59 protein-coding genes and 1 pseudogene (1 of these 60 cut by a window edge) are annotated in these 54,928 nt (G+C 72.0%); 21 read left to right on the top strand and 39 right to left on the bottom strand.

Features of this window, described 5'->3' with window-relative positions; all coding sequences use genetic code 11:
* From ACIBO8_RS02975 to ACIBO8_RS02965, 3 genes are all read left to right on the top strand, one after another.
* On the top strand, window positions 1-17 hold the final stretch of the coding sequence (locus ACIBO8_RS02975) for an RDD family protein (protein WP_396113385.1). 1,132 nt of this gene lie to the left of the window's left edge; only the last 17 of its 1,149 coding nucleotides appear in the window; its start codon lies off the left edge, out of view; its stop codon occupies window positions 15-17.
* A complete protein-coding gene (gene hisC, locus ACIBO8_RS02970; RefSeq protein ID WP_396113384.1) occupies window positions 14-1,090 on the top strand; it encodes a histidinol-phosphate transaminase in 1,077 nt (358 codons plus the stop codon). Before ACIBO8_RS02975 ends, hisC begins: the two co-directional genes overlap by 4 nt.
* A gap of 77 nt (window positions 1,091-1,167) precedes the next feature.
* Complete coding sequence (locus ACIBO8_RS02965) at window positions 1,168-2,280, top strand: ROK family protein (RefSeq protein ID WP_396113383.1); 1,113 nt, start codon at window positions 1,168-1,170, stop codon at window positions 2,278-2,280.
* On the opposite strand, the gene ACIBO8_RS02960 is transcribed toward ACIBO8_RS02965, so the two are convergent.
* The 4 genes from ACIBO8_RS02960 to ACIBO8_RS02945 all read right to left on the bottom strand — a co-directional run bounded on the left by ACIBO8_RS02960 (window position 2,277) and on the right by ACIBO8_RS02945 (window position 6,108).
* Complete coding sequence (locus ACIBO8_RS02960) at window positions 2,277-3,422, bottom strand: PQQ-binding-like beta-propeller repeat protein (protein WP_396113382.1); 1,146 nt, start codon at window positions 3,420-3,422, stop codon at window positions 2,277-2,279. The genes ACIBO8_RS02965 and ACIBO8_RS02960 overlap by 4 nt on opposite strands.
* Window positions 3,423-3,437: 15 nt before the next feature.
* Window positions 3,438-3,896 carry an SRPBCC family protein gene (locus ACIBO8_RS02955; RefSeq protein WP_396113381.1) on the bottom strand — a complete coding sequence of 153 codons (459 nt, stop codon included), beginning with the start codon at window positions 3,894-3,896 and terminating at the stop codon, window positions 3,438-3,440.
* A gap of 62 nt (window positions 3,897-3,958) precedes the next feature.
* Window positions 3,959-4,804, bottom strand: a complete 846-nt coding sequence (locus ACIBO8_RS02950; protein ID WP_396113380.1) for a hypothetical protein — start codon at window positions 4,802-4,804, stop codon at window positions 3,959-3,961.
* Window positions 4,805-4,887: 83 nt separating this feature from the next.
* Window positions 4,888-6,108 carry a chitosanase gene (locus tag ACIBO8_RS02945; RefSeq protein WP_396113379.1) on the bottom strand — a complete coding sequence of 407 codons (1,221 nt, stop codon included), beginning with the start codon at window positions 6,106-6,108 and terminating at the stop codon, window positions 4,888-4,890.
* Window positions 6,109-6,366: 258 nt separating this feature from the next.
* On the opposite strand from ACIBO8_RS02945, the gene ACIBO8_RS02940 reads away from it, so the two are divergent.
* From ACIBO8_RS02940 to ACIBO8_RS02915, 6 genes are read left to right on the top strand one after another with little or no spacing between them, the layout of a single operon-like run.
* Window positions 6,367-7,554 (top strand): ROK family protein, encoded by a 1,188-nt coding sequence (locus tag ACIBO8_RS02940; protein ID WP_396113378.1) that lies wholly within the window; start codon window positions 6,367-6,369, stop codon window positions 7,552-7,554.
* Between the two features lie 33 nt (window positions 7,555-7,587).
* Entirely contained in the window at window positions 7,588-8,913 is a 1,326-nt protein-coding gene (locus ACIBO8_RS02935) for an ABC transporter substrate-binding protein (protein ID WP_396113377.1), read from the top strand.
* A gap of 2 nt (window positions 8,914-8,915) precedes the next feature.
* Window positions 8,916-9,833, top strand: coding sequence for a carbohydrate ABC transporter permease (locus tag ACIBO8_RS02930; protein ID WP_396113376.1), 918 nt, complete (start codon window positions 8,916-8,918; stop codon window positions 9,831-9,833).
* Window positions 9,830-10,711 carry a carbohydrate ABC transporter permease gene (locus ACIBO8_RS02925; RefSeq protein WP_396113375.1) on the top strand — a complete coding sequence of 294 codons (882 nt, stop codon included), beginning with the start codon at window positions 9,830-9,832 and terminating at the stop codon, window positions 10,709-10,711. The genes ACIBO8_RS02930 and ACIBO8_RS02925 overlap by 4 nt, the downstream gene beginning before the upstream one ends.
* Entirely contained in the window at window positions 10,708-11,964 is a 1,257-nt protein-coding gene (locus tag ACIBO8_RS02920; protein WP_396113374.1) for a 6-phospho-beta-glucosidase, read from the top strand. The genes ACIBO8_RS02925 and ACIBO8_RS02920 overlap by 4 nt, the downstream gene beginning before the upstream one ends.
* On the top strand, window positions 11,961-12,983 hold the full coding sequence (locus tag ACIBO8_RS02915; protein WP_396113373.1) for an N-acetylglucosamine kinase: 1,023 nt from the start codon (window positions 11,961-11,963) through the stop codon (window positions 12,981-12,983). The genes ACIBO8_RS02920 and ACIBO8_RS02915 overlap by 4 nt, the downstream gene beginning before the upstream one ends.
* 6 nt (window positions 12,984-12,989) lie before the next feature.
* On the opposite strand, the gene ACIBO8_RS02910 is transcribed toward ACIBO8_RS02915, so the two are convergent.
* From ACIBO8_RS02910 to ACIBO8_RS02890, 5 genes are read right to left on the bottom strand one after another with little or no spacing between them, the layout of a single operon-like run.
* Complete coding sequence (locus ACIBO8_RS02910; protein WP_396113372.1) at window positions 12,990-14,078, bottom strand: hypothetical protein; 1,089 nt, start codon at window positions 14,076-14,078, stop codon at window positions 12,990-12,992.
* Between the two features lie 18 nt (window positions 14,079-14,096).
* A complete protein-coding gene (locus tag ACIBO8_RS02905; protein ID WP_396113371.1) occupies window positions 14,097-14,486 on the bottom strand; it encodes a PPOX class F420-dependent oxidoreductase in 390 nt (129 codons plus the stop codon).
* 7 nt (window positions 14,487-14,493) lie between these two features.
* A complete protein-coding gene (ispF, locus tag ACIBO8_RS02900; protein WP_396113370.1) occupies window positions 14,494-14,967 on the bottom strand; it encodes a 2-C-methyl-D-erythritol 2,4-cyclodiphosphate synthase in 474 nt (157 codons plus the stop codon).
* Between the two features lie 4 nt (window positions 14,968-14,971).
* A complete protein-coding gene (gene ispD, locus ACIBO8_RS02895; RefSeq protein WP_396113369.1) occupies window positions 14,972-15,664 on the bottom strand; it encodes a 2-C-methyl-D-erythritol 4-phosphate cytidylyltransferase in 693 nt (230 codons plus the stop codon).
* Window positions 15,665-15,711: 47 nt separating this feature from the next.
* A complete protein-coding gene (locus tag ACIBO8_RS02890; RefSeq protein WP_041832964.1) occupies window positions 15,712-16,197 on the bottom strand; it encodes a CarD family transcriptional regulator in 486 nt (161 codons plus the stop codon).
* 334 nt (window positions 16,198-16,531) lie between these two features.
* Here ACIBO8_RS02890 and ACIBO8_RS02885 point away from each other — a divergent pair, with 334 nt between their 5' ends.
* A complete protein-coding gene (locus tag ACIBO8_RS02885) occupies window positions 16,532-17,305 on the top strand; it encodes a hypothetical protein (RefSeq protein WP_396113368.1) in 774 nt (257 codons plus the stop codon).
* A gap of 46 nt (window positions 17,306-17,351) precedes the next feature.
* Here the strand turns inward: ACIBO8_RS02885 and ACIBO8_RS02880 are convergent, their stop codons facing one another.
* From ACIBO8_RS02880 to ACIBO8_RS02865, 4 genes are read right to left on the bottom strand one after another with little or no spacing between them, the layout of a single operon-like run.
* Window positions 17,352-17,810 (bottom strand): DUF6023 family protein, encoded by a 459-nt coding sequence (locus ACIBO8_RS02880; RefSeq protein WP_396113367.1) that lies wholly within the window; start codon window positions 17,808-17,810, stop codon window positions 17,352-17,354.
* Window positions 17,807-18,871: a type III polyketide synthase gene (locus ACIBO8_RS02875; protein WP_396113875.1), complete on the bottom strand. Its 1,065-nt coding sequence runs from the start codon at window positions 18,869-18,871 to the stop codon at window positions 17,807-17,809. Before ACIBO8_RS02875 ends, ACIBO8_RS02880 begins: the two co-directional genes overlap by 4 nt.
* 49 nt (window positions 18,872-18,920) lie before the next feature.
* The gene (locus ACIBO8_RS02870) at window positions 18,921-20,078 is read right to left on the bottom strand and encodes an acyl-CoA dehydrogenase family protein (protein WP_396113366.1); all 1,158 of its coding nucleotides are present in this window, start codon (window positions 20,076-20,078) and stop codon (window positions 18,921-18,923) included.
* A complete protein-coding gene (locus ACIBO8_RS02865; RefSeq protein ID WP_396113365.1) occupies window positions 20,075-20,851 on the bottom strand; it encodes a methyltransferase domain-containing protein in 777 nt (258 codons plus the stop codon). Before ACIBO8_RS02865 ends, ACIBO8_RS02870 begins: the two co-directional genes overlap by 4 nt.
* Between ACIBO8_RS02865 and ACIBO8_RS02860 the strand changes: the two genes are divergently transcribed.
* The 4 genes from ACIBO8_RS02860 to disA all read left to right on the top strand — a co-directional run bounded on the left by ACIBO8_RS02860 (window position 20,850) and on the right by disA (window position 25,282).
* On the top strand, window positions 20,850-21,686 hold the full coding sequence (locus tag ACIBO8_RS02860) for a UbiA family prenyltransferase (RefSeq protein WP_396113364.1): 837 nt from the start codon (window positions 20,850-20,852) through the stop codon (window positions 21,684-21,686). The genes ACIBO8_RS02865 and ACIBO8_RS02860 overlap by 2 nt on opposite strands.
* 81 nt (window positions 21,687-21,767) lie before the next feature.
* A complete protein-coding gene (locus ACIBO8_RS02855; RefSeq protein WP_396113363.1) occupies window positions 21,768-22,550 on the top strand; it encodes a hypothetical protein in 783 nt (260 codons plus the stop codon).
* A 37-nt stretch (window positions 22,551-22,587) separates the two neighbouring features.
* Complete coding sequence (radA, locus tag ACIBO8_RS02850) at window positions 22,588-23,988, top strand: DNA repair protein RadA (RefSeq protein ID WP_396113362.1); 1,401 nt, start codon at window positions 22,588-22,590, stop codon at window positions 23,986-23,988.
* Between the two features lie 190 nt (window positions 23,989-24,178).
* Entirely contained in the window at window positions 24,179-25,282 is a 1,104-nt protein-coding gene (disA, locus tag ACIBO8_RS02845; protein WP_396113874.1) for a DNA integrity scanning diadenylate cyclase DisA, read from the top strand.
* Here disA and ACIBO8_RS02840 read toward each other — a convergent pair.
* The 3 genes from ACIBO8_RS02840 to ACIBO8_RS02830 form a co-directional block, all read right to left on the bottom strand.
* Window positions 25,279-26,034, bottom strand: coding sequence for an adhesin (locus tag ACIBO8_RS02840; protein ID WP_396113361.1), 756 nt, complete (start codon window positions 26,032-26,034; stop codon window positions 25,279-25,281). The genes disA and ACIBO8_RS02840 overlap by 4 nt on opposite strands.
* A gap of 81 nt (window positions 26,035-26,115) precedes the next feature.
* On the bottom strand, window positions 26,116-26,667 hold the full coding sequence (locus ACIBO8_RS02835; RefSeq protein ID WP_396113360.1) for a peptide deformylase: 552 nt from the start codon (window positions 26,665-26,667) through the stop codon (window positions 26,116-26,118).
* Window positions 26,664-27,167 carry a glycine cleavage system protein R gene (locus ACIBO8_RS02830; RefSeq protein ID WP_396113359.1) on the bottom strand — a complete coding sequence of 168 codons (504 nt, stop codon included), beginning with the start codon at window positions 27,165-27,167 and terminating at the stop codon, window positions 26,664-26,666. The genes ACIBO8_RS02835 and ACIBO8_RS02830 overlap by 4 nt, the downstream gene beginning before the upstream one ends.
* A 25-nt stretch (window positions 27,168-27,192) precedes the next feature.
* Here ACIBO8_RS02830 and ACIBO8_RS02825 point away from each other — a divergent pair, with 25 nt between their 5' ends.
* A complete protein-coding gene (locus tag ACIBO8_RS02825; RefSeq protein ID WP_396113358.1) occupies window positions 27,193-28,095 on the top strand; it encodes an A/G-specific adenine glycosylase in 903 nt (300 codons plus the stop codon).
* Here ACIBO8_RS02825 and ACIBO8_RS02820 read toward each other — a convergent pair.
* From ACIBO8_RS02820 to ACIBO8_RS02770, 11 genes are all read right to left on the bottom strand, one after another.
* Window positions 28,077-28,619: a DUF4291 domain-containing protein gene (locus tag ACIBO8_RS02820; RefSeq protein WP_396113357.1), complete on the bottom strand. Its 543-nt coding sequence runs from the start codon at window positions 28,617-28,619 to the stop codon at window positions 28,077-28,079. The two genes, ACIBO8_RS02825 and ACIBO8_RS02820, sit on opposite strands and share 19 nt — an antisense overlap.
* Window positions 28,620-28,647: 28 nt before the next feature.
* The gene (locus tag ACIBO8_RS02815; protein ID WP_396113356.1) at window positions 28,648-29,043 is read right to left on the bottom strand and encodes an HIT family protein; all 396 of its coding nucleotides are present in this window, start codon (window positions 29,041-29,043) and stop codon (window positions 28,648-28,650) included.
* 117 nt (window positions 29,044-29,160) lie between these two features.
* Complete coding sequence (locus ACIBO8_RS02810) at window positions 29,161-31,683, bottom strand: ATP-dependent Clp protease ATP-binding subunit (RefSeq protein WP_396113355.1); 2,523 nt, start codon at window positions 31,681-31,683, stop codon at window positions 29,161-29,163.
* 439 nt (window positions 31,684-32,122) lie between these two features.
* Window positions 32,123-32,476, bottom strand: a complete 354-nt coding sequence (locus ACIBO8_RS02805) for an Lsr2 family protein (protein ID WP_396113354.1) — start codon at window positions 32,474-32,476, stop codon at window positions 32,123-32,125.
* Window positions 32,477-33,118: 642 nt separating this feature from the next.
* A complete protein-coding gene (locus tag ACIBO8_RS02800) occupies window positions 33,119-33,880 on the bottom strand; it encodes a type III pantothenate kinase (protein ID WP_396113873.1) in 762 nt (253 codons plus the stop codon).
* Window positions 33,881-34,170: 290 nt separating this feature from the next.
* Window positions 34,171-35,025 carry a carboxylating nicotinate-nucleotide diphosphorylase gene (nadC, locus tag ACIBO8_RS02795; protein WP_396113353.1) on the bottom strand — a complete coding sequence of 285 codons (855 nt, stop codon included), beginning with the start codon at window positions 35,023-35,025 and terminating at the stop codon, window positions 34,171-34,173.
* Window positions 35,026-35,227: 202 nt separating this feature from the next.
* Entirely contained in the window at window positions 35,228-36,874 is a 1,647-nt protein-coding gene (locus ACIBO8_RS02790) for an L-aspartate oxidase (RefSeq protein ID WP_396113352.1), read from the bottom strand.
* Between the two features lie 62 nt (window positions 36,875-36,936).
* Entirely contained in the window at window positions 36,937-37,863 is a 927-nt protein-coding gene (locus tag ACIBO8_RS02785; protein ID WP_396113351.1) for a septum formation family protein, read from the bottom strand.
* 277 nt (window positions 37,864-38,140) lie between these two features.
* The gene (gene panD, locus ACIBO8_RS02780) at window positions 38,141-38,569 is read right to left on the bottom strand and encodes an aspartate 1-decarboxylase (protein WP_396113350.1); all 429 of its coding nucleotides are present in this window, start codon (window positions 38,567-38,569) and stop codon (window positions 38,141-38,143) included.
* Complete coding sequence (gene panC, locus ACIBO8_RS02775) at window positions 38,569-39,402, bottom strand: pantoate--beta-alanine ligase (RefSeq protein WP_396113349.1); 834 nt, start codon at window positions 39,400-39,402, stop codon at window positions 38,569-38,571. Before panC ends, panD begins: the two co-directional genes overlap by 1 nt.
* Entirely contained in the window at window positions 39,399-40,280 is an 882-nt protein-coding gene (locus ACIBO8_RS02770; RefSeq protein ID WP_396113348.1) for a Rossmann-like and DUF2520 domain-containing protein, read from the bottom strand. Before ACIBO8_RS02770 ends, panC begins: the two co-directional genes overlap by 4 nt.
* Before the next feature lie 145 nt (window positions 40,281-40,425).
* Between ACIBO8_RS02770 and ACIBO8_RS02765 the strand changes: the two genes are divergently transcribed.
* Complete coding sequence (locus tag ACIBO8_RS02765; protein WP_396113872.1) at window positions 40,426-41,388, top strand: SAM-dependent methyltransferase; 963 nt, start codon at window positions 40,426-40,428, stop codon at window positions 41,386-41,388.
* Between the two features lie 3 nt (window positions 41,389-41,391).
* The gene (locus tag ACIBO8_RS02760) at window positions 41,392-42,534 is read left to right on the top strand and encodes an NADH-quinone oxidoreductase subunit D (RefSeq protein ID WP_396113347.1); all 1,143 of its coding nucleotides are present in this window, start codon (window positions 41,392-41,394) and stop codon (window positions 42,532-42,534) included.
* A gap of 18 nt (window positions 42,535-42,552) precedes the next feature.
* Here ACIBO8_RS02760 and ACIBO8_RS02755 read toward each other — a convergent pair whose 3' ends face one another.
* The 4 genes from ACIBO8_RS02755 to ACIBO8_RS02740 all read right to left on the bottom strand — a co-directional run bounded on the left by ACIBO8_RS02755 (window position 42,553) and on the right by ACIBO8_RS02740 (window position 46,697).
* Window positions 42,553-43,845, bottom strand: coding sequence for a hypothetical protein (locus ACIBO8_RS02755; protein ID WP_396113346.1), 1,293 nt, complete (start codon window positions 43,843-43,845; stop codon window positions 42,553-42,555).
* Between the two features lie 221 nt (window positions 43,846-44,066).
* Complete coding sequence (locus tag ACIBO8_RS02750; protein ID WP_396113345.1) at window positions 44,067-45,065, bottom strand: glycine betaine ABC transporter substrate-binding protein; 999 nt, start codon at window positions 45,063-45,065, stop codon at window positions 44,067-44,069.
* 199 nt (window positions 45,066-45,264) lie between these two features.
* The gene (locus ACIBO8_RS02745) at window positions 45,265-45,981 is read right to left on the bottom strand and encodes an ABC transporter permease (protein ID WP_396113871.1); all 717 of its coding nucleotides are present in this window, start codon (window positions 45,979-45,981) and stop codon (window positions 45,265-45,267) included.
* On the bottom strand, window positions 45,978-46,697 hold the full coding sequence (locus tag ACIBO8_RS02740) for an ABC transporter permease (protein ID WP_396113344.1): 720 nt from the start codon (window positions 46,695-46,697) through the stop codon (window positions 45,978-45,980). Before ACIBO8_RS02740 ends, ACIBO8_RS02745 begins: the two co-directional genes overlap by 4 nt.
* A gap of 2 nt (window positions 46,698-46,699) precedes the next feature.
* On the opposite strand from ACIBO8_RS02740, the gene ACIBO8_RS02735 reads away from it, so the two are divergent.
* The gene (locus tag ACIBO8_RS02735; protein ID WP_396113343.1) at window positions 46,700-47,713 is read left to right on the top strand and encodes an ABC transporter ATP-binding protein; all 1,014 of its coding nucleotides are present in this window, start codon (window positions 46,700-46,702) and stop codon (window positions 47,711-47,713) included.
* Between the two features lie 10 nt (window positions 47,714-47,723).
* Here ACIBO8_RS02735 and ACIBO8_RS02730 read toward each other — a convergent pair whose 3' ends face one another.
* From ACIBO8_RS02730 to folP, 7 genes are all read right to left on the bottom strand, one after another.
* Complete coding sequence (locus ACIBO8_RS02730; protein WP_396113342.1) at window positions 47,724-48,215, bottom strand: hypothetical protein; 492 nt, start codon at window positions 48,213-48,215, stop codon at window positions 47,724-47,726.
* Window positions 48,216-48,267: 52 nt separating this feature from the next.
* Entirely contained in the window at window positions 48,268-48,552 is a 285-nt protein-coding gene (locus tag ACIBO8_RS02725) for a hypothetical protein (RefSeq protein WP_396113341.1), read from the bottom strand.
* A gap of 62 nt (window positions 48,553-48,614) precedes the next feature.
* The gene (locus ACIBO8_RS02720; protein WP_396113340.1) at window positions 48,615-49,841 is read right to left on the bottom strand and encodes an ABC transporter permease; all 1,227 of its coding nucleotides are present in this window, start codon (window positions 49,839-49,841) and stop codon (window positions 48,615-48,617) included.
* 76 nt (window positions 49,842-49,917) lie between these two features.
* Complete coding sequence (locus ACIBO8_RS02715; RefSeq protein WP_396113870.1) at window positions 49,918-50,397, bottom strand: DUF3180 domain-containing protein; 480 nt, start codon at window positions 50,395-50,397, stop codon at window positions 49,918-49,920.
* Between the two features lie 35 nt (window positions 50,398-50,432).
* Window positions 50,433-50,960, bottom strand: coding sequence for a 2-amino-4-hydroxy-6-hydroxymethyldihydropteridine diphosphokinase (gene folK, locus ACIBO8_RS02710; protein WP_396113339.1), 528 nt, complete (start codon window positions 50,958-50,960; stop codon window positions 50,433-50,435).
* Window positions 50,957-51,316 carry a dihydroneopterin aldolase gene (gene folB, locus ACIBO8_RS02705; RefSeq protein WP_396113338.1) on the bottom strand — a complete coding sequence of 120 codons (360 nt, stop codon included), beginning with the start codon at window positions 51,314-51,316 and terminating at the stop codon, window positions 50,957-50,959. The genes folK and folB overlap by 4 nt, the downstream gene beginning before the upstream one ends.
* The gene (folP, locus tag ACIBO8_RS02700; protein ID WP_396113869.1) at window positions 51,309-52,127 is read right to left on the bottom strand and encodes a dihydropteroate synthase; all 819 of its coding nucleotides are present in this window, start codon (window positions 52,125-52,127) and stop codon (window positions 51,309-51,311) included. Before folP ends, folB begins: the two co-directional genes overlap by 8 nt.
* 393 nt (window positions 52,128-52,520) lie before the next feature.
* Between folP and ACIBO8_RS02695 the strand changes: the two genes are divergently transcribed.
* Window positions 52,521-52,817 (top strand): hypothetical protein, encoded by a 297-nt coding sequence (locus ACIBO8_RS02695; protein ID WP_396113337.1) that lies wholly within the window; start codon window positions 52,521-52,523, stop codon window positions 52,815-52,817.
* Window positions 52,818-52,828: 11 nt separating this feature from the next.
* On the top strand, window positions 52,829-53,191 hold the full coding sequence (locus ACIBO8_RS02690) for a hypothetical protein (protein ID WP_396113336.1): 363 nt from the start codon (window positions 52,829-52,831) through the stop codon (window positions 53,189-53,191).
* A 129-nt stretch (window positions 53,192-53,320) separates the two neighbouring features.
* Here ACIBO8_RS02690 and ACIBO8_RS02685 read toward each other — a convergent pair whose 3' ends face one another.
* Complete coding sequence (locus ACIBO8_RS02685; RefSeq protein ID WP_396113335.1) at window positions 53,321-54,043, bottom strand: hypothetical protein; 723 nt, start codon at window positions 54,041-54,043, stop codon at window positions 53,321-53,323.
* Window positions 54,044-54,443: 400 nt separating this feature from the next.
* Here ACIBO8_RS02685 and ACIBO8_RS02680 point away from each other — a divergent pair.
* Window positions 54,444-54,928 (top strand): annotated as a pseudogene (locus ACIBO8_RS02680) (hypothetical protein); the annotation flags it as partial.

Here is a 54,928-nt window from a genome sequence, read left to right as displayed (position 1 = left end):
CCGGAGGGAAACGATGACCAGGCTGACCCGTGCCGACCTCGAGGCGCTGCCCGCGTACGTGCCCGGCCGCAACGTCGCCGACCTGGCCCGCGAGCTCGGCATCGCCGAGGCGATCAAGCTGGCCAGCAACGAGGTGCCGTTCGGTCCCCTGCCGGGCGTGCCCGAGGCCGTGGCGGCGGCGGTCACCCAGTCGCACCGCTACCCGGACATGGGCGTGGTGCAGCTGCGGGACAAGCTGGCCGAACGGTACGGCGTCAGCCCCGACCGCATCGTCACGGGCTGCGGCTCGGTGGCGCTGGCCGAGCACCTGGCGAAGGCCACCTGCCTGCCCGGCGACGAGATCCTGTACTCGTGGCGCTCGTTCGAGGCGTACCCGATCATCTCGGCCGGGGTGGGCGCGACCAGCGTGCGTGTCCCGAACACCCCGGGCCACGGGCACGATCTACCGGCCATGGCCGACGCGATCACCGACCGGACCCGGCTGGCGATCGTGTGCAATCCCAACAACCCGACCGGCACCAGCGTGCGGAAGGCCGAGCTGGACCGCTTCCTGGACGCCGTACCGGACGACGTGCTGGTGGTGCTCGACGAGGCCTACCGGGAGTTCGTCACCGACGACGCGGTTCCGGACGGGCTGGCCACGTACGGTGACCGCCCGAACGTCGTGGTGCTGCGGACCTTGAGCAAGGCGTGGGGCCTGGCGGGCCTGCGGGTGGGCTTCCTCGTGGCGCAGCCGGAGGTGGCCGGTGCGATCCGCAAGGTCTTGACGCCGTTCTCGACGAGCCTCGTCGCGCAGGCCGCGGCGCTGGCCGCGCTCGACGCCGAGGACGAGGTGATGCGCCGCTGCGCCATCGTCATCGCCGAGCGGGAGCGGGTGACCGAGGCGCTGCGCAAGCTGCTGCCCGACGTGCCGTCGAGCCAGGCCAACTTCGTCTGGCTGCCCCTGGGCGACCAGGCGGCGGCGTTCGGGGCGGCCTGCGAGAAGCGCGGTGTGATCGTCCGCCCGTTCCAGGGCGACGGGGTCCGGGTCACCATCGGTACGCCGGAGGAGAACGACGCCTTCCTGGCGGCGGCGGAGGCGGCGCTCTAGCCGACCGGCACGATCGTGGGCGGGAACACGCCGTGCGCCACCGCACGGATCAGCCGGTACGGCGCGAGGATGGGGATGTGACGACGCGCGCGACCGAACTGCTCCGGGTGGTGCACGCCCGCCCCGGCGTGACCAGGGCTGATGCGGCCCGGCTGATCGGGGTCGGCACGGGCGCGACCACCGAGCTCGTCGGCCGGCTCGGGCAGGCGGAGCTGCTCGCCGAGGGCCCCGCCGCGCCCAGCGGCAGCCGTGGCCGCCCCACGACGGCGCTGATTCCGCACCCTCGCGGCCCGCTCATCGCCGCCGCTTCCATCACCCACGAGGCGTGGCGGGTCGACGTGGTGGAGCTGGGCGGTGGCACCCTGGCCACGGTCACCGAGGAGCTGCACGGGCGAGGCGGTGACGAGGTGGTCGCGGCGATCGGGTCGGCCGTGGCCGAGCTGCGGCGGCGCTACGGCGGTCGCGTCCGGGGCATCGGGATCTCCGTACCCGGCACCGTGTCCCGGGATCTCATGCTCGACGCCAGCAACCTCGGCTGGCACGACGTCGACCTGGCCGCGGCCTGGCCGGGCGGGGAGATCTTCGTCGCGGGCAACGACGCGACGCTGGCCGCCTCGGCGGAATCGCACCGCGGCGTCGCGGTGGGCGCGTCGGTCGCCCTGCACCTGCGCATCGAGGCGGGGCTCGGCGGCGCGGTCGTCAACGGCGGTCAGGTCCTGGTCGGCGCTCTCGGCGCGGCCGGCGAGTTCGGGCACATGCCGTTCGGCGACCCGTCGGTGGCCTGCCCGTGCGGCGCGTACGGCTGCTGGGGCACCGCGGTCGACGGCTCGGCCCTGGCCCGCCTCCTCGGCCACGAGCCGCCTCCGGATCCCGTCTCGTACGCCCGCCGCATCATCACGTCCACCGAACCCGGGCCGGCCGCGGCGACGGCCACCGTGGCGGCCGCCCTGGGCCGGGGCATCGCGGGCCTGGTCAACGGCCTCGACCCGGATCTCGTGACGCTGGGCGGCCTGGGGGTGGACCTGCTCGCCGCCGCGCCGGACCGGATCGACGAGGCGTACCGGGCGGGCCTGATGGGCTTCCGCCGCGCGGCGCCCCCGCCCGTGCTCGCGGCACGCCTCGGCGACGACGGCCCGCTCGCCGGGGCCGCCGAGGAGGCCTGGACCGCCCTGCTGGCGACCCTCGTCTAGATCGCGGCGAGGATGGCCGGGTCGATCGTGTAGTAGTGGTGGGGCTCACCGGGGTCGGTGCCGGCATCCGCGAACAGCCGCTCGACGACCACGACCGTGTCCGTCACCTGCCACAGGTGCGGCTTCCAGGGTTCGACCCGCTCGTTCTTCGTGTACGCCGTGAAGCGCGCGAGCTGCGTCCCGTTCCGCGCGTCCAGGATCACGAACTCGTACGCGGCCGTCAGCAGCACCACCTTGCCGGCGCGTACGCCCAGGACCTGCGCGTCCCCCGCCCACCGCCACGTCGCCGCGCCTGAGGCGGTCACCGCACCCCCGGCCGTGGCGAGGATCAGCCCGCCCAGTGCGGTGGTGCCGGACGCGTCGAGAGCCGGGGCCCGTTCGGGGCGCCGGGCGTGCACCAGCCAGCCCTGCCCGGAGGCGTCCCGCAGCCCGCCGCACCCGGACCGCGCCACGTCACAGCCCAGCGGGGTCGACGGCCCGACCGGCCAGCCCAGCACCGGCGCGCCGGAGATGACGTCCCAGGCGCCTTCCCCGCACACGAACCGCCCGCCCGCCGTGACGAAGGCGGCGGTGACGCAACCGGGCGGCAGGGCCGCGGTCCAGCGCAAGGAGCCGTCCTGGCTCGAGTGGGCCTCCACCTTGCGCCCGGCGACGACCAGGACGCTCGTGCCCGCCGTGTACAGGCCCGGGGGCGCCCAGACCGCGTCGCCGCCGGTACGCCCTTCGAAGGCCGGACCGCCCGGGCCGTCGGCACGCCAGGCGACCTTGCCGGTGCGTGCGTCGAGCGCCACCAGCTTGCCGTCGGTCCACCGGCTCACCACCGTCGGGCCGATCGCGACCAGTCCGCTCACCCGCGCCGGCCACCGCCGGTACGACCAGCGCGGCGTGGCCATCATCTCCGCGTCCACCGGGCCGTCGGCCTTCACGAGGCGCGTGCCGGCGTACACCCGGATCCGGTCGTCGACGACCAGCGGCGCCATCGTCAGCTTGCCCAGGATTCCCGCGGGCCGCACGGCCGCGACCGGGTACGGCCCGGTGGCCGGCTCGATCACCTCGGCGGGCCTGAGCACCCGCCAGCCGATCAGGCCGGCGGCGGTCAGCGCGACGATCGCGGCGAGGGCGGAGAGCAGCTTCCGGGTCACCCCCGGGACAGTAATTCAGGCCGCGGCGGCGAGATCGTCCAGGTCGCGGCGGAGAGCGCCTTCGACCGTACGCGCGGCCAGCCCGCCGAAGACGAGCGCCAGGAACCGCCCGGCCGGAGCCGTCGGGGTGCCGTCCTGGACGACGGTCACCATCGTGCCGCCGCGGTGCCGGCCCTCGATCACGGGAACAAACGTGTACGTCATCCGGTAGTCGGCGCCGATGCCCGGCGAGGCGACCACGAACCGTTCCGGGACGACGCACTCCTGCACCCGGAACTCCTCGGTGATCTCGCCGCCGTCGGCCATCGTCCGGGTCTCGCGCCACGCGGTGCCGGTGTCGAACGGACCGGAGCTGAGCATCTCGACCCGGGTGACGGTGGACAGCCACTGGCAGCGGCGCCGCAGGTCGGTGAAGACCCGCCACACCTCGACGACCGGCGCCTCGACCAGCCGTGTCACCGCAACCGTGGACATAGCGTGACCTCCCGCGTACACGGTACGGCGACCGGCCGGTCAAGGACAGACGGTTGCGAGTCTCACTCGAATCCGGCGTTGATCAGGCCGAGGCGGACCAGCTCGGTCAGCGGCTCGAGCACGTTGACCGCCCCGAAACCGACCCACAGCGGCCGGTCGTCCTCGCGCCGGGCGCGCGCGGGCTCGATGAGCGGCATCGGATGGGTCGCCGCCAGCACCTCCGCGACCTCGGCCACCTCGCCGCCGTCGACCGCGAGCGCGCACGCGACCAGCACGTTGAGGAAGCCGTGGTGGGTGAAGCCGGTCTCGGGGTCGGTGTGCCGCAGCGCGTGCCGCAGCCCGGCGGCGAGCTTGAACGGCAGCTCACGGTCCCGGCAGGCGCAGATGACCGCGGCGAACTCCACCGGGGTCGGGAAGAGCTCGGCGGCCAGGCCGCCGACCCGGAACTTGGGGCGGACGGCCAGCCCCTCGGCCCGCGCACCCGCGATCGTGTCCAGCGCGGCGAGCAGGCCCCAGCTGAGCGGGATCTCGGCGTACACCTGGAGGTCCTGCTCTTCGGCGGCGAAGCGCCGCAGGGCGCCGAGTCCCGGCTGGGGGTCCTCGCCGCGCCGCGACACCAGCGCCTCCACCTGGCTCACGCTCGCGCCGGCGGCGCGCAGCTTCGCCACGACGGCGGGCAGGGCGGTGATGGCGGCGTCGTTGACGACACCGACGGTCAGTTCGCGGGGCGGCGCGTCGAGATCGACGAGCGACGACGGTACGAGCAGAGCGCCGAGCAGCGGGGCGTACCAGGCGGTGCGGTGCTTGCGGTGGACGGCGACCGCCTCGCCGACGCCGATCGCGCCGGGCGGGAGCACGGACGCATCGTCCACGAGCCCGGCGAAGAGCGGCGGCACCAGCGTTGACACGGTTCTGAACCTAATGGACTGGGTGATGGCAGGAAAGAAGGCGGGGAGCTCTGCAGCTCCCCGCCTTCCCCCGTTCGCGGAGCTCAGCTGATATGGAACGGCTCGCCGTAGACGGCGAAGTCGAGCGGGGTGTTCAGGTCGAAGTTGCCGTTGCGCAGGAAGACGCGCTGGGCGGTGTCCACCCGGGACGTGTCCGAGTGGGCCTCCTCCTTCTTCATCTCGATCACACGCTCGTCGAGGAACGCGTTGAGCCAGGTCGTCTCGTTGCCGCCCTGCGACGGCGGCTTGGCCTTGCGCAGCGCGCGGCTGCGGATGTCGCGCATGCCGTCGTAGCCGTGCATGACCGCCGCGTCGTAGTAGGCGAACTGGCCCAGGGCGCGCACGCCGTCGTTCTTGCCGTCCCGGACGGACGGGTTGAAGTAGACGCGGTCCCGTTCCGCCTCCTGGGCGGCCTGGAACACCGGGTCGTTCGCGGCCGTACGCCAGTCGCGCGGGAAGTTCGGGTCGAGACCGGCGTGCGAGTCGGTGCCGTTGACGTTGCGCAGCGCCGGCAGGTACTTCGCCAGCACGTTGTTGGGCTTGGTGGCCGTGTACGCCTCGACCAGCTCGAGCATGTCGCCCGTACCGGAGCAGAAGCCGATGATGCCGGCGGTGTAGCCGCGACCGTCGTCGATGTCCTCGATGTACGAGAACTGCGCCCGCCAGTCCAGCGACGAGTTCTCCGCGGCCGAGACGATCTGCATCGCCACGTCCTTCTTCGCCGGGTTGTCGAGGTTCACGCCGCTGGCGGGCGGCGTGGTGGTCGGCGAGGTCGGCGGGGTGCCGCCGCCGGGCAGGGTCCACTTCTGGTTGGCGCCCGTGTTGCAGCCCCAGATCTGCAGGCGGGTGCCGTTGGCCGTGCTCTGCCCGGGTACGTCCAGGCACTTGCCGGAGCCGGTGTTGATCAGGGTTCCGCCGGCGCCGGCGCTCCATTTCTGGGCGCCGGTGCCGTTGCACGAGTAGAGCTGGATCTTCGCGCCGTTGGCGGTGGATCCGTCCGTGACGTCGAGGCATTTGCCCAGCGCCCGGATCGACGCGTCGCTGTTGCCGACGCTCCAGTTCTGGGCGTTGGTGCCGTTGCAGTCGTAGAGCTGGATCGCGGTGCCGTTGGCGGAGCTCGCCGCGTTGACGTCGACGCATTTGCCGCCGAGTCCCTTGATCGGCCCGGCGGTGGCGGCCTCCGCCGGCAGCAGGCCGTAGATCACGGCGGCCGCGGGGACGAGCACGCCGCCCAGGGCGTAGGCCAGCGTTCGTTTGCGGATCATGGCGCTCCTCATGGGGGATGGAGGGGTGGGCGCACAGAGGGAAGCCACCGATGGCGGGCGCTGGGATACCCGCCATCGACGGCGATGACTGGTCACGGTAGGTCAGTTAAAGTGTTTTATCAATAGCCGTCCGCCAGCGCCTTGACGGCGATCGGGCGGCGAGCCGATGGCGGAGCGTGACGACCCTTGACTTCGGACCGGGGCGGTTCTACGGTCCAGCTAATTGTTAGCCAGATTGCCAATCACTTCGGAGGCCCGGTGACACGACTGGCGGGTTCGTCCAAGCTGCTGCGCGCGATGAACGCGAGCGCGGCGCTCGCCCACCTGCTCGAGCGGGGTGGGCTCACCCGGGCCGACCTGCGCAAGCTCACCGAGCTCTCCACGCCGACCATCTCCGAGGTGCTGCGCCGGCTCACCGACGCCGGCCTCGTGACCATCGTCGGCTACGACAGCGGCCGTCCGGGGCCCAACGCGGAGATCTACGCGGCCAACCCGGACGCAGCGTACGCCGCCGCGGTGTCCGTCCGCGACATCGGCGCGAGTCGAAGTCCGTCGGTCGTCGCCGCCCTCTGCGATCTCACCGGCGCGGAGCGTGCCCGCATCGAGCGGGAGATCGACTTCCTCCGCACCGATCCCAAGACCGCCCTGGTCGACGTGGTGGCCGACCTGCGCGAAGAGGCAGGCGTCGCGGCCGAGGCCGTGCACCACGTCCAGCTCGGCGTCGCGGGCTCGTACGACTCCCGCGCGGAGACCATCCGGCACGTCGACGTGCCCGGCTTCGCCCGCCCCGGCCTGGTGCCGGAGATCGCGGCGGCGCTCGGCACCCACGTCGGCGTGGACAACGACGTCAACCTGGCCGCGGTCGCCGAGCGCCGCCGCGGCGTGGGCCACGACGTCGACGGCTTCGCCCTGCTCTGGCTCGGCCAGGAGGGCCTCGGTCTCGCCATCGACATCGGCGGCACCCTGATGCGCGGCGCCCGCGGTGGCGCCGGCGAGATCGGCTACATGCCGCTGTACGCCCCCGACTCCACCCACCGCAAAGTGGACCTGCAGGACCTCGTCGGCGGCGCCGCGCTGCTGGCGCTCGGCCAGGACCACGGCGTGCCCGGGCGTACGCCGCTCGAGGTGGTCACCACCGCCGCGGCCGATCCGCACCGGGCCGGCGAGTTCTTCACCCAGCTCGCCGACCGGATCGCGGTCGGCCTTGCCGCCGTGATCGCCGTGCTCGACCCGTCGCTCGTCGTCCTCGCGGGCCCGGTGGCGCAGGCCGGGGGCGAGACCCTGCTCGCCGCGGTCACCGCCGCCGTCCGCCGGGCGGCCCCGCTGGAGAGCACCATCGCCGTCACCACGATCGACGACGACGCCGTGCTGCTCGGCGCCCTCGATGCCGGTCTCACCGCCGTCCGCGAGGCGCTGATCGCGGAGATCCGCGACAACCAGGCCTGATTTCCCCACCTTTCCCCCGAGAGGACCCCTCGAGTGAACAAGCGGATACCCCCTGCCCAAAAATCGATCATCGCGGCCGCGGCCGCGCTGCTGCTGACCGCCGCCTGCACCCCCGCCCCCAAGGAACAGAAGATCGCCGACCCGGGTACGGAGGTGTCCGGCACCGTCGAGCTGTGGCACTTCTTCACCGAGCGGGAGGCCGCCGCCATCGACACGGTGATCAAGGAGTTCCAGGACTCCCACCCGAAGATCAAGGTGACCGTGAAGTCCGGTCAGGACGACGGGAAGATGACGCAGGCCATCGGCGCCGGCAACGGGCCGGACATCGGGCTGTCGTACTCCACCGACATCGTCGGCAAGTTCTGCTCGTCCGGCGCGTGGGTGGACCTGGCGCCGTACATCAAGCGCGACAAGGTCGACCTGGGCCAGCTGAACGCCACCACCCGGCAGTACACCGAGTTCGACGGCAAGCGTTGCGCGATGCCGTTCCTCGCGGACGCGTACGGGATGTTCTACAACAAGGACATGTTCGCCAAGGCCGGCATCGCCGGGCCGCCGAAGACCCTGGACGAGCTGACCGCGGACGCCAAGAAGCTCACGGTCAAGAACCCCGACGGGTCGCTGAAGACGGTCGGATTCCTGCCGCTCTTCGACTTCTACGAGAACGCGGCCGCCCACCTGGCCCCGGCCGTCGGCGCCAAGTGGCTGACCGACGACGGCAAGTCCGCCGTCGGCACCGACCCCGCCTGGAAGACCCTGATGACCTGGCAGAAGAACCTGGTCGACTGGTACGGCTACGACAACCTGCAGAAGTTCCGGGCCGGCCTGGGCGACGAGTTCAGCGCGGACAACGCGTTCCAGAAGGGCCGGGTGGCGATCAACATCGACGCCGAGTACCGGCTCGCCTTCGTCAAGGACCAGGCGCCGAAGCTGAAGTACGGCGTCGCACCGCTGCCCACCAGCGACCCGGCCCGGTACGGCGCCGGCTACGTCACCGGCAACATCGTCGGCATCTCCAAGAACGCCAAGAACCCCGAGGCCGCCTGGGAGCTGATCAAGTACCTGACCACGAACGACGCGACGATCGTCAAGCTGGCCAACTCGCTGAAGAACCTGCCGACGACCACCAAGGCCATCAGCGACCCGGCCCTGCAGGTCGAGCCCGAGTTCAAGACCTTCATGGACATCTTCGCCAGCCCCAACTCCTCCACCACGCCGCCGTCCGCGTCCGGGCCGGCGTACCAGGAGACGTTCGGCACCTTCGCGACGAACTGGCAGTCCGGCAAGGTCAAGGACCTCGACGCCGGCCTCGCCGACGCCGACAAGCAGATCAACAGCGTGATGACACTGGGCGGCTGACCATGCGGCTGCGCCGGAACCTGACCACGCTCTCCTTCCTGGCCCCCGCGCTGGCCGGCATCGTGGTGTTCTTCGTCTACCCGCTGCTGTCGGCCGTCTACTTCTCGTTCACCAAGTTCGACCTGCTCACCGTGCCGCAGTGGGTCGGGCTGGCGAACTACCGGCGGATGGCCGAGGACCCCTTCCTGCTCCAGTCGATCCGCAACACCCTGTGGATGGTCGTGGTCTTCGTCCCGGTACGCATCATCAGCGCCATCGGCCTGTCGATGCTGCTCACGCAGATCAAGCGGGGCGCCGGCTTCTTCCGGACGATCTTCTACCTGCCGGCGCTGGCGCCCCCGGTGGCCGCGACCATCGCCTTCGTCTACCTGCTCAAGCCCGGTACGGGCCCGGTCAACACGTTCCTGGGCCACCTGGGCATCGAGGGCCCGCTCTGGTTCAACTCGCCGGACTGGTCCAAGCCGTCCCTGGTGCTGCTCGGGCTCTGGGGCATCGGCGACATCATGATCATTTTCCTGGCGGCGGTGCTGGGCGTCTCCCCCAGCCTCTACGAGGCGGCGTCGCTCGACGGCGCCAACGCCTGGCACCGCTTCCGCTACGTGACCCTGCCGACCATCCGCCCGGTCATCCTGTTCGCCGCGGTCACCGGCGTGATCTACACGCTGCAGTACTTCGACCAGGCCGCGGTCGCCGGCTCGATCGCCAGCGGGCAGGCGGTCACCGGCGGCGGCATCTCCTCGTCCTTCGGCTTCCCCGAGGGCTCCACCTTCACCTACCCGCTCTGGCTCTACACGGTCGGCTTCCGCTACAACGCGCTCGGTTACGCCAACGCCATGGCCGTCGCGCTGTTCGTGGTCGCCCTCGCGGTGACGGTGATCCTGCTCCGCCGCTCCAAGGCCTTCTCCGGGGAGGACCAATGACAACCACGCTGGAACGGCCGCTGGTGGCGGCCGCGCCCACCACCCGACAGGTACGCCGCCAGAACCGGCTCGCGTGGATCGCCCGCCACAGCCTGGCGATCGTGCTGGCCATCATGTTCCTGACCCCGGTGGTCTACCTGTTCCTGATCTCCGTGATGACCAGCGACCAGGCGCTCACCAGCGACTACTGGCCCAACACCTGGCATTTCGAGAACTACGTACGCGTCTTCGAGGTGACCCCGCTCCCGCGCTACCTGCTCAACACGGTGATCTACGCGGTGCTGGCTACCCTGTTCATGCTGCTGTCCAGCGTGCCGGCCGCGTACGCCCTGGCCAAGCTGAAGTTCCGCGGCCGCAACGCGATGTTCCTCGCGGTCATCTGCGTCATGATGCTGCCCCCGCAGGTGGTGACCGTGCCGCTCTACCTCATGTGGGCACGGTACGGCCTCACCGGCTCGCTCGCGCCGCTGGTCATCCCGATGCTCTTCGGCGACGCCTTCTGCATCTTCCTGCTGCGCCAGTTCCTGCTCACCATCCCGTCCGACTATCTGGACGCGGCCCGGGTCGACGGGTGCGGCGAGTGGCGCACCCTGATCCGGGTCGTGCTGCCGATGGCCCGGCCGGGCATCGCGGCGGCCGGCCTGTTCCAGTTCTTCTACGCCTGGAACGACTACTACGGGCCGCTGCTCTACACGAGCGAGAACGAGAACTCCTGGACGCTGTCCCTGGGTCTCGCCTCGTTCCACGGTGTCCATCACGTCGACTGGAACCTGGTCACCGCCGCCACGGTGCTGGCCATGGCCCCGATCGTCGTCGTGTTCTTCTTCGCCCAGAAGGCATTCGTCCAGGGCGTCACACTCACGGGAGTCAAAGGGTGAAGATCGCTGTCGTCGGCGGCGGGTCCACGTACACGCCGGAGCTGGTGGACGGGTTCGCCCGGCTCGGTTCCATGGTGTCCGAGCTGCTCCTCATCGATCCCGCGGCGGAACGGCTGGAGGTGGTCGGCGCCTTCTCCGCGCGGATCTTCCAGCACTACGGCCACCCCGGCAAGGTCACCTGGACCACCGACCTCGACGCCGGCGTGACCGACGCCGACGCCGCGGTGATCCAGCTCCGGGTCGGCGGGCAGGGGGCGCGGATCAGCGACGAGACCTTCCCGCTGGACTGCGGCTGCGTGGGTCAGGAGACCACGGGGGCGGGCGGGCTGGCCAAGGCTTTGCGTACGGTGCCCGTCGTGCTCGACGTCGCCGAGCGCATCCGGGCGCGCGCCAAGCCCGGCGCCTGGATCGTCGACTTCACCAACCCGGTCGGCATCGTGACCCGGGCGCTGCTCGACGCCGGGCACCGGGCGGTGGGGCTGTGCAACGTGGCGATCGGCTTCCAGCGTCGCTTCGCCCGGATGCTCGAAGTCGACCCGGCGGCGGTCGTGCTGGACCACGTCGGCCTCAACCACCTGACCTGGGAGCGAGCAGCCTATGTGGACGGCGTCGACCGGTTGCCGTACCTGATCGAGAATCATCTGGCGGAGCTCGCCGAGGAGGTGGACCTCGATCCCGGCATCCTGACGGCGCTCGGCAACGTGCCGTCCTACTACCTCAGCTACTTCTACGCGCACGACCGGCACGTCCGGGCCGCCGCGGGGGCACCCACGCGGGGACAGCGGGTCGCCGAGATCGAGGCGACCCTGCTGGACATGTACCGCGATCCGGCGCTGACGGAGAAGCCGGCGCTGCTGGGCGAGCGCGGCGGGGCGTACTACTCCGAGGCCGCGGTCGGCCTGATCGCGGCGCTGCACGGCCACGACCCGGACGGGGTGCATTCCGTCAACATCCGCAACGACGGCACGCTGCCCTTCCTGCACGACCGGGCCGTCATCGAGGTGTCCGCCCGCGCCGGCAAGGACGGCCCGGCACCACTGCCGGTCACCCCCCTCGCGCCCGACCTGGCCGGACTGGTCGCTCATGTCTCCGGGTACGAGGAACTGGCGCTCGACGCCGCGCTGCACGGCGGCCGCCACCGGGTCTACCGGGCGTTGCTGGCCCACCCGCTCGTCGGCCAGCACGAGTACGCCGAGGCGCTCACCGACAAGCTGCTCGCCGCGGGTGCCCAGCACCTGGCGTGGGCCCGATGAGAGCGCTCTTCCTGGCCGTGGACGGCGGCAACTCGAAGACCGACGTCGTCCTCGGCACGGCGGACGGCGAGGTGCTCGGCTTCGTCCGCGGACCGACCACCTCGCCGCACACCATCGGGCTGCCCGGCACTCTCAAGGTCCTGGGTTCCCTCATCACCGCCGTACGCGAAGAAGCGGGCCTGGCCGCCGCCACCCCGATCGACCTGGCAACGGTCTACCTCGCCGGTGCGGACCTCCCCATCGAGGTGGAGCGCTTGCAGGCAGCGATCTCGGCACGCGGGTGGAGCCGGGCCACGGTGGTCGACAACGACTGTTTCGCGCTGATGCGCGCGGGCACGTCGCTGCCGGACGCCGTCGCCGTGGTCTGCGGCGCGGGCAACAACTGCGTCGGCCGGGCGGCGGACGGCCGGACGGCCCGGTTCGTCGCCCTCGGCCCGATCTCCGGCGACTGGGGCGGCGGCCACGACCTCGCCGAGCACACCCTGCGCCTCGCGGCCCGCGGCGAGGACGGCCGTGGCGAGCCGACCGCCCTGTCCGCCGCGGTCGCGCGCCACTACGGCCGGATGACGGTGGAGGAGGTCAGCATCGGCCTGCACCTCGGCGAGATCGACCTGCTGCGGATCCGGGAACTGACACCCCTGCTCTTCGCCGCCGCGACCGAGGGCGATGCCGTCGCGGCCGCTCTGGTCCGCCGTCAGGCCGCGGAGATCCTCGCCCAGCACCGGGTCGCGGCGGGGCGGCTCGGGCTGCTCGACGCCCGGCACGCGCTGGTCCTGGGCGGCGGCGTCCTGCACGCGCGGCACCCCGTCCTGCACGATCAGGTGGTGGCCGGGGCCCGGGCGCAGGCGCCGCTGGTCGAGATCAGCGTGCTCGACGCCCCGCCCGCGGTGGGAGCGGCGCTGCTGGCGCTGGACGCGCTCGGGTCGACTCCCCACGCGGAGGCGCGGCTGCGCGCGGCCATGCGGAGCGCCTCACCCACGACGGCGGTTCCGGCCGTGGCCATCGAGAACGCCGGGTGAGCCGGTTCAGGCGCGCTGGGTGAGGACGATCAATTCCGCCGCGGCGGCCAGCACCATGGCCGTCACCAGAGGGACCAATCCGCCGACCACCGCGTAGAGGATCAGGAGCACGGGGGCCAGCGCGGTCGCGTACACCGCCGACGCCGACCTCGGCGGGAGGCGACGGATGACCTTGCCCAGCGACTCGGGGCGGACCTGGCGGGCGAGCCACCCGGCGACCCCGGCCAGGATCGCCAGGCCGATCACGGCCGCCCACGTGCGGGCCACTCCCGGGCTGGCGAGGGTCATCACGGCGCTGAGCACCGCCGTGATGATCACGCCGTTGGTGCCCAGGAGGACGGCATGCCGGACGGCGTCCGACGTGGCCGCGGATCGGTCCAGCACGGGTCCCGCCGGCCGGCTCACCACCACGGCGGTAGCCGGCGGCGCCTCGACGGGGTCGGTCGCCGGCGGCAGCGTCGCCTCGTCCGCGAGGGCCTCCAGCGCCACGGCCCACCGGCGCCGCTCCAGCCGGACGACGCCGACGTCATGCTGGGCGTCGCCGACCGCCGAGTTCAGCTCCAGGGCTTCGCCGTACCCACGCTGCGCCAGGTCGAACAACCGCAGGCGGGCGGCGACCACGGCCAGCACCAGGTGCGCTTCGGCCTCGCGTGGGGCCAGCCGTACGCCGTTCCAGGCGGCGTTCAACGCCTCCTGGCCGTTGCGCGCCTCGCTGAGCAGGCCCGCGCCCGTACGTTGCGCGAACGCGTCCTCCGGCCAGCGGGTCAGGATGTCGGTCGCGACCTGAGCCGCCTCGGCGAACCGGCGATCGTCGGTGAGCGCCATGGCCCGCACCACGAGCGGCTCGATCGTGCCGGGTGCGGACGCCATCGCCCGGTCGGCCGCCTCCAGCGCCGCCGTCGCCTGCCCGGCCGCCACGTGCAGCCGGGCCAGCGTCACCAGCAGCCCGCAGTCGGTCGGCGCGGCGGCCAGCCCCGCCGCGATCTCCCCGGCGGCCTCGTCGTAGCGGCCCAGATCGGCGAGCAGCATGGCCCGCTGGCGGTATTCCTCGGGGGTGGTCTCGGGCTCGGACTGGGAGGTGGGCTCGCTCGACACCCATCGAGCGTAGGTCGTCTACTGCGAGATCACCTTGTTCGGGGTGAGCCGGCAGACCACCCGCACGGCCTCCGGCGGATCGAAGGTGTACGGCCGGTCGTCGTACTTGAGGCTCAGCTCGTTGATGAGCTCCGGGCCGCCCTCCTCGACGAGCGTGACCGTGCCGTCCACGGTGAAGTACGAGTACGGCTGCGCCGGGTCGTACGCGCAGACGGACACCCGAGGGTCGCGTTCCATGTTCCGGGTCTTGCGGCGTCCCCGGACGGTGGAGAACAGCACGTCGTCGCCGTCCCGCTTGACCCAGATGACCGTCGACTGCGGGCTGCCGTCCGGGTTGATCGTCGAGACGACGGCGAAGGTGGTGCCGTCGAGGAGCCGGCGGACGTCGTCGGGGAGCGAAGTAGTCATGACGCGATCATCCCCCGGCGTGGATGAGGGCGGTGGCGATCGCGGCCAGACCTTCGCCCCGCCCGGTGAGGCCGAGGCCGTCCGTCGTGGTCCCGGACACTGTAACCGGGGCGCCCACCGCGTCGGAGAGCACCTTCTGCGCCTCCTCGCGCCGCTTGCCGATCTTCGGCTTGTTGCCGATGACCTGGATGGCGACGTTGCCGACCTCGAAGCCGTGGGCGCGTAGCCGGCGCACGGTCTCGCTCAGCAGCTCCACACCGGGGGCGCCCGCCCACTGCGGCTCGGCGGTGCCGAAGTTGCTGCCGAGGTCGCCGAGGCCGGCCGCGCTCAGCAGGGCGTCGCAGGCGGCGTGCGCGGCGACGTCGGCGTCGGAGTGACCGGCGAGGCCGGGTTCGCCGGGCCACATCAGGCCGGCCACCCAGCACACCCGCGACGGGTCGAAGGCGTGTACGTCGGTGCCGATGCCGATGCGCTGGTCCACCGCGTCAGGCTACGCGGAGCAGCGCCTCGGCGATCACGAGGTCCAGCGGACGGGTGATCTTCAAAGCCAATTCCGACCCTGGTACGCACACCACCGGCGTGCCGGACTTCTCGACCATCCCCGCGTCGTCGGTGTGCGCGTCGAGCCCGGCCCGATGGGCGGCGGCGAGGACGTCGTGCCGGAAGCCCTGCGGCGTCTGCACGCTGCGCAGGACCGAGCGGTCGACGGTGCCCAGGACGGTCTCGCCCGGCCCGACCTCCTTGACGGTGTCGACGACCGGGAGCGCCGGGATCACCGCCGGGTGGCCGTCGCGGACGGCGGCTGCCACCGACTCGACCAGCTCGGACGGGGTCAGGGCGCGGGCCGCGTCGTGCACGAGCACGATCCGGACGTCGGAAGGCACGGCGGCGAGCATGGCGGCGACCGAGTCCTGCCGCTCCGCTCCGCCGGCGACGACCACTACGGGCGCGACCGGCCCGAGCAGCGTGCGAACGGAGTCCACCTCGGCGGCGGGCGCAGCCACCACGATCATGCGGACCGAGGGGGCGGCGGCGACGCGGCGCACCGCGTGAACGAGCAGGGGTTCTCCGGCGAGCAGGCGGAGGGCCTTGGGCGCACCCGGACCGAGGCGTACGCCCGAACCCGCCGCCGGAACGAGGACCGCGACGTCACCGCGAGCATTGAGCTGCGCGGTCACGTCGCGGTCCTCTGTTCGACAGGTGGTGCTGAGAGGTGGTGGAAACGTCAGGCCTCGGTGAGCACCTTGTCGAGGAGAACTTCCGCCTCGTCCTTGGTGCTCTTCTCGGCGAGGGCCACCTCGCCGACGAGGATGTCGCGGGCCTTGGCGAGCATGCGCTTCTCCCCGGCCGAGAGACCACGCTCGCGCTCGCGACGCCAGAGGTCACGAACAACCTCGGCAACCTTGAGCGGGTTACCGGAGGCGAGCTTCTCGAGATTGGCCTTGTAACGCCGCGACCAGTTGGTCGGCTCCTCGGTGTGCGGAGCGCGGAGGACGTCGAAGACCTTCCCGAGGCCTTCCTCGCCGACCACTTCGCGCACGCCGACGATCTCGGCGTTCTCAGCGGGCACGCGGACCGTCAGGTCGCCCTGGGCGACCCGCAGGACGAGGTACTGCTTCTCCACGCCCTTGATAGTTCTAGTCTCGATTGCCTCGATGAGTGCGGCCCCGTGGTGGGGGTAAACAACGGTCTCGCCGACACTGAAAACCATAGGTTCGAAACCCCTTTCGCTGTGTCTAGGGTAACACGCTCAGGCAGCGATGTCCCACCCTGGCCGTGACTGTTAGTGCAGCTCAGGAGGCCTGTGAGCCGTCTTTCTACCGCTTGACATGCGGCCGAAGAACTGCCTCAGTGACTCAGAGTGAGGGCATCGTGACCACAGGATCCAGCGAGTCGGAAATTCCGGACCTGGTGTGTTTGTGAGGTCAAGCTTATCGCTAGCGACCTGGCGGCCCGACCACTGGCGGTCCGGGCCCCGGGTGGGGGAGGCTGGGTACAGGGCCCCTGCGGCACATGAGACCCTGCGGCAGAGGGGAGGGTGGACCATGGGCAGTTTGAGCGACAACGGAGGTGGCCGGCCCGGCGACGGCGGCTCCCCGGACGGCCTGCCCGGGCTCCCCGCGGAGTGGGGCGTGATCGTCGTTCCCGACGACCTCTCCGAGCTGTCCGACGAGGTCACGGCCATCCAGGCCGAGCTGCGCCGATCCCACGGGAACACCCGCTGGCAACGATTCGCCGACCGCCCGGGCATGCGCGTCCTGCGCCGTCTCGGCTCGGCCAGCCTGCGCGCGCCGGTGCTCATCATCTCGATGGCGATCCTCGTGACGATCGCCAGCCTCTTCGCCTCCGCGTGGCCGCAACCCGCCCGCTCGCCGGCGACCCAGCGCACCGCGAACACCACCGACGAGGGTCCGGGCACCCTGCCCGCGCTGGAGCTGATAGGTACGGACGGGCAGACCGTACCGCTTCGCGGGCAGTTACCGGCCGTCATCCTGCTCACCGACGGTTGCGAGTGCACACAGCTCATCGCGGACACGACCGCGGCGGTGCGGCCCGACATCACGGTCGTGACGGTGGTCGCCAAGGCACCCTCGACCACGGCGGTCCAGGTGCCGCCCACGAACACGACCCCTCAGGCCCAGGGCAAGACCGTCCGCGCCCTCCGCGACCCGACCGGTGAGCTGCGGTCCGGCCTCGGCCTCGGCGCCGAGGACGGCACGGCAGCGGCGCTCCTCGTCAACCATGAGGGGGACATCGTCCGGAAAGTGCCACGGACAGCCAGTGTCAAGGACTTCCAACCGGACCTGGCCCGCCTGTAACGCCCTGTGACGTCCGAAATCTGACTTTGCGTCGATCGACCGGCGGTCAGTAGGACCGCACGCGGGTCAGCCGCCACCGGAAGACCGACGTTCCCTCGGTCTCGGCCGACACCGCCATGAAGAAGGCGCTCGCCAAGGCGACCGACACCTCCACCTTCTCCGGCGACTCCGCCGCACAGGGCACCGCCCGGCCCGAATCATCGGTCGCCGAGCTCAGGCGCACCCGGACCCGGCCGCTACCCAGACAGGCCACCGCCAGCTCGTACGAACCGCCCCGCACGGCACTGCTGCGCTCCGCCTGGTCGCCGGCGGCGAGCACCATCGTCTCCGCCTGTGCCTGCATCGGGACCTCGGGGAGCAGCAGCTCGACCGTACGCCGGCCGGCAGTGATCCGCGGATCCTCGCCCCGGTCCGGTGCGGCGCGCAGGAACCACACCCCACCGGCCGCTACGAGCAGGGCAGCGAGCGCGTACAGCGTCACGCCCTGCGCCCGGTCCCGCGTCACGCGCCCAGACTAGAACCTTCGAGAAGGACTCCGTACAGAGTGAGGCCGGGACCGAAGGCCAGCATGACCACGCGTTCCGGGGGCGAGGACCGGCGGCGCAGCTCCTCCAGCACCAGCAGGACGGTCGGCGACGAGCAATTCCCGTACGCCGACAGCACCGCCCGCGACGCCGCCAGATGATCGTCGGTGAGCCCGAGCCGCTCCTGCACCACGTCGAGGATCCGCGGCCCGCCGGGATGCACCGCCCAGCCGTCCACGTCCCCGACCGCCAGGCCGTTACGGCCCAGCAGCTCCTCCACCAGCGCCCTCACGTGCACCGACAGCACGTCGGGGACCTGCGGCGAGAGCCCCATCCGGAAGCCGAGATCGGTGACGTCCCAGGTCATGTGCCCGGCCGTCGTGGTGTCCGTGAGGGCGGCCACGTCGCTCACCGCGTACCCGTGGGAGGCACCCGGGGTGAGCACCACGGCGGCCGCAGCGTCCGAGAAGAGCGCGTGCGAGACGATCTGCTGGATGTCGGCGCGGGCGTCGGGCGGCTGCAGGTGCAGGCTGGTCAGCTCGGCGCAGAGCAGCAGCGCCGGTCGGCCCCGGGCGGCCACGAAATCCGCCGCCGTGCCGAGACCGGGCAGCGCCGCGTAACAGCCCATGTGCCCCACGAACAGGCGCTGCAGCCGCGGGGACATACCCATGTCGCGGGCGAGCAGGATGTCGAGGCCCGGCGTCGCGTAGCCGGTGCAGGAACACACCGCGAAGAGGCCGAGCTCGTCGGCCGCCACGCCGGCATCGGTGAGCGCGCGTCCCACCGCCTCCTTGCCCAGCGGCACCGCCTCGACCTGGTAGCGGCGCATCCGGCGCTCGGTGGACCAGTCGGACACGTCCTCCAGCAGCGGATTCACGGCCGCCTGCCGGCTGCGCACCCCCGAGTTGGCGAAGATCCGCTTGGCCAGGCCCCGCCGTCCGCCCGCCGCGTAGTGCCGGTCGAAATAGCCCTCCCACAACTCGTCCTGCACCGCCGAGGGCGGTAACGCCACCCCGAGCCCCGCGATCGCCGCACGACCGATTCCCACAGTGCCTCCCCAGGCCGACCCCCTTGATACCCGCGCAGGCCGATCACCAACGTGGGGCGGTGCCCTCCGAATCCGGGTCGCCGCCGAGCGCCTCGACGCCGAGCCAGTCGGCGCACACGTCCGAGGTCGCCGGCTGCAAGGAGCCCGCGCGCGCGTCCCGGTAGAGCCGCTCCAGCGGGTGCCCGCGGCGCATCGCCGAGGTGCCGGCGGCCTCCAGCATCGACGCGGCCACCTCGGCGGCGGTCGTGCCGGCCAGCAGCTTGGCCCGCCACACCCAGCGGTTGGTCTCGGTGTCGCCCGGCGCCTCGTCGACCCGGCGGGCCGCCTCCATGACGGCCAGGTGGGCGGCGGCCACCGCGGCGTCGGCGCGGCCGATGCGCGCGCGTACGGCGGGCAGGTGCCCCAGCTTGCGCGCGTTGACGTGCTCCACGGCGGCGTCCACGGCTGCGCGGGCCACGCCCACGTAGACGGCCGCGTAACTGGCGACCATCCAGTGCGGAGCGAGCTGGGCGACGACGAGCGCGAGCCCCTCCACCCCGCCGAGCAGCGCACCCTCCGGCACGGTCACGTCGACGTGGACGTCGTGGGAGCCGGTCGCCCGCATCCCCAGCGCGTCCCAGGTCGGCTCGACCGTCAGGCCGTCGCCGGCCGGCACGAGGAACTGCGAGACCTGCGACGGGTCGGCGGCGCTGCGGGCGGCCACCAGGTACGCGTCCGCGTGTCCGGCGCCCGAGCAGAACGTCTTGGCGCCCTTGATGCGGAAACCTTCGGGCGTCCGTTCGTACGTGGTGGTCATCTCCGACAGGCGCGAGCCGGCGCCCCGCTCGCTCATGGCCACGGCGTACCAGCTGCCGTCCGCGGCGGCGCGCAGGTAGCGGTCCCGGGCCTCGAGCGCCTCCGGCGGCAGGCCCAGCGCGTCGGCCAGCTCGTTCGTGACACCGCTCAGCGCGCCCGTGACCGAGGCGTGCATGTTGAACACGAGTGCGGTGGCGCCGTTGCCGCGGGCCAGCTCGTACGCGACCGCCGCATAGTCGGCGAAGCCCGCACCCTTGCCGCCGAGCCGGGCCGGGACCATCAGCCCGAACAGGCCCGAGCGGCGCAGATCCGCGAAGTCCTCCACCGGGAAGGAGCCCGTACGGTCGTAGCCGGCGGCCCGCGCCGCGAACCGCGGAGCCAGCCGCCGTGCCTCGTCGGCCGTCATGGCCGCTCCCCCTCTCCCTGTTTGACACCCAAACCCTGGTAGAGCACCTGCGTGGAGCTCGTCGGCACCATCCGGCCGAGGCTGCGCGTCCGCGGACCGGTCGGCAGGAACAGCCAGCGGACCAGCCCAGGGAGACTCGGCCGGACCCCGCGGACCCGCAGCCGTACGCCATGCTTGGCGCACTGCACCGTCAGCTCGCCCGGATCCACGAACAGCTCCGGATCATGGATGCCCACGGGCGCGGCGCCGAACCGTTCGCCGAGCGTCACGGACACGAACCGGCCGAGCCGGGTGTCGTTGATGGTGTCCAGCACCAGCAGGCCGCCCGGCCGCAGCACGCGGCACAGCTCGGCCACCGTGGCCGGCAGATCGGGGACGTGCTCGAGGATCTCCCCCGCCACGACGACGTCCGCGCACTCGTCAGCGAGGGGCAGCGCGCTGACGTCACCGGTGATCGCCGCCACACCGCGCGCGGCCGACTGCTCCAGGCCCGAACGGCGCAGGTCCACACCGACGTGCCGGTAGCCCAGGCGCTCGACGTGCGGAGCGAGCAGCCCGCCGCCGCATCCGGCGTCCACCAGCACCGCCCCGGGCCGCGCCGCGGCCGGCACGAGCGCGCCGCGCGCCTCCGCCAGCCAGTGCAGCAACTCGAACTCACCGCCGGGACGCCACCACTCGCCGGCAAGGTCGTCGTACTGACGGGGATCATTGCGCGGCAGCGGCATGTGATCGAGCGTGGCACGACCCGGGCCGAACCACCACACTGCACTCATGCGCAGCCCCGTCGCCCTGCTCAAGGCCTCGCACGCCGAACCCGGTGCGGCCGTCACCCTCGCCATGACGCTGCTCGCCGTCGGGGTCGGACATCGCGGGTGGGCGGTGGCCGGCGTCGCCGCGGCGATCGGCGCGACGCAGCTCTCCGTGGGCTGGGTCAACGACTGGCTGGACGCCGACCGGGACAGCGCCACGGGACGGACCGACAAACCCGTGGCTTCGGGGGCCGTCTCCCGGCGTACCGTCGGCATCTCGGGTCTCATCGCCTCGCTGGCCATCCCGTTGCTAGGGCTGCCGTTCGGTCCCGCCGCGACCGTCTGCATCACGCTCGTGGGGATCTTCGCCCTGCTCTACGACTGGCCGCTCAAGTCGACGCCGCTGTCGATCGTGCCGTACCTGGTGGCGTTCGGGCTGATGCCGGCCTTCGTGGTGCTCGCGCTGCCCGGGCATCCGTGGCCGCCGGCCTGGCTCGTCGCGGCCGGCGCGCTGCTCGGCGGGGGCGCCCACTTCGCCAACGTGCTCCCGGACCTCGCCGACGACGCCGCGACCGGTGTGGTCGGCCTGCCGCACCGCCTCGGCGCCGCCTGGTCGCAGGTCGCGGCCGCCGGGCTGCTGCTCGCCGCGACACTCACGCTGGTCTTCGGGCCACCCGGACATCCGTCGTGGCAGGGCGTCGCGGCCGCCGCGGCCGCCGTCGTGGTTCTACCTTCCGGCTGGTACGTGGGAAAGAAGGCGCTGAAACGGGGTACGCGTCAGGTAGCCATGTTCCGTTCGGTGATCGTGGTGGCGCTGATCGACGTCGCTCTGCTGGTGTTCAGCGGCCGTGTCGTGTGAACTGCCGGGTCGCCGTACGCCGCGGATCTCGGCCCTCTAGGCTGATCGGCGGAGGATTCTCGAGTTTCTTGGAGGACTGTGATGCGCTCGCTGGGAACCCGCCGCGCCTTCCTGGCCACGGGTGTCGCCACGGTGGCCGCGGTCGCGCTCGCCGCATGCAGCGCCGGCCAGGTCGCCGAGACCGCGCTCAAGCGGCCCTCCAACCCGGGCGTCAACGCGGAGAATTCCGACCGCAGCGTGGTGATCCGCAACCTCTCGGTGCAGTATCCGGGCGTCGAGGGGTACGCCGCGGGCGCGAACGCGCCGCTGGAGCTCGGCATCTACAACCAGACCAAGCAGCCGATCACCGTGCTGGTGAGCACCCAGCCCCTCGCCGGAGCCGGCGAGAAGCAGGGCGTCGTCTCCGGCAAGCAGGTCGGCCTGGTCGGCGGCGCGGCCAGCACCCCGTCGGCGCCCTCCACGGCGATTCCCGAGCCGTCCGGCAGCCGTCCCTCGAACACCGAGGACGACCAGAACAGCGAGCAGATCCCGACGCCGGATGCGAGCGCCAACCCGAGCCCCCAGGGGACGCCGTCGGCCGCCCCCTCGGCGCCCGCCGCGTCGATCCGTCCGGCCCGGATCGAGATCGGCCCGCTGAGCTCGGTGACGTTCCTCCCCGGCGACCGGGAGCAGCTGCAGGTGATCGGGCTCACCGGCAAGCTCGTGCCGGGCAACTCGGTGAACCTGGTCTTCGAGTTCAGCAACGGCGCCGACCCGCTGGTGCTGCAGGCCACGGTCAGCGTGCCGCTGTCGCCGGCCTCGCGCGGGCCGGGCAACCCGGCGGAGGGCAGCGAGAGCGACCAGCAGGAGAACACGCACGAGTAAGCCTCGCTTTGTCACACCCTCCGGCTAGCGTGGCCGTGTGACGACTTCCCGGACCCGTGCGGAACCGCGCCCGGCCTACCAGTGCGACGCGTGCGGACATCAGCCGCCGAAGTGGCTCGGCCGCTGCCCGGAGTGCAACGAATGGGGCTCGATCATCGAGTCCACGGTGACCGGTCCGGTGGTTTCCGGCCGGGTGGTCAGCTCGCGGCTTCCGTCCGAGCCGGCGCGTCCCATCGCGACCATCAGCGCGGCCCCCGCCAAGGCGGTTCCCAGCGGCGTCACGGAGCTCGACCGGGTCCTCGGCGGCGGCCTGGTGCCCGGTGCGGTCGTGCTCCTGGCCGGCGAGCCGGGCGTGGGCAAGTCCACCCTCCTGCTCGACGTCGCGCAGCAGTGGGCGGCGGGCGCGGGCACGCCGTCCCTCGTGGTCAGCGGCGAGGAGTCGGTCAGCCAGGTCCGGCTCCGGGCCGAGCGGCTGGGCGCCCTGCACGACCGGCTCTACCTCGCCTCCGAGAGCGATCTCGGCGCGGTCATCGGCCACCTCGACGCGGTCAAGCCGGGCCTGCTCATCATCGACTCGGTGCAGACCATCTCGGCTCCCGGCACCGAGGGCGTGCCCGGCGGCGTGACCCAGGTGCGCGCCGTGACGGCCGCGCTCGTGAGCGTCGCCAAGGAACGCGGCATCGCAACCGTCCTCGTCGGCCACGTCACCAAGGACGGTTCGGTGGCCGGCCCCCGCGTGCTCGAGCACCTCGTCGACGTCGTCCTGCACTTCGAGGGCGACAAGCACTCGTCGCTGCGGCTGGTGCGCGGCGTCAAGAACCGCTTCGGGGCCGCCGACGAGGTGGGCTGCTTCGAGATGCACGAGAGCGGCATCGTGAGCCTGGCCGACCCGTCGGGGCTGTTCCTCACCCGCTACAACGAGCCGGTGCCGGGCACCTGTGTCACGGTGGCGATGGAGGGCCGGCGGGCGATGGTCACCGAGGTGCAGGCCCTGATCGGTGCGCAGGTGCAGGGGTCGCCGCGGCGTACGGTCTCGGGCCTGGACAGCGCCCGGCTGGCGATGGTGCTGGCCGTCCTCCAGCGGCGGATGGAGAAGATCAAGCTGCACGACCGCGAGGTTTTCGCCGCCACTGTCGGCGGCATCCGGATCACCGAACCGTCGGCCGACCTGGCCATGGCCCTGGCGGTGGCGTCCGGCTCGCTCAACCTCGCCATGGCGCCGCACCTGGTGGCGATCGGCGAGGTCGGCCTGACCGGCGAGGTGCGGCGGGTCGGCGCGGCCGAGCGGCGGCTCGCGGAGGCCGCCCGGCTGGGCTTCCGGTTCGCCCTGGTGCCGCCCGGGTGCGGCCCCGAGTCCCCGCCCAAGGGCATGCGCGTCGTCGAGGTGGGCGACCTGCAGACGGCGGTGCAGTGGGCCGCCCGGGCGTCGGCGGAGTGACGGCGCCCGTGGCCCTTCTCCGGTTACTGTCGGTGAGCGACGATCACGCTACGGAGCATCGGCCGAACCGCGGCTCGTTGACCTGGATGACAGTCCGTAGAATGTCCAGGTGCCGCTCGACCGCGATGCCTCGACCAACCGTCCTGCCAACGGTGCTGCCCCGGGCATCAACGGATCGGCAGGCCGCCCGATGACCCCCACGACGCCCGGTCTGACCGGCGGCGGAGTCAGCGGCGACCCGTTGCGCGCCAACCTCGCCCTGATGGCCCCGGGCACCGCTCTGCGCGACGGCCTCGAGCGCATCCTGCGCGGCCGCACCGGTGCGCTGATCGTCCTGGGTCACGACGAGGTCGTCGAACGCATCTGCACCGGCGGCTTCCCCCTCGACGTCGAGTTCTCGGCCACCCGCCTGCGCGAGCTGTGCAAGATGGACGGTGCGGTGGTCCTCTCCAGCGACGGCACCCGCATCGTGCGCGCGGCCGTGCACCTCATGCCCGACCCGGACATCCCGTCGGAGGAGTCCGGCACCCGGCACCGCACCGCCGAGCGGGTCGCCAAGCAGTCCGGCTTCCCGGTGATCTCGGTGAGTCAGTCGATGCGCATCATCGGCCTGTACGTGAACGGCCAGCGCCACGTCCTCGACGACTCGGCCGCCATTCTCTCCCGCGCCAACCAGGCCCTCGCCACCCTCGAGCGCTACAAGCTGCGCCTCGACGAGGTATCCGGCACCCTGTCGGCGCTGGAGATCGAAGACCTGGTGACCGTCCGTGACGCGGTGGCGGTCGTCCAGCGGCTCGAGATGGTGCGCCGCATCGCCGACGAGATCTCCGGCTACGTGGTGGAGCTCGGCACCGACGGCCGGCTCCTCGCCCTCCAGCTCGACGAGCTGATGGCCGGCGTCGACTCCGACCGCACCCTGGTCATCCGTGACTACCTGCCGACCGGCCGCAAGGCCCGCACCCTCGACGAGGCCCTGGTCGAGCTCGACCTGCTGACCGCCACCGAGATGATCGACCTGGTCGCGGTCGCCAAGGCCATCGGATACGCGGGCGCCTCCGACGCGCTGGACGCGGCGGTCAGCCCGCGCGGCTTCCGGCTGCTGGCCAAGGTGCCCCGGCTGCCGGCCCAGATCGTCGAGCGGCTGGTCGACCACTTCGGCAGCCTGCAACGCCTCCTCGGCGCGACGGTCGAGGACCTGCAGGCCGTCGAGGGCGTGGGCGACGCCCGGGCCCGGGGAGTGCGGGAGGGACTGTCCCGCCTGGCCGAGGCCTCGATCCTCGAGCGCTACGTCTAAGCGGTCAGCGTGAGCGTCACCGGGACGCTCACCTTCGCGCCCAGGCGGGCCCGGACCTGATACTGCCCGGCCGGCGGCGCCGTACCCGCGGCGAGGCCCGCGGAGCACTTGTTCGACTGGCGCCCGTTCCACGTCACGTTGTACTCCCGCTCCCCGTTGGGCGGGATCTGGCGGACGTCCGAGCCCTTCGCGTTGCTGCACGTGTCCGACGACCAGATCTTCTGGGCGCCCGACTCGATGTACAGCTCCTGGAGGTCGGCGCCCACATCCCGGGAACACGTACGCGCCGAGACGTTCTTGATCTTCAGCCGGATCTCGACCGGGACGCCGCGGCGGGCGGTCGTGCTCGCCGGGATGGGCGTCACCGAGATCTCCGCGTCGGTGCACGAGCCGTCGACGGGAACGGTGACGTTGGTGTCCGTGCCGGCGTCGGTGCCGTCGTCGACGCCGTCGTCCGGCTGGGTGACCGGCTGACCGTCCGTGCCCGCGGACCGGATGTCCTCCGGGTCCGGCAGCGACGGGTTGCCCGCACCCGCGGGCGGGTCGACGAAGGACGGCTCGTCGTCCGGGGTCCTGGACGCCGGTGCCGAGATCGGGGCCTGCGACGATGCCCCCTTGCCGCGCGTGCTGTCGTCGTCCCCGCCGGAACAGGAGACGAACAGCACGATGACGCCGAGCAGGAGTGCGCCCAGCACCACAGCTCGACGCCGCCAGTACACGGCGGCAGGAAGGGGACCAACCGTCGTACGCATGATGGGAGCACCGTATCGCCGTGAAGCATCGAAGCGGCCGCGACGCGCCGGGTTATGCGACACCGGCTCGTTTACTGATCGTCAGAGATACACCTTGCGCTGATACACGGCGTGCGCGCCGGCGACCCGGTCGAGGAACAGTTTGCCGGCACAGTGGTCGATCTCGTGCTGCAGGGCGCGGGCCTCGAAGGCGTCGGTGGTGAGGCGTACGGCTTCCCCCGTACCCGGAAGAACGGCCTCGACCACGACGCGGCCGGCCCGTTTCACGTCGCCGGTGAGATCCGGGACGGACATGCAACCCTCGCGACCGGGCCGCCACCGGCTGGCCTCCACCACGCGGGCGTTGCACAGCACGAAGGTGCCGTGCGACGTCGCCGTCTTGGGATGCTGCGTGACGTCCACGACGAAGACCTGCGCACCGACCCCGACCTGCGGCGCGGCGAGGCCGACGCAGCCGGGCGAGACCCGCATGGTGGCGACCAGGTCCGCCGCCAGCTGAACGATCTCAGGGTCGGCCGGGTCGACCTCGGCGCCCACGCGGCTCAGCACCTCGGCGGGAGCGGTGACGACCGGGAGGACCCGGCCCTCGACGCCCAGCACGTCGGGCTTCCAGTCGGCCAGCGCGTCGCTCACAGGACGTCCGATTCCGCACGCCGCAGCGTCACGTCGACACCCAGCTCCTCGGCCGCCACGGCGAGCCGTCCGGCCAGGTCCTCGGCCGCGCCCGCGGGCAACTCCACCTCGGCGACGAGCACGTACAGCGGCCCGGTCAGCCGGGTGGTCAGGTCGGTGATGTTGCCGCCGGCCCCGGCCACCACCCGGGTGACCGCGGCGACGATGCCCAGCCGGTCCGCGCCGTGAACGCTCACCAGGTACGGCTCCCCGCCGCCACCCGACTCCGCCTCGGGCTCCACGGCCCGTACGGTGGCCAGCAGCCCGCTCAGCGGCTCCAGCGCCTTCTCGACGTCCCCGGCGGACGGACCCGTGCAGATCAGCGTCATCGCGAAATGCCCGCGCAGCCGGGTCATCGTCGAGTCGGACAGGTTGGCACCGACGCCGGCGAGCGCCTCGGAGACGTCCGCGATGATGCCGGTACGGTCCGGGCCTATGACGGTGATGGCGAGCTCGTTCATCCGGGCATCTTAAGCTTGCCCGGTTATGACGCTCGCCGAATCAGCCATCCATTGGTACGACCGGAACGCCCGCGACCTGCCCTGGCGGGTCCCCGGCACCAGCGCCTGGGCGGTGCTGGTCAGCGAGGTGATGCTGCAGCAGACCCCCGTCGTACGGGTGGAGCCCGCCTGGCACGCCTGGATGAACCGCTGGCCCACCCCCGCCGACCTGGCCCAGGATCCCCCGTCCGAGGCGATCCGGATGTGGGGCCGGCTGGGCTACCCGCGCCGGGCGATGCGCCTGCACGCGTGCGCGGTGGCGCTGGTCGAGCGGCACGGCGGCCGGGTGCCGGACGACCTCGACCAGCTGCTCGCGCTGCCGGGGGTGGGGACGTACACCGCCCGGGCGGTCGCGACCTTCGCGTACGGGCAGCGTCACCCGGTCGTGGACACCAACGTGCGCCGCGTCGTCTCCCGGGCCGTGGCCGGGGACCCCGACGCCGGCCCGACCACCACGGCCGCTGACCTGGCCGCCATGGCGGAGCTGCTGCCCGAGGAGCCGGCCGTGGCCGCCCGCGCCAGCATCGCGTTCATGGAACTGGGCGCCATCGTCTGCACCGCACGCTCGCCGCGCTGCACCGAGTGCCCCTTCGAGACGGTGTGCGCGTGGCGGCTCAGCGGCGCCCCGCCCCTCGAGGGCCCGACCCGCCGGCCGCAGCGGTACGCGGGCACCGACCGCCAGGTGCGCGGCCTGCTCCTCGAGGTGCTGCGGCACGCCACGGGACCGGTCCCCCGGCAACGCCTGGACGCGGTGTGGGCCGACGACGTGCAACGCGCCCGCGCCCTGGCCGGCCTGGTCACCGACGGTCTCGTGGAGCCGCTGGACTCGGACGCGGACCGCTTCGTCCTCGCCGGCGACCACCCTCCCCGCTACCCGACGCTGCCGTGAGGGCCGGGGTAGGGCCGCTCGTGCAGGTCTGCCGCGATCTCCCGCAGGCGCGGCGTCACGTCGGTGATCGCCACCGTCCACTCGTCGACGTACCGCCGGACCGCGTCCCCGCTCAGGCCGAGCTGCAGCGACCGGTAGGGCAGGGGCTGGAGCTGCGGGGACCGCTCCGGATCCCACTGCACGCGCACGGGGCTGCACCGCAGCCGCCGCGACCACTCCTCCCGGCTCTCCCCGCCGGCCGGATCATGGTGGCTCAAGCAGGCGCGGGCGAGCGCCCAGTCGAAGCCTTCACGGGTGAGCTCGATCGCGAGGACCCGCTCCTGGCCGGGCTTGGTGGCCCAGCCGCAGCGGTACATCATCCACAGGAACGACGGCTTGATCCAGGTCATCCGCTCGCGCTTGAACGGGTCCACGAACCGTCCGGCGCGCACCGCCGGCCCGGCGATCTCTTCCGGGTACGCCTGATAGACCGTGATCGTGCGGTCGGTGTAGAGCGCACGGATCTGGCGCTGCGGAACGTCCATCCGTCGATGATCAACCACCGGCGCCCGGTCAGGCGACCGCAATATTCGCCGCTATCGCCGCTCGCAGCTCGTCGTGCGGATCTCCCGACTCCTGCCACCTCTCCGGCGGATAGAGCCACACCGGCATCCGCCTGAGCTCGGGCGGCTCCCACTCGTACCGCGGCCAGATGTGCGCGTGCAGGTAAGGGTCGGTGTTGCCGAGGATCTCGAGATTGATCCTGCGGAAGGCGGGATCGCGCTCGGCGCAGGCCTGCTCGACCGCCGCACCGAGCCGTTCCATGCTTTCCAGGAACGCCAGCCGCCGTGGCTTGGGCAGGTCGCTGAGCCGCGTGACTCCGGGGTCGTCGGTCAGAAGTACGCAATAGCCGGGCAGCCACTGCACGTCCCCGAAAACCGCGAAACTCTCGGGCAGCCGTGCCAGCACCGTCGGGTTCTGCCCTCGATGCGCCGCCCCGATCCGGTCCGTTCGCCAATCGGGCTCAGCGGGACGCGAAGCGGCCCGGCGCTTTCGCACCGGGCCGCTTTCCTGCATTCGCGGAGCCTACTCGTCGGCCGCGGCCGCACCCAGGTCGGCCGGGACCGCGTCGGGGACCACGGATCCCCGGTCGGCGCCCTTGAAGACCAGCTTGGACTTGTCGGTGTTCTCGGGGTCGCCCTCGCAGTCCACCACCACGATCTGGCCGGGGCGCAGCTCGTTGAAGAGGATCTGCTCGCTGAGGGTGTCCTCGAGGTCCCGCTGGATCGTCCGGCGCAGCGGCCGGGCGCCCAGGACCGGGTCGAAGCCCTTCTTCGCCAGGTACTTCTTCGCGTTGTCGGTCAGCTCGAGACCCATGTCCTTGTTCTTGAGCTGGGTCTCGATCCGCGACGTGAAGATGTCGACGATCTCGAGGATCTCGTTCTGGCGCAGCTGGTGGAAGACGATCGTGTCGTCGATGCGGTTGAGGAACTCCGGGCGGAAGTGCTGCTTCAGCTCGTCGTTGACCTTGACCTTCATCCGCTCGTAGTTGGACTCCTCCGCCTCCGAGGCCTGGAAGCCCAGCGACACCGCCTTGGCCACGTCGCGCGTGCCCAGGTTGGTGGTCAGGATGATCACCGTGTTCTTGAAGTCCACGATGCGGCCCTGACCGTCGGTGAGGCGGCCGTCCTCCAGGATCTGCAGGAGGGTGTTGAAGACGTCCGGGTGAGCCTTCTCGATCTCGTCGAAGAGGACCACGGAGAACGGCTTGCGGCGGACCTTCTCGGTCAGCTGGCCACCCTCGTCGTAGCCGACGTATCCGGGGGGCGCACCGACGAGGCGGGACACCGTGTAGCGGTCGTGGAACTCGGACATGTCGAGCTGGATCAGCGCGTCCTCGGAGCCGAACAGGAACTCCGCGAGCGCCTTGGAGAGCTCGGTCTTACCGACACCGGACGGACCGGCGAAGATGAACGAGCCCGAGGGGCGCTTCGGGTCCTTCAGGCCGGCCCGGGTGCGCCGGATGGCCTTCGAGACCGCCTTGACCGCGTCCTCCTGGCCGATCACGCGCTTGTGGAGCTCGTCCTCCATGCGCAGCAGCCGGGAGGTCTCCTCCTCGGTGAGCTTGTAGACCGGGATGCCGGTCCAGTTGCCCAGGACCTCGGCGATCTGCTCGTCGTCGACCTCGGACACGACGTCGAGGTCGCCGGCCTTCCACTCCTTCTCCCGCTGCGCCTTCTGGCCCAGCAGCTGCTTCTCCTTGTCGCGCAGCTGCGCGGCCCGCTCGAAGTCCTGCGCGTCGATCGCGGACTCCTTGTCGCGGCGGACCTGGGCGATGCGCTCGTCGAAGTCGCGCAGGTCCGGCGGCGCGGTCATCCGGCGGATGCGCATCCGTGCGCCGGCCTCGTCGATGAGGTCGATCGCCTTGTCCGGCAGGAAGCGGTCGGAGATGTACCGGTCGGCCAGCGTCGCGGCGGCCACCAGGGCGGCGTCGGTGATGCTGATCCGGTGGTGCGCCTCGTACCGGTCGCGCAGGCCCTTGAGGATCTCGATGGTGTGCGCCAGCGACGGCTCACCCACCTGGATCGGCTGGAAGCGGCGCTCGAGCGCGGCGTCCTTCTCGAGGTGCTTGCGGTATTCGTCGAGGGTCGTCGCACCGATCGTCTGGAGCTCACCACGCGCGAGCATGGGCTTCAGGATCGAGGCGGCGTCGATCGCACCCTCGGCGGCGCCGGCGCCGACCAGGGTGTGGATCTCGTCGATGAACAGGATGATGTCGCCCCGGGTGCGGATCTCCTTGAGCACCTTCTTGAGGCGCTCCTCGAAGTCACCGCGGTAGCGGGAACCGGCGACCAGCGCGCCCAGGTCGAGCGTGTAGAGCTGCTTGTCCTTCAGCGTCTCGGGCACCTCGCCCTTGACGATGGACTGCGACAGCCCCTCGACGACCGCGGTCTTGCCGACGCCCGGCTCGCCGATCAGCACCGGGTTGTTCTTGGTACGGCGGGAGAGCACCTGCATGACCCGCTCGATTTCCTTCTCCCGGCCGATGACCGGGTCGAGCTTGCCCTCGCGGGCGGCCTGCGTCAGGTTGCGACCGAACTGGTCGAGCACCAGGGAGGTGGAAGGAGCGGCCTCGCCCGCCGCGGCACCGGCGGCGGCCGGCTCCTTGCCCTGGTAGCCCGAGAGCAGCTGGATGACCTGCTGGCGGACCCGGTTGAGGTCGGCGCCGAGCTTGACCAGCACCTGGGCGGCGACGCCCTCGCCCTCACGTATCAGCCCGAGCAGGATGTGCTCCGTGCCGATGTAGTTGTGGCCGAGCTGCAGGGCCTCGCGCAGCGAGAGCTCCAGCACCTTCTTGGCCCGCGGCGTGAACGGGATGTGCCCGCTCGGCGCCTGCTGACCCTGACCGATGATCTCCTCAACCTGCTGCCGGACCCCCTCGAGGGAGATGCCGAGGCTCTCCAGAGCCTTCGCGGCAACACCTTCGCCCTCGTGGATCAGGCCGAGCAGGATGTGCTCTGTCCCGATGTAGTTGTGGTTGAGCATCCGGGCCTCTTCTTGGGCCAGGACGACAACCCGTCGCGCTCGGTCGGTGAACCGCTCGAACATGCCCTCGTGCTCCTCACGTGCCGTGCGCCAATGGTCTGGCGGGGCCAGCGCACGGGCATCGGTGATACCCGTGCTGTAACTCTATCGCCGCCGGGTGACTCTGCTGGGCCCTCGAGCCCTCTCGGGACGTCCTGCGCCGATGATTTCCCCAACTTCGCACGCTCAACGGCTGTTCCCCACCCCTGCGGAGTACGCGGACAGCGAAATCCCCGGCGCAACCCCGGCCCGCCGCGAACCCGTCCACAGCCTGTGGACAACGCCGTCCACCCCTGTGGATAACTTACGCAAGCGGAGCGCCGGACGAGCCGAAAAGCAGCAGGGTCCGCAGCGCCGGAGCGCTACGGACCCTGTGGAAAAGCTGTTCGGCTCGGCAGCCGGCCCCCCGAAGGAGGGATTCGGGCGGCCCGCCCGGGCGCGGCTCGTCCCCCGCGGGAGGACGTCAGCGGCCGGGCCCCTTGGCGTGGAACTCGTCCACGATCTCCTGCGGGATGCGACCCCGGTCGGAGATGTCCTTGCCGTTCTTCTTGGCCCACTCGCGGATGGCCTTGTTCTGCTCCCGGTCGGCGGTGGCACCGCCCCGGCCCCGAGCCGCCCGGCCTCCCACGACCACCCCGCCGCGGGCGACCTTCGACCCGGCAGCGACGTACGGCGCGAAGACGTCGCGCAATTTCGCCGCGTTCTTGTCGGACAGGTCGATCTCATACTGAATGCCGTCGAGGGCGAACTTGACGGTCTCGTCGGCATCACCACCGTCGAGGTCGTCGACCAGCTTGTGAATGATCTGCTTGGCCACGCGCCGTTATCCTCCCGAACACAGGTTCTCTCAGACAATGCCCTGCGGAGAACAATAACGCTATGCCCGCGTGATCCGTCAATGCGGGCCTCGATATCGACATCTGCACGCACCAACGCGGAACGGCGGCGTTTCGGCGAATGACCGGTGCGCACCCGAGCCCGTGGCCGGCCCATTGCATTCTCTCCGGGTGCGCACCGCACGGTTTCAGCGATCCGATGCGGCTCCGGCGGCCGCCGGAAACGTGCGCGCAGGCCGCCGCACCTGTGTCGAAGCACGTCGATCCGGAGAAGTCACGGAGCGTACATCGAAAAGGCGCGACCTTTCGCCGCCCGCCGGCGCACCGACATCGCCTCGGCGGGGACGGTTCCCGGCCCTCGCCGGCACCGGCGAATCACGCTCCGAGGCGGGGCCGGCGACCGCGCGGAAGCCCCGAATCCGAGGCCGCATTGTGATGATCGGTCGGGCGGGTCGCGACGACCGGCGGCGAAAAGCGGCTGGACACCATCGTCGATAGAGATCTGTGGCGGACACGTTGCTGTCCGTCACAAACGAGCGGCTTATCGCGAGTAATAATTGCGCCGACCGGCGCGGCGGCCAGGCCGATCGGGACGTTGCACCTAACGTGGGCCCAACCGGCGGTCAGCCGACATTCCGCTCATAGACCATGCGAAGCCCGATCAGGGTGATCATCGGCTCGTGCGCCGTGATGGTGCGGCACTCGTCCTTCACCAGCCAGGCCAGTCCACCGGTGGCGATGACCGAACGCACCTCGCCCAATTCGGCGGTCATCAACTCGACGATGCGGTCGACCTGCCCGGCCACGCCGTAATAGAGACCGGACTGCAGGCACTCGACGGTGTTCTTACCGATGACCGAGCGAGGCCGGGCCGGTTCCACCTTCCGCAGCTGAGCGGCCCGCGCGGCCAGAGCATCGAACGAGATCTCGATGCCGGGCGCGAAAGCCCCGCCGAGAAACTCGCCCTTGGCGCTGATGACGTCGAAATTGGTGGTGGTGCCGAAGTCCACGACGATCGACGGGCCCCCGTACAGGGCGTGGGCGGCCAGGGTGTTGACCACCCGGTCCGCGCCGACCTCCTTGGGATTGTCGATGGCCAGCTGCACCCCGGTCTTCACCCCGGGCTCCACGATCACATTCGGCAGATCGCCGTAGTACCGCCCCAGCATCGTCCGCAGGGACCGCAACGCGGCGGGCACGGTCGAGCAGGCAGCCACCCCGCTGATCTCCACGGCGTCGCCGGCGAGCAGCCCCCGGAACATGAGCCCCAGCTCGTCGGCGGTCGACCGGGCGTCGGTCTTGATCCGCCAGCTGTGCACGAGCTTGTCGCCGTCGAACGTCGCAAGGACGGTGTTGGTGTTGCCGATGTCGATGCAGAGAAGCACGATCAAAACCTTAAACCGTCCAGCGGTACGGGCGACGACGTCCACAACCGCAACACCACCCCCGACCCGCACACCCCGCCCCGGCGCCGCGCAACCCGGCCACCTGCCGGGCCCCAGCTCCGTGCCACGCAGCCCGGCGGGCCTGGCCCAGCTGCCGGCCACCGTCGGAATTCAGCCCGCCCGACGGCTCCGGCGTCCGGCCCCTCAGCGCAGCCCAGCGGGCCCGGCCCAGCCGCCGGCCACCGTTCCCGGTTCAGCCCGGCCGACAACCTCCGGAGGCCCGCCCTCCCCTAGGCGACGCGCAGGTCCAGCGCGATGTCGAGGATCGGCGAGGAATGCGTCAGACCACCCACCGAGAGGTAGTCCACCCCCGTGGCGGCGTACTCGCTCGCCGTGTCGAGGGTCAGGTTGCCGGTGGCCTCCAGCTCGGCCCGGTCGCCGACGCGGTGCACCACCGTGCGGAGCAGCTCGGGCGCCATGTTGTCGCAGAGCAGGAAGTCGGCGCCCGCCTCGACCGCTTCCTCCGCCTCGGCCACCGTCGTCACCTCGACCTGCACCGGTACGTCCGGGAACCGCTCGCGGACCAGCCGGTAGGCCGCTGTGATGCTGCCCGCGGCGAGCTTGTGGTTGTCCTTGATCATGGCGACGTCGTAGAGGCCCATGCGCTTGTTCGTTCCGCCGCCCACCCGTACCGCGTACTTCTCCAGCGCTCGCAGGCCCGGCGTCGTCTTGCGGGTGTCCAGCACGGTCGCCTTGGTGCCCGCGAGCTCGTCGGCCCACTTGCGCGTGTGCGTAGCCACGCCCGACATACGGCACAGCAGGTTCAAGGCCGTACGTTCGGCGGTCAGCAGCGCCCGCGTCGGCCCGGTGATCACGGCGAGCACGTCACCGCGCACCACCCGGGTTCCCTCTTCGATCCGCTGGTCGAACGTCGCGGTGCCCCCCGAGGTCGCCGCGAAGACCTGTGCCGCCACCGGCAGCCCTGCCACCACCCCGGCCGCGCGGGCGACCAGCTCGGCGGTGTCCACCTGGCCGGCGGGAATGGTCGCCTCACTCGTGACGTCGCGTGGCGGGTCGCCCAGGTCCTCCGCCAGCGCCGTGTAGACGACCCGCTCGACCTCAGCCAGGTCCAGTCCCTCGCTCATGCTGCGCCTTCCCTCGACATACGCACCCCGGCCACGGAAGCAGCCGCCCGAACCCCGACAGTCTCCCCGGCGCCCCACCCGGTCGCCGCAGGCCCCGCCGGGAGCTTGCACGCCGGCGACCGGCGGGCACCTGTCATCCGGCGGCCTTCCGCGAGCGCCCCGCCACCGGGCAAGGGCGACGACGCCGCGTCGGTGGGCACGGTCACGCCATTTCCTCGAACGTCTGGGTCAGCGTGCCCTGGCGGTCGATCGAGTCCAGCAGGTGACCGCGCCATTCGTCGGCGGCGTTGGGGTAGTCCTCGCGCCAGTGGCAGCCGCGGGTTTCCCGGCGCTCCTGGGCGGATGCCACCAGGGCGGTCGCGACGGTCAGCAGGTTGGTGGCTTCCCAGGCCGCGTTGTGGGGGGTGCCGTGCTGCTCGCCGAGGCGGGCGAGCTCCTTGGCGGTGGCCTTCAGCGAGTCCGCCGAGCGCAGGACGCCCGCGCCGCGGGTCATGGCGCGCTGGAGCTCGGCGCGGATGGCGGGGGCCGTCACCCAGCCCGGGCCGCCGGTCGCCGGGGTGGGGTCGGCCTGCGGCGGCAGGTCCCGGGCGATGTCGTCGGCGATGCGGCGGGAGAACACCAGGCCTTCGAGGAGCGAGTTGCTGGCCAGGCGGTTGGCGCCGTGGACGCCGGTGCAGGCCACCTCTCCGCACGCGTACAGGCCGGGGATGGAGGTGCGGCCGTGCAGGTCGGTGCGGACGCCCCCGGAGGCGTAGTGGGCGGCGGGTGCCACCGGGATCAGCTCGGTCGCCGGGTCGACGCCGGCCGACCGGGTCGACGCGACGATGGTCGGGAAGCGCTGCTCGAGGAAATCCTTGCCGAGGTGGCGCGCGTCCAGGTAGACGTGATCGGCCCCGGTGGCACGCAGGACCCGGTGGATGCCCTTGGCGACGACGTCCCGGGGCGCCAGCTCGGCCAGCTCGTGCTGGCCCACCATGAAGCGCTTGCCGGCCTCGTCGACCAGGTGGGCGCCCTCGCCGCGCAGGGCCTCGGAGATCAGTGGCCGCTGCACCGAGGTCACGCTCGCGGTGACGAAGGAGGTGGGGTGGAACTGGACGAACTCCACGTCGGTGACGGTCGCGCCGGCGCGCATCGCCAGGGCGACGCCGTCGCCGGTGGAGACGGCCGGGTTGGTGGTGGACGCGAAGATCTGGCCCATGCCTCCGGTGGCGAGGACGACCGCGCGGGCCAGGATCGCGCCGACGCCGTCCTCGGTGCCCTCGCCCAGCACGTGCAGGGTGATGCCGCAGGCGCGGCCGTCGGCCGAGCGCAGCAGGTCGAGGACGAGCGCGTGCTCGACGAGGCGGATCCACGGGTCGCGGCGCACGGCCTGGTGCAGGGCACGCTGCACCTCCGCACCCGTGGCGTCGCCGCCGGCGTGCACGATGCGGTCGGCGCGGTGGCCGCCCTCGCGGGTGAGCATCAGCGACCCGTCGGCGTTGCGGTCGAACTCCGCGCCGATCCGCATGAGCTCCTTGATCCGGGCCGGGCCCTCCTCGACGAGCACCCGCACGGCGGCCGGATCGCACAGCCCCACGCCGGCGATCTCGGTGTCGAAGGCGTGTGCCTCGGGAGTGTCGAGCGGGTCCAGCACCGCCGCGATGCCGCCCTGGGCCCAGCGGGTCGACCCGTCGTCGATGTTGACCTTGGTGACCACGGTGACGTGCAGGCCCTGCTCGCGCAGGTGCAGCGCGGCGGTCAGGCCGGCGACGCCCGAGCCGACCACCAGCACGTCGGTGGACTCGGTCCAGCCCGGCTCGGGAGCGGCCAGGCGACGGGGAAGCGCCGGAAGGTCGGCGAGATGCGACATGGCCTCAGTCAACCTCGCCGGTACGACGAAATCACGGCCGGGGCGCCAAGAAGTGCCAAGCGTTACTGGTACTGGACCGGGAGCGCCTTGGCACCCTTGCCCTTGAGCGAGGACTTGAGGCTGGTGTCCACCCAGAGATAGCAGCGGACGCCCCGGTCACCCATGGCCCACACGTCCTCGCCGCCGGGCAGCGACACCACGCCGGCGCGGTACTGGAGATCCTCGTCGGCCGGCACACCGACGTACGAGGCGATGAGGCCGCGGCAGCCCTCGTGGAACTGGTCCCAATCGTCGGACGTCTCCGGATACGCCCGATCGCCGGCGTCCCACACGCCCACGAACTCCGCGTTGTGCGCAGCAGCGCAGGGCGCGGCGGGCATCGTGTCGATCTCGCCGTTCTTGTCGAGTTTGACGGCGTAGCAGGTGAGCAGCAGCGGCGACCCCAGCTCCTTGAGGGCGTCGCGGAGGCTCCCCACGCGCTGCACGAGCCCGCCGTCGTCCTCCACGGAGCTGCTCTCCAGCACCTCGCACCGATACCAGCGGGCGCCTCCGCTCCAGGCGGCCGCGGTCGGCTGGGTCACCCCGATCCAGAGCCGGGCCGTACGCCACGGGCCGCCCACGTACTCGGCGGTCTTCTCATCGCAGACCTTGTACGCCTCCCGCGCCCCCGCGGAGCCCGCGGCCGGCGGCTCGGACGCGTCGGCGGCGGGGCTGGGGAACTCACCGACGTACACGGTCTCGGTGCGGTGCTTGAGCTGGCAGTCGACCTCTTCGTACGCCGACCGCGACCCGGAGGCCGAGAAGTTGGCGAGGTGGCAGGTCTGCGCAGCCGGGGTGAAGCCGGTGGGCGCGCCGATCGCGGCCCAGCCGTTCATCAGGTCGCCGTCCACCCCGCCCGGATTGCCGCACCCGGACAGCAGGGCGGCGCCCAGCACGCTCACGGCCGCGGCGACGCCCCACCGGCTCCGCCGCGGGGAGAAGTGACGCATGAACCGAGCCCTCCGACCGCCGCCTGGTGTCCGATTTGTCGATCATATGGCAATCGACGCGGCCGCCAGGCGCCCTTCGGAAGACCCGGAAGCACGGCCCGAAGAGCCCGGAGGCGGGAACACGCCATCCCGAGAGCCGGAACCGGGATACGCCCCAGAAGGCGGAGACCCGGAACACCGCCGCACGGCGCCGAGGCGCAGCGACGAACCCCCACCCCTGGCAGGCAGAACTCGGACCACCGCAGCAGCCGGGGCCTCGCCCCGAAGAGGCGCCGTGTCAGGAGGCGGAGAGCGTCAGGTCCCCCCGTACCAGATCGTCGGCCATGCCCTCGACCGCGGCCGCCGGGTCCACCCCCAGCTCAATGATCTTGTTGTCCGCGTTCACGTGCACGATCCGCGGCTCGTACGAGCGCGCCTCCGCGGAGTCCATCTGGCCGTACGAGATCAGGATGACCAGGTCGCCCGGGTGCACCAGGTGGGCTGCCGCGCCGTTGATGCCGATCACGCCGGTGCCGCGCTCGCCCGGGATCACGTACGTCTCCAGGCGGGCGCCGTTGGTGACGTCCACGATCGCGACCTGTTCGCCGGGGAGGAGGTCCGCCGCCTCCATCAGATCGAGGTCCACGGTCACCGAGCCCACGTAGTGCAGGTCGGCCTGCGTCACGGTGGCGCGGTGAATCTTGGACTTGAGCATGGTGCGCAGCATCAGGCGACCTCTCCGAGGAACAGCGGTACGTTGTCGATCAGGCGGGTGGTGCCGACCTTCGCCGCGACCAGCAGCCGGGCCGGGCCGCTCGCCGGCGCGGGGCCGAGCAGGGGGTCGGTCAGGGCCAGGTAGTCGACCTGGACGCCCGGCTCGTCGCCGAGGATCTTGCCGGCGGCCTCGAGGACGCGGGTGCCGTCGTTCTGCAGCGCGCCTTCGCGGAGGGCGTGTGACAGGGCGAGGGCGGCCTGCCGCTGCTCGGCCGAGAGGTAGCGGTTGCGGCTGGACAGGGCGAGGCCGTCGGTCTCGCGGACGGTGGGCACCCCGACGATCCGGGTGCCGATCTCCAGGTCGGTGACCATCCGCTTGATCAGGGCGAGCTGCTGATAGTCCTTCTCGCCGAAGAAGGCCACGTCGGCGCGGGTGAGCTGGAGCAGCTTGGCGACGACGGTGAGCATGCCCGAGAAGTGGCCGGGGCGGCTCGCGCCCTCGAGGATCTCGCCCAGCGGACCGGCCGCGAGCGTCACCGACGGCGTGCCGCCCGGGTACATCTCGTCGCGGTCCGGGGCGAAGACAAGGTCGACCTGCTCGGCCGTGCACGCCTCGACGTCGGCGGCCAGCGTGCGCGGGTACTTGTCGAAGTCCTCGTTCGGGCCGAACTGCAGCGGGTTCACGAACACCGTGACGATCACGAAGTCCGCCTGCTCGCGGGCCTCGCGCATGAGCTGCCGGTGGCCCTCGTGCAGCGCACCCATGGTCATCACGACGGCGACGCGGCCCGCGGCGGCCGCACGGGCGGCGGCCAGCTCGGCGCGGGTGTGGACGAGAACGGTCATGAGGGGCTCCCAACGGTCGCGTGAGCGGAGGCGAGAACGTCCAGCAGCAGCGCCGCATCCTGCGGGCGCAGGCGCCCCGCGGCGATCGCCCGGTCGGCGGTGCGCCGGGCAAGAGCGAGATAGGCCGGCGCCGACTCCGGCGTCAGGCGATCGAGATGTTTGCGTACGGTGCCCGCGTCGCCCCGCGACACCGGACCGGTCAGGGCCGCGTCGCCCATCGCGAGCGCGTTGTCGAGCGCGGCGTGCAGCAGGGGTGAGAGCACCACGTCCGGGTGCTGAACGCCGGCGTCCCGCAGCAGGTCGGCGGCTTCGTTGACGAGCGTGACGAGGTGGTTGGCGCCGTGCGCGAGGGCCGCGTGGTAGAGCGGCCGGGAATCCTCGGCGACCCACTCCGGGACCCCGCCCAGGTCGGTGACCAGGCGGGCGGCGAACGCGCGGTCGCGGGCCGTGACGCCCCACGCGATGCCGGGCAGCCGGTCCAGGTCGCCGGCCGCGCCGGTGAAGGTCATCGCCGGGTGCAGCGCGATGCCGTCGACATCGCCCAGGATCGCGAGGCCGTGCGCTCCGGAGGTATGGGCCACGACCGTACGGGAGGACAGCGATCCGGTCGCGGCCAGCCCGGCCACGACGCCGCCGAGGGCGTCATCCGGCACGGCGAGCAGAAGGAGATCGGTGGCGGCCCGGGCAACCTCGTCGGCCGGAAGGATCGCGGCCTGCGGCAGGAGGCGCCGGGCGCGGTCGAGGGATGCGCTGGAGACCGCCGCGGCGGCGACGACGTCGTGCCCGGCCGCGGCGAGGGCGGCGCCCAGAACGGCACCCACCCGGCCTGCGCCGACAACGCCCACCACCAGCGGGTACGCACGCGGCACTGCGCTCATTCGTAGATCCAGTCCTCGTGAAGGGGTACCGGTCGAGGAAAGTATGCGCCCGCTTTACAGGCCTGTGACAAGGGCGTGTGAACAACTGCACCGCCACGCGGCGCCTAGATTGACTTCTGTGACGAAGGTGGGCTGGCGGGTCGCCATGCAGCGTGCGCTGTACGGGCCGGACGGGTTCTTCACGAGCGCCACGGACGGCCCCGCGGACCATTTCCGGACCAGCGTGCACGCCTCCCCGCTCTTCGCCGGGGCGCTGTTCCGCCTGATCGAGCAGGTCGACGCCCGGCTGGGCCGGCCCCGGCAGCTCCAGGTCGTCGACGTCGGCGCGGGCCGGGGCGAGCTCCTGGCCGCCCTGGCCGCCTCCGCCGCGGGTACGCCGCTGGCGGACCGGCTACAGCTCACCGGTGTCGAGGTAGCCCCCCGGCCCGCCGGGCTGCCCGCGACGATCGGCTGGCGGCGGGACGTGCCCGACGGCGTGGTGGGGGTCCTGTTGGCCACCGAGTGGCTCGACAACGTACCCCTGGACGTGGCGGAGATCGATTCCGCGGGCCGGGCCCGGCGGGTGCTGGTCGACCCGGCTACCGGTGTGGAGTCGCTGGGACCGGACGTGGACGCCGCCGACCGGTTCTGGCTGGCCCGCTGGTGGCCCGGCGCGGGGCTGGGCGACCGCGTCGAGATCGGCTGGCCGCGCGACCTGGCCTGGGCGGACGCGGTCGCCTCGGTGCGCCGGGGCTGCGCGCTGACGGTCGACTACGGGCACCTGCGCGGCGAGCGTCCGGCCCTGGGCACGCTCACCGGTTACCGCGGCGGCCGCCAGGTGGACCCCGTACCCGATGGGGGGTGTGATGTGACCGCGCACGTCGCCCTCGATGCGGCCGCGGCGGCCGGCGGGACGCCGTACCGGATCATCACGCAGCGGGCGGCGCTGCGAGCCCTGGGTGTCGACGGCGGCCGGCCACCGTTGGATCTTGCCCGCACGGACCCGGCGGCCTATCTCCGCGCGCTCGGTGCGGCGGGCGCGGCGGCCGAACTGACCGATCCGGCCGGGCTCGGCGGCCACTGGTGGCTGCTGCACGAGGTGGGTGTCGAGCTTCGTGGGACGATCTGAGCCATGAGCGATCTGCGGGAGATGACCGTCGGGACCGGCGCCGGGCTCGACACCGCCGACATGGTGCTCAACATCGGGCCGCAGCACCCGTCGACGCACGGCGTCCTCCGGCTCAAGCTGACCCTGGACGGCGAGCGGGTCGTCGCGTGCGAGCCGATCGTCGGCTACATGCACCGCGGCGCCGAGAAGCTCTTCGAGGTACGCGACTACCGGCAGATCATCGTGCTCGCCAACCGGCACGACTGGCTCTCCGCGTTCGCCAACGAGCTCGGCGTCGTGCTGGCGGTCGAGCGGCTCATGGGCATGGAGGTGCCCGAGCGGGCGACCTGGCTGCGGATGGCGCTCGCCGAACTCAACCGGGTGCTCAACCACCTGATGTTCCTCGGGTCTTACCCGCTGGAGATCGGCGCGATCACGCCGATGTTCTACGCCTTCCGCGAGCGCGAGACCCTCCAGGCGGTCATGGAAGAGGTCTCCGGCGGCCGCATCCACTACATGTTCAACCGCGTCGGCGGCCTCAAGGAGGAGGTGCCGGCCGGCTGGACGCGCCGGGCCCGCGAGGCGATCGCACTCGTGCGCAGCCGCATGCCGGACATCGACCGCCTGATCCGCAAGAACGACATCTTTCTCGCCCGTACGGTCGGAGTCGGCGTCCTCACCCCCGAGCAGGCGGCGGCGTACGGCGCGTCCGGACCGGTGGCCCGCGCCAGCGGTCTCGACATGGATCTGCGACGCGACGAGCCCTACCTCGCGTACGACCAGCTCGACGTGCCCGTCGTGACCCGCACGGCCGGCGACTGCCACGCCCGCTTCGAGGTGCTGCTGGAGCAGGTGTACGTGTCCCTGGACCTGGCCGAGCAGTGCCTGGACCGGGTGGACCGGATCGGCGGGCCGGTGAACGTACGACTGCCCAAGGTGGTCAAGGCTCCGGAGGGTCACACGTACGCGTGGACGGAGAACCCGCTCGGCATCAACGGGTATTACCTGGTGTCCCGGGGCGAGAAGACGCCGTGGCGCCTCAAGCTGCGGACGGCGTCGTACGCGAACGTCCAGGCGCTGGCGACGCTGATTCCCGGGTGCCTGGTGCCGGATCTGATCGCGATCCTGGGCTCGATGTTCTTCGTCGTGGGCGACATCGACAAGTGACGGCGGGGTTACGCCCGTTCACCAGCGCCGGTGGCCGCTTCGGGTTCGGTCCGGGACCGCGAGCGGGTCGGGGCCGTAGCCGCCGCCGTACTCGTCGCGTGAGGTGATCGGTCCGGTGCTGAGGCCGTAGCCGCGGCTCGGCTCAGGCTCGGTCCAGCCCGCTTCCCCGCCGAACCGGCTCGGGTCCGGATCGGACCAGGTCGACGCGCCGTTCCGCTCGGCGTGCGACCAGGTGGACGTCCGGCTCGGCTCCCCGTGTGACCAGGCCGAGCTCTGATCGAAGTCGCTCTCGTCGGGGCCGGGCCAGCCCGGTGCGAGAGGGTCCGGCTCCGGAGGCGACCAGGCGGCGTCCGGCTCCGCCCAGGTGAACTCCGCCCCGGCGGCTGGTGCCGAGTCGAGCCGCTCCGGGAACGGGGTGGACCAGGCCGCTTCGCCCTCGAACTCGGCGATGTTCGTGCTGGTGTCCGGGGCGGCGTGCCGCCGGGACGGGCGGCGGTCGGCCATCGCCGGCTGCCTGCTGCCGCGGTAGGACGAGGCAGCAGGCACCGATGCGGCGCCGCGCTGGCGGGGAGGTCCGGATCCAGCGGCTCGGGACCGGGACGGGACCGCCGCGGAAACGGGGCCGGCGGCGGGCGTCCAGGCCCTGCCGGCCGACGGCGGAACCGAAGCCGAAGCCGCCGGCGGAACGGAAGCCGAGGCCGCTGCGGACCGCATCGACGCCGACGCCACCGGCGGTACGGAAGCGGACGCCACCGACGGCACGGAAGCTGAGGCCGACGCCGGAGGAACGGAGGCCGACGCCGACGCCGGGCGGACGGAAGCCGACGCGGTCGCTTGCGGGGCGGCTCCCGAAGCCGGCGCGACCGAGGCCGACGCCGCCGGCCGAGCGGCACCCACCGTGGCCCGGCCGCCTGCCGCGCGGCCCGCCACGGTGCCGGACGCAAGGGCCTCGGCCGGCGACCCGGCTGCCCGCAGGCGGGTCATCTCGTCCTGCAGCACCTGGACCCGGTGACCGGTGGCACGAGCCGCGGCGGCGATCTCCTCCCGCAGCTCGTCGCGCAGGGAGTCCACCTCGTTGCCCACGCGGTCCTCGACGTCCATCTCGAGCAGGACGGCGTCGTTGCGGATCAGCATGGACGCACCGAGCAGGACGACACACACCGCGATCAGCAGCACCGCGAACCGGATCGACCCGGTGCCGTCGCCTACGAGCACGGTGATCGCCGCGACCGGGGCGAGGCCGACGCCGCCCCAGATCAGCGCGCGCAGGAGACGGGCGCTGTGCTGTTCGTCGGGGTGCCGCTCAGACATGGTCGCAGATGCTACCGAGAGTGGTGCCCGTCACGAAACGGGCAGTTATGGCCGGGGCCGGTACCCCCGTTCGGCCCTGGCGCGTATCCGCAGCTGAGGAACCGGGGCGGACAAAACGGCCCGGCGGAAAATCCGACCGCGGTGCGGATGCGGCGGGCCCGGGAAGGACGGCACCCACCCGTCCGAGTGAGTGCCGCCCCGAGTCCGGGCCTACCGGTGGATCAGCCGGCCGCCAGGGCGCTGTCCGAGCTGAACACCAGGCCGACGCTGATCGTGCCCTGCTTCAGGCCGGACTTGGTCAGCGGACCGCCCGCGTCCAGCGAGCTGAACTTGCCCGCCTGGAAGTTGTACGTCGCCACCAGGCCCTGCTGGCACTTGGGGCGCTGCGGGCACTCCGGCGGGCCACCGAGGACGGTCGCCGCGCCCGAGCACTTGGCGGCGAGGTCGGAGAGGGACTTCACGCCGTACTTGGTGGCGAACGCTTCGGTGGTGGCGAAGGCGTTCTGGTCCTGGGCCGTGGACGGCGTGCCGAACACGAGGCCGGACTTCTCGCCGAGGGCCTTCAGGTTGGTCATCGTCGTGTCGAGCTGCGGGGAGGACGGGTCCTTCGCGTCCTTGCCCTCCACCTTGCCGGACAGGAACGTGGCGAGGGTCGCCGCGTACTCCGGGACGACGTCGATCTCGCCCTTCTCGAGGGCGGGCTCGTACAGCTCGCGGTTGCCGATCTGCTGGACCTTCACCTGGTAGCCGGCGGCGGTCAGCACGATGTTGTAGAGCTCGCCGAGCGTCGCGTTCTCGCTGAAGTTGGCGGCGCCGACGGTGATGGACCCGCCGGGTCCCTTCTGGATCCCCGCGGTGAGGTTGTTGGCCGTGGCGAAGTCCTGGGCCGCGGCCTTGGAGGACTTGCGGTCGATGTCGACCGCCTTGTTCAGCTCGATGAGCTTGGGTGTGTCGAGGGCCGCGGAGACCTTGTCGAGCGCGGCGATGAGCTGCGGCGACGAGGATTTCTTGGTGACCGCCGGCACGATGTTGTCGGTGTTCTGCAGGTTCTTGTCGTCGGTGAGCACGACGAGCGTGTCGCCGGCGACCGGGGCGCAGCCGGCTCCGGAGGCGGAGCTGGGCGGGGCCGCGGTGCCCGACGAGCCGGACTCGCCGCAGCCGGTGAGGATGACGGCGGCGGTCATGAGGGTGCCGGCCGTCAGGAGCAGGTTTCGACGCATACTGCCGCCTTCTGTGTCCCGGCACGGCCGGACGGCCGCGCCGCGTGTCCGACGGGCAGTCGAGGATTCCGATGCCCGCTTTGTGGGTTGTCGATGCTGCCTGCGAAAGGCCGCACCCATGGTGATAACCGAGGGGTACGACAACCTATGCCGCCAGGGGTTCTACGTTGCCCATTCGTTATCCCCGGACGGGCGACGCTCAGCCTGCCGGAGCCGCGGCGGTGGGGCGGCGTCGCCGCTGCCCGCGCAGAGCCGGTGGGGTGACCAGCCGCTGCACGCCGGCCAGCAGCGCCTCCACCAGAAGCGCCAGCAACGCGACCACGATGCCGCCGGCCACGATCTGACCGCCGCCGCCGTTGCTCATCCCGATGCCGAAGCCGGCCGCGATGATCTCGCCCAGCCCGCCGCCGTTGACGAACGCCGCCAGCGCCGCCGTCGCCACGACCTGCACCGTCGCCGTACGCAGACCGGCCGCGAGGTACGGCACCGAGAGCGGCAACTCGACCTGCCTCAGCAACTGGCCGCCGGACAGGCCCATACCCTTGGCCGCGTCGCGGGTCTCCGGGTCGATCTGGCGCAGACCCGTGTACGCGTTGGCCAGCAGCGGCGGCACGGCGAACACCGCGAGCGCCACGATCACCGGCGGCTTGCCGAATCCGAGCGGGGTCAGCGGCAGGATGGTGAGCAGCGCCAGCGTCGGGATGGCCAGGGTGAGGTTGGCGAAGGTGACGACCGCGCCGCCGCCCCTGCCGCGGTGGCCGAGCCAGATGCCCAGCGGCCAGCCCACCGCACAACCGAGCAACACCGCCCAGAAGCTGAGGATCAGGTGCTCCTGGAGCCGGTCCAGCAGGCCGCCGGGGTTCGTCCAGTTGAGCGGGTCATTGAGCCAGACGAAGCCCTCGTGGAAGTAGTTCACGACCGGCGCTCCCGGGTCCACGGCGTCAACAGTCGGCCCAGTCCGGCCAGCGCGAGGTCCAGGACCAGCGCCAGGCCGATGCAGAGGATCGTGCCGGTCATGATCTCGGCCTTGTAGAAGTTGTTGCGGAAGCCGCCGAGGATCATGTCGCCCAGGCCGCCCTTGCCGATCCACGAGCCGACTGTCACAAGCGCCACCGTCGACACGGTGGCCAGGCGCAGTCCGGTGAGGATCCCGGGCAGCGCCAGCGGCAGCTCGATGCGCAGCAGGCGTCCGACGCGGCCGTACCCCATGCCTGCCGCCGCGTCGCGGACGTCGCCCGGGACCTGGGTCAGGCCGGCGAGCGCGTTGCGGACCATGACGAGCAGCGCGTACAGGACCAAGGCGATCAGGACCGACGTATCGCTCGTGGTGCCCACCGCCGGGGCGACGAGGGCGAGAAGTGCCAGCGACGGAATCGTGTAGAGGACGCCGGAGAGTGCAAGAATCGGGCCGGTCAGCGGTCGCCACCAGTAGGCGACGACCGCGAGCGGCAGCGCGACGACCAACGCGATGACCACCGCGCGAGCGGTGAGACCCGCGTGGAACTGCAGTGCCGAAAGGATCTCGTCCGCGTTGTCGTGGACGTAGCGCCAGGAGAACCACGGATTTCCCGGCCCGTCAGCGGGGGCGGCCAGGGGCCACGCAGGCGCGGCGGCCCTCGACAGGAAGGACATACGTGGACGCTACCGCGATCGAGGGCTCCGGCGCTGGCCGGAGCGCGGCGTCTATCACGCTCGAGAACGTGGGCAAGGTCTATCCCGACGGCACCGTGGCCGTCGGTGACATCAGCCTCGAGGTGCGCGCCGGCGAGCTGGCCGTGCTCATCGGCCCGTCCGGCTGCGGGAAGTCGACCGTTCTGCGCATGCTCAACCGGCTCATCGAGCCGTCCAAGGGCCGCATCCTGATCGACGGCCAGGACGTCTCCCAGCAGGACCCGGTCGAGCTGCGGCGGCACGTCGGCTACGTGATCCAGAACGTGGGGCTGTTCCCGCATCAGACCATCCGTACCAATGTCGGCACGGTGCCGCGGCTGCTCGGCTGGAACCGGAAGAAGACCCGGGAGCGGGCCGAGGAACTGCTCGAGCTCGTCGGCCTCGACCCGAAGCGGTACGCCGGCCGCTACCCGCACGAGCTCTCGGGTGGTCAGCGGCAGCGGGTGGGTGTGGCCCGCGCGCTGGCCGCGGACCCGCTGGTGCTGCTGATGGACGAGCCGTTCTCCGCGGTCGACCCGATCGTGCGGGGCCGGCTGCAGGAGGAGTTCCTCCGGCTCCAGGCGACGGTCCGCAAGACGATCGTGCTGGTCACCCACGACATCGACGAGGCGGTACGGCTGGGCGACCGGATCGCGGTGCTCGGCGAGGGCGGCCGCCTGCTGCAGTACGCCGCCCCGGCCGAGCTGCTCCGCGAGCCGGCGTCGGAGGAGGTCAGCCGCTTCGTCGGCAACGACCGGGGCATCCGGCGGCTGGCGGTGGTGAAGGTGCGCGACGCGATGCGCCCCATCGGCCAGATCGAGGAGATCGAGCGGCTGCCGACGGTCGACGCCGACGGCACCCTCTACGACGCCCTCGCGGCCATGCTCACCAGCGACGCGCTGAACGTGGTGGCGGTCGAGGACGGCGTTCCCGTCGGGACGGTGTCACGCTCCCTGCTTTTCGACGTACCGAACAAGGAAGCGCCGGCACGGGCGTGACACCGACCCCCTAGCGGGTTCCCCGGCGACCGCCGAGGGTGGCCAGACCGATGATCCAGCCGACGAACAGGCCGTACGTGGCGCCGTCACCCGCCGAACGGAACGCACCCAGCAGCGACGGGTTCGCCAGGAACAGCGTCGTGAGCAGGGCCGCGAAACCGCCGGCGAAGATGTACGACGCCCAGCCCGCGAAGAACTGGCTGATCGTGCCGCGGGCCCGGGCCAGCTGCGAGCCGGGCAGCAGGTAGAGGAAGAGGAGGGTCAGCACCACGACCAGGATCGCCTTGAGGTCGGCGATGATGATCGAGCGCAGTGAGTCGTCCGAGTCGAAGCGCCAGTGCGGCCACGCGAGCAGGCGCAGCCACCAGCCTCCGGCGGTGTTCGGATCGGTGTTGTCCGCGGCCCAGTCGGCATACCAGGGGCTGCCGAAGACCAGGACCAGGATGAGTGCGGCGAGCGTGCCCGCACCCGGCGCGGTCTTGTAGCGGTTGGTGAGAGCCATGGCCCGCTAGTTCCCAGCGGGCGATCGTTTTCAAACGACAGGCATGGATGAGCTAGTGCTTCTGCAGGTAGTCGATGAAGGCGGCCCGAAGCAACGGCTCCTGCTCCCCGTACCCGTGTCCGGTCAATTCACGCCACAACGCCACCGCTTCGTCGATCGTGGGGCCGACCGTGTTCGGGGCGCCGTCGAGGGATGCGGCCTCGTCCGAGTCCGGCAGGTGCTTGAACACCGACCAGAAGAAGCCGAGGTCACGGCGTTCCCGCGCCCTGGCGAAGGCGCGTTCGCGCAGCTCCTCGGTGGTCAGGGCATCCAGCTCGGCGAAGGTCGCGTCGGTCATGACGCCAGCATAGGGCGACGGTCCGGGCCGTCGCCGGTCACCGCCGGTCCGCGGGTACGCCCTCAGCGGCCGCTGCCCCACGGCCCGAGATCCCACTGATCGGAGGAGCGCCCCGCGGAAGCGGTCGACGGGGACCACGTCTCGGGCAGATCGCCGCCCTGCGTCGCACCGGTCCACTCGTCGTCGACGCCTGCCGGTGGCAGCGGCCGGCCGTACGTCTCCACCAGCCGGGTCACCAGCAGCCCCGCGCCGATCGTGGCGCCGGCGATCGCAAACAGGGCGATGTCGAAGGTGCGCCGGTCGGCGTAGTCCAGGAACAGGGTGATGCCGGCTACCGACAGCAGCGTGCCGAAGATGCCGCCGCGGCGCCCGTACGCGCTGGTGCCCGCCAGCAGGGCCGCGCCGAACGCGATGCCGGTCCACTCCAGCCCGGTGCCGGGCACGACCGGCGCGTTGGACTTGGCGGCCATCAGGATGCCGGCACCGACCGCGAAGACCGACGACAGCACCAGCGCGGCGAGCACCGGGAACACCGCTCCCGCGCCGGGCCGGGTGGCCGGGTCGCCCACCGGGCGCATCCTGCCGACCATGCGGCGGATCGACGTGACGGTGCCCAGCGCGCCGCCGATCACGGCCAGCAGCGCGAACCCGCCGAAGAGGTAGAACGCCTGGTCGGCCGGGTCGTAGGTGCCCTGGATGGCGACCGGGGCGGTGCGCAGCTGGTCGTACACGATCACACCCATCGCGGCGCCCAGCGAGGTGACCCACCCGGGCACGTGCAGCACCAGCACCAGCACGGCGGCCACCAGACCGCCCGCGGCGGCGATCGCGAGCGCCGGCACGGCGGCCCGGACCAGACCCTGATCGCCGTTCTCGGCGAAGTGCAGCGACGCGGCCAGGGCGATCGGCCCGACCGCGAGATTCGGTACGCCGGCCCGCAGCGACAGCCCCGCGCCGAGGGTCAGCAGCCCGAGCGCGGCACCCGAGATGAGCAGGGTGTCCAGGGCGGGCCGGCGCAGGGACGCGGGGTCGAGGCGATACAGCAGGTACGCGATGGCCGCCACGGCGAGCAGCAGCACGATCTCCCAGCCGATGTGCACACCCAGCCGGTCCCGTCCGTCGTCACCACGGCGGTACGCGTCCGTCACAGGCTCGGTGAGCCTTACGCCCGAGTCGTCCCGCCGGCTGCGGAAGTCGGTGGAAGCCACGCCGTTGCGGTATGCCGCCGGGTCGGCCGGTGTCTGTTCGTCGCCGGCGTTGCGACGGTATGCGGTCTCGTCGTAGGCCATCTCGTCCACCTCCTCCGCCGCGGCACAGCATACGGAAGCGAGGGGGGCTCGGTTCAAGACCGGAACGGGTGCAGGATCAGGGCCGACCGGCGCGTCTGCCCGAGTCGTCGCCGTCCTTCTGGTCCGGCTGCTTCGGCACCCGGCACGCCCGCTCGAGCCACAGGGCCGCGCCGACGAGGGCGAGCGACGCCACGACGCCACCGATCGCCGCCGGCACGTCGTCGGTGGCCGCCTTGGTGGGCTCCAGCGCCAGCCAGGCGAGCAGTCCCGCGGAGAACCCGGCGAAGATGGCGCCCGCCAGCGAGGACGCCTTGGCGAGCACCGCGAAGCGGGCCACCGCGAGCGGGTCGACGCGGGGCGCGCCGGGTTTGTGCTGGATGCGGGCACTGGTGTTCTGCGCCAGGACGGCCTCGGCGATCGCCAGGGCGGCGAGCACGATGATCGGCAGCCAGGGCAGCCGCGGCATCTGAGCGTAGAAGGAACTGAGGAGAAGCCAGCCGGCCGCGGCCGCGGCGAGCGCGGCCACCACCAGAGCCGAGAGGCTGGTCGGCCGCATCGACGGGTCGGGGGCGGCACCGCCGGGGTTGCTGCTCACTCCTGAGACTCTAACGTCAGGTCCGGGCGCGGGGTGATCGCCTGCGCGTCGGCGGCGAGCTGCGGCAGGTTGAGCAGATCGGTCACCCAGCCGTGCCCGGGGAGCTGCGCGTACGGCTGGATGTCGAGCCACGGCTTGAGCACGAACGCCCGCTCGTGCGCGCGCGGATGCGGCAGGATCAGCTCCGGGTCGTCGCTGAGGACCGGCTCGCCGTCGTCCGTCCAGACCGCGATCACGTCGACGTCGAGCGTACGGGGACCGAAGCGGCGTTGCGGGTCACGGACCCGGCCGGCATCCGACTCGAGCGACCGGGCCCGTTCCAGCCAGACCCGGGGATCCGCCGCCGGATCGACCACGAGCACGACCGCATTCAGGTACGACGGCTGCTCGGTGTCGCCCCACGGCGGCGTCTCGTAGGTGCCCGAGACCAGCACGACGCTCTCGCCGAGCCCCTCGACGGCACCCCGCAGGTTCGCATGCCGGTCGTCCAGGTTGCTGCCGATCGACAGGACGGCCCGGGTCATCGGGTACGCCGGAGCGTGACCGCCACGTCGGCGAACTCGTGCGGGATGGGTGCCTGCGGCTTGTGGACGGTGACCGTGGCGGCGCCGACCCGGTCGTCCTCGAGGCACACCGCGGCCAGCCGGTCGGCCAGGGTCTCGATGAGGTTGACGGGCTCTCCCCCGATCACCTCGGCGAGGCGGCCGGCCAGCTCCCCGTAGTGAACGGTGTCGTTGACGTGGTCGCTGGCCGCCGCCTCGGCGAGGTCGATCTCGAGGTCCACGTCGATGACGAAGTCCTGGCCGTCGCGGCGCTCGAAGTCGAAGACGCCGTGGTTGCCGCGTACCCGAAGGCCGTGCAGCGATATCCGGTCACTCATGGGTGTGCCTTTCGAGACGGGGACTTCCGGTGGCCCGCCAGACGGCGAGAGCGTCGGCGGTGGCCCGGACGTCGTGGACCCGGACCCCCCAGGCGCCGGCGGCCACCGCCAGGACGGACGTCGCGACGGTGGCGGCCTCGCGACCGTCGACCGGGCGGGGCTCGCCGTCCTGATCAACGAGCAACCGGCCCAGATAGCTCTTCCGCGAGGCCGCGAAGAGCACCGGGTGGCCGAGAGCGATCAGCTCGTCGAGGCGGGCACTGAGGGCCCAGTTGTGCTCGGCGCGCTTGGCGAAGCCCAGGCCCGGGTCGAGGACGATGCGTCCGGGATCGACCCCGGCGGCCACCGCCTCGTCCACCCGCTGCCGCAGCTCGTCGCGGACCTCGGCGACGACGTCCCGGTAGACGGCGAGCTCCTGCATCGTGCGCGAGTGGCCACGCCAGTGCATCAAGATCCAGGGGCAGCCCACGTGCGCCACCACCGCGGCCATCCCGGGGTCGGCCAGCCCGCCGGACACGTCGTTGACCACGGCGGCACCGGCTTCGAGCGCGGCGGCGGCCACCGCGGCCCGGGTGGTGTCGATGCTGAGCGGCACCCCGGCGGCCGCCAGCTCGCGGATGACCGGAACGACCCGGGAGATCTCGGTCGGAGCATCGACCCGGTCGGCGCCCGGACGGGTGGATTCCCCGCCGATGTCGACGATGTCGGCACCGTCGCGGTGCAGCGCGACACCGTGGGCGACGGCCGCCTCCAACCCGGCATACCTACCGCCGTCGGAGAAGGAGTCGGGCGTGACGTTGAGCACCCCCATCACGACCGGGTGATCTTGATGAAGCAGCAGGTCGCCCGCGCCCTGCCGGGTCGTTGCGCTACCGGTCGGCTCACTCACGGGACGACGGTACCGGGCTCGGGCCGTTCGTACACGTGTACGATCGGGAATGACTCATGTTCAGTCACGCCTTTACCTTGGGTAACGAATCAGGCAGCTTGTAGGTAAGAAGTACGGCCCGTACGCTTCGGAGCTAGGCATCATTAATGAACCGAAGAGAGCAGACGGGCGTGGGTAGGACAGCAGAGCCCTTCAGGATCGTGACCGCGCACTCGACGCGGTGAGCGGGAAGTAGCACCATATGGGCGTTGCCGTCAGGCTTCACAACTGCAGCGTGTCCGGCGCCCTCACGCCGGGCACCCGGGAGGTTTACCAATGATCGCCACAGAGCTCGCCGCGCAGGTCGCGTCGGCAATGCAGCATGGCGCCACCCTTGCCGCCCCCCAGCCCAAGGGAATCGACACCGAAGGCGTCGTCAGCTTCTTCGCCAGCAACATCGCCCCGATCCTGCTGGCGGTGCTCGGCGTCATCTTCATCGGCCGCGCCAGTCGCGGCGAGATCTCCAAGGTGCTGACCAGCAGCGCGATCGCCATCGTCGGCCTCGCGTTCATCGCCGGAGCCGCGACGCTGTTCTTCGTCGGCGACTACCTCATCAACCTCATCTTCAGCTAGGCCGAACTCCCATGCGGCTGCGCACCGACGACGACATCTACCGGGCCCGCCTGGTCTATCTGGGGCCGCCCGGATACACCCTGCCCATGCACCTTCCGTACGCGCAGTACGGGATGTTCGTCGTCCTCGTCCCGGTGTTCGTGTTCCTGCACTACCTCATCACGTGGAAGTTCGACGCGTTCCCCGCGTGGGAGATCGCCCTGGCCATGGTGACCACGTCGTACGTCTTCCGGCACGTCGACCCCGACCGGCCGGCCCGGATGGTCATCCGCACCGCCCTCACGGACTGGAAGCGCACCCGCGAACCGGCCGTCGAGCAGCGGGACCCGCGACTTGTCGCCACTCGCATCCGGGTCCGGGAGGAGTTGGTATGACCGACTGTTTCGCCGCTCTCGCTGCATGCCCGAACGGGGCAGTCGCATGACCGCTTCCCCACCGCCCGGGCAGTCCCGCGCGGAGTCGTCCCCTCCGGGCAAGCAAAGTAACGGAGCGCGACCAGCCGACTACTCTCCGGAGGAGCCGCCGGAGCAGGTAGCGGGCCCGGGACACGGCGCCGTAGCCGTCTTCCAGGCCCCCCAACCGGTACGCCCCCGCACCAACGGCACCCCGCCGCCGGTCGACCCGATGGACATCGACTCGCCCTTCCTGGACCTGTTCAGCGGCACCGCGCCCCGGCAGGCCCCGGCCCCCGAGCCGCCGCCGGACGACCCGGACGCCGACTTCGACTTCGGCTTCGACTTCGACGGCGAGGACGCCCGCCGCGGCGCCACCCCGACATCCCCGGCCGCCTCACCGACGCCGCCCGCCGCCGGACCGACGTCGCCGGCTGCCCCGCCGGCCGCCGGACCGACGTCCCCGGTTGCCCCGCCGGTCGCCGGACCGACGTCCCCGGTTGCCGCACCGCGGTCGCCGGCCGGACCGACGTTCCCGGCCGTGACACCGACGTCCCGCGCCGCTGAGCCGGCGGCCCCGGGGGTCTCGCCGACGTCGCCCGCCGCCGGGCCCGTCTTCTCGCCTCTCAGGCCCATGTCGCCCGTCGCCGAGCCGGCGGCTCCGGCTGTCACACCGACGTCGCCCGTCGCCGAGCCGACGACCCCGGCCGCCACACCGGCATCCCCCGCCGAGCCGACGACCCCGGCTGCTACATCGACATCCCCCGCCGAGCCGGCCTTCCCGCCTGCCACACCGACGTCGGCCGTCGCCGAGCCGGCGACCCCGGTCGTCACACCGGCATCGCCAAGCGGGCCAGCGGCCGCCGCCGCACCCGCCGGGGCGCTGCCCGGCGCTCCACGCCCGGCCGGCTCGCGTCCGGGTGCGGTTCCGCTTCCTGACTCGGCGCCGGACGGCTTGCCGCCGCGAGGGTCTTCGCCGGACGAATCAGGTCCCGTCATCGATGCGGAGATCGTGCAGCCGGAGTTCCCGGCCGATGGCGATCAGGCGGGCGGCACCCTGCCCGCGCAGCCTCCCGCGTCCACGGATTCCTCGGCTCTCCGCAGCCTCGAGCCGACCCCTGCCCGGTCGCTCGTCACGCCGCCGCCCGCGGTGCCGCCGACTGCGGTCATCCTGCCGGGCGATTCTGCCCCCCGACCCGGCGCTCGTCCGGCCGACGCCCCGGTGTCGCCGTTCATGCGAGCTCCCGTCGGACCCGAGGCCGACTTCTACGAAGACACCCTCGGCCTCGAGGACTGGCCCGACGACGTGCGGCCCGGCGGATCCGGTGCATCTCCCTCGAGGCCGCCCCTCTGGCAGCAGGCCGCCGCATCTCCGGCTCCCGGAGTGCACGCGGTTCCGCCGGCCGACGTACTTCCCGGTGTCACCCAGTCCAGCGGTTCCCTTCCGTCCACCGGGCCCGGGGTGATGCAAGCCGGCGGCCCGCTCCCGGCTACCGCGCCCGGTGTCGCCTCGGACGGCGGCCGGCCTGCGCAGGCTGCTGACGCGCTTCGGGGCGTCGCGCCGGGCAGTGGTCCGCTTGGGGCCGCCGCGCCTGGCATCACGCAGGCCGGCGCGGCTCACGTCACGCAGGCCGGCGCGGCTCACGTCACGCAGGCCGGCGCGGCTCACGTCACGCAGGCCGGCGCGGCTCACGTCACGCAGGCCGGCGCGGCTCACCG

This window comes from Actinoplanes sp. NPDC049681 (genome assembly GCF_044465265.1).
In the GTDB taxonomy this organism is placed as follows: Bacteria; Actinomycetota; Actinomycetes; order Mycobacteriales; family Micromonosporaceae; genus Actinoplanes.
The sequence above is the reverse complement of the archived record's forward strand: the minus strand, read 5'-3'. Positions and strand labels throughout refer to the sequence as shown.

Excerpts from the sequence above, each read along its gene's own strand:
- ACIBO8_RS02720 (WP_396113340.1), bottom strand. The coding sequence starts at position 49,841 with ATGGCCTACGACGAGACCGCATACCGTCGCAACGCCGGCGACGAACAG.
- folB (WP_396113338.1), bottom strand. The coding sequence starts at position 51,316 with ATGAGTGACCGGATATCGCTGCACGGCCTTCGGGTACGCGGCAACCAC.
- hisC (WP_396113384.1), top strand. The coding sequence starts at position 14 with ATGACCAGGCTGACCCGTGCCGACCTCGAGGCGCTGCCCGCGTACGTG.
- panD (WP_396113350.1), bottom strand. The coding sequence starts at position 38,569 with ATGCTGCGCACCATGCTCAAGTCCAAGATTCACCGCGCCACCGTGACG.
- disA (WP_396113874.1), top strand. The coding sequence starts at position 24,179 with ATGACCCCCACGACGCCCGGTCTGACCGGCGGCGGAGTCAGCGGCGAC.
- ACIBO8_RS02765 (WP_396113872.1), top strand. The coding sequence starts at position 40,426 with ATGCAGCGTGCGCTGTACGGGCCGGACGGGTTCTTCACGAGCGCCACG.
- ACIBO8_RS02925 (WP_396113375.1), top strand. The coding sequence starts at position 9,830 with ATGACAACCACGCTGGAACGGCCGCTGGTGGCGGCCGCGCCCACCACC.
- ACIBO8_RS02870 (WP_396113366.1), bottom strand. The coding sequence starts at position 20,078 with ATGACGGCCGACGAGGCACGGCGGCTGGCTCCGCGGTTCGCGGCGCGG.
- nadC (WP_396113353.1), bottom strand. The coding sequence starts at position 35,025 with ATGAGCGAGGGACTGGACCTGGCTGAGGTCGAGCGGGTCGTCTACACG.
- ACIBO8_RS02930 (WP_396113376.1), top strand. The coding sequence starts at position 8,916 with ATGCGGCTGCGCCGGAACCTGACCACGCTCTCCTTCCTGGCCCCCGCG.
- ACIBO8_RS02860 (WP_396113364.1), top strand. The coding sequence starts at position 20,850 with ATGCGCAGCCCCGTCGCCCTGCTCAAGGCCTCGCACGCCGAACCCGGT.
- ACIBO8_RS02830 (WP_396113359.1), bottom strand. The coding sequence starts at position 27,167 with ATGAACGAGCTCGCCATCACCGTCATAGGCCCGGACCGTACCGGCATC.
- ACIBO8_RS02750 (WP_396113345.1), bottom strand. The coding sequence starts at position 45,065 with ATGCGTCGAAACCTGCTCCTGACGGCCGGCACCCTCATGACCGCCGCC.
- ACIBO8_RS02825 (WP_396113358.1), top strand. The coding sequence starts at position 27,193 with ATGACGCTCGCCGAATCAGCCATCCATTGGTACGACCGGAACGCCCGC.
- ACIBO8_RS02855 (WP_396113363.1), top strand. The coding sequence starts at position 21,768 with ATGCGCTCGCTGGGAACCCGCCGCGCCTTCCTGGCCACGGGTGTCGCC.
- folK (WP_396113339.1), bottom strand. The coding sequence starts at position 50,960 with ATGACCCGGGCCGTCCTGTCGATCGGCAGCAACCTGGACGACCGGCAT.
- ACIBO8_RS02810 (WP_396113355.1), bottom strand. The coding sequence starts at position 31,683 with ATGTTCGAGCGGTTCACCGACCGAGCGCGACGGGTTGTCGTCCTGGCC.
- ACIBO8_RS02865 (WP_396113365.1), bottom strand. The coding sequence starts at position 20,851 with ATGAGTGCAGTGTGGTGGTTCGGCCCGGGTCGTGCCACGCTCGATCAC.
- ACIBO8_RS02690 (WP_396113336.1), top strand. The coding sequence starts at position 52,829 with ATGCGGCTGCGCACCGACGACGACATCTACCGGGCCCGCCTGGTCTAT.
- ACIBO8_RS02790 (WP_396113352.1), bottom strand. The coding sequence starts at position 36,874 with ATGTCGCATCTCGCCGACCTTCCGGCGCTTCCCCGTCGCCTGGCCGCT.
- panC (WP_396113349.1), bottom strand. The coding sequence starts at position 39,402 with ATGACCGTTCTCGTCCACACCCGCGCCGAGCTGGCCGCCGCCCGTGCG.
- ACIBO8_RS02945 (WP_396113379.1), bottom strand. The coding sequence starts at position 6,108 with ATGATCCGCAAACGAACGCTGGCCTACGCCCTGGGCGGCGTGCTCGTC.
- ACIBO8_RS02785 (WP_396113351.1), bottom strand. The coding sequence starts at position 37,863 with ATGCGTCACTTCTCCCCGCGGCGGAGCCGGTGGGGCGTCGCCGCGGCC.
- ACIBO8_RS02885 (WP_396113368.1), top strand. The coding sequence starts at position 16,532 with ATGGGCAGTTTGAGCGACAACGGAGGTGGCCGGCCCGGCGACGGCGGC.
- ACIBO8_RS02820 (WP_396113357.1), bottom strand. The coding sequence starts at position 28,619 with ATGGACGTTCCGCAGCGCCAGATCCGTGCGCTCTACACCGACCGCACG.
- ACIBO8_RS02890 (WP_041832964.1), bottom strand. The coding sequence starts at position 16,197 with ATGGTTTTCAGTGTCGGCGAGACCGTTGTTTACCCCCACCACGGGGCC.
- folP (WP_396113869.1), bottom strand. The coding sequence starts at position 52,127 with ATGGGGGTGCTCAACGTCACGCCCGACTCCTTCTCCGACGGCGGTAGG.
- ACIBO8_RS02715 (WP_396113870.1), bottom strand. The coding sequence starts at position 50,397 with ATGCGGCCGACCAGCCTCTCGGCTCTGGTGGTGGCCGCGCTCGCCGCG.
- ACIBO8_RS02725 (WP_396113341.1), bottom strand. The coding sequence starts at position 48,552 with ATGACCGACGCGACCTTCGCCGAGCTGGATGCCCTGACCACCGAGGAG.
- ACIBO8_RS02730 (WP_396113342.1), bottom strand. The coding sequence starts at position 48,215 with ATGGCTCTCACCAACCGCTACAAGACCGCGCCGGGTGCGGGCACGCTC.
- ACIBO8_RS02770 (WP_396113348.1), bottom strand. The coding sequence starts at position 40,280 with ATGAGCGCAGTGCCGCGTGCGTACCCGCTGGTGGTGGGCGTTGTCGGC.
- ACIBO8_RS02905 (WP_396113371.1), bottom strand. The coding sequence starts at position 14,486 with ATGACTACTTCGCTCCCCGACGACGTCCGCCGGCTCCTCGACGGCACC.
- ACIBO8_RS02755 (WP_396113346.1), bottom strand. The coding sequence starts at position 43,845 with ATGTCTGAGCGGCACCCCGACGAACAGCACAGCGCCCGTCTCCTGCGC.
- ACIBO8_RS02915 (WP_396113373.1), top strand. The coding sequence starts at position 11,961 with ATGAGAGCGCTCTTCCTGGCCGTGGACGGCGGCAACTCGAAGACCGAC.
- ACIBO8_RS02840 (WP_396113361.1), bottom strand. The coding sequence starts at position 26,034 with ATGCGTACGACGGTTGGTCCCCTTCCTGCCGCCGTGTACTGGCGGCGT.
- ACIBO8_RS02760 (WP_396113347.1), top strand. The coding sequence starts at position 41,392 with ATGAGCGATCTGCGGGAGATGACCGTCGGGACCGGCGCCGGGCTCGAC.
- ACIBO8_RS02695 (WP_396113337.1), top strand. The coding sequence starts at position 52,521 with ATGATCGCCACAGAGCTCGCCGCGCAGGTCGCGTCGGCAATGCAGCAT.
- ACIBO8_RS02740 (WP_396113344.1), bottom strand. The coding sequence starts at position 46,697 with ATGTCCTTCCTGTCGAGGGCCGCCGCGCCTGCGTGGCCCCTGGCCGCC.
- ACIBO8_RS02955 (WP_396113381.1), bottom strand. The coding sequence starts at position 3,896 with ATGTCCACGGTTGCGGTGACACGGCTGGTCGAGGCGCCGGTCGTCGAG.